Annotated in this window: 54 protein-coding genes and 1 pseudogene (1 of these 55 cut by a window edge); 29 read left to right on the top strand and 26 right to left on the bottom strand. The window is 62.7% G+C overall.

Translation table 11 applies throughout. The features are described 5' to 3' along the window. Positions 1-208: 208 nt before the first annotated feature. A complete protein-coding gene (locus ACUSIJ_RS04610; protein ID WP_449307190.1) occupies positions 209-1,423 on the top strand; it encodes an NAD(P)/FAD-dependent oxidoreductase in 1,215 nt (404 codons plus the stop codon). A gap of 56 nt (positions 1,424-1,479) precedes the next feature. On the opposite strand, the gene lpdA is transcribed toward ACUSIJ_RS04610, so the two are convergent. The 5 genes from lpdA to ACUSIJ_RS04585 all read right to left on the bottom strand — a co-directional run bounded on the left by lpdA (position 1,480) and on the right by ACUSIJ_RS04585 (position 9,434). Continuing rightward, entirely contained in the window at positions 1,480-2,898 is a 1,419-nt protein-coding gene (gene lpdA / locus ACUSIJ_RS04605; RefSeq protein WP_449307189.1) for a dihydrolipoyl dehydrogenase, read from the bottom strand. Positions 2,899-2,909: 11 nt separating this feature from the next. Further along, positions 2,910-4,175 (bottom strand): 2-oxo acid dehydrogenase subunit E2, encoded by a 1,266-nt coding sequence (locus ACUSIJ_RS04600; RefSeq protein WP_449307188.1) that lies wholly within the window; start codon positions 4,173-4,175, stop codon positions 2,910-2,912. 13 nt (positions 4,176-4,188) lie between these two features. Then, on the bottom strand, positions 4,189-6,849 hold the full coding sequence (gene mdeB / locus ACUSIJ_RS04595; protein ID WP_449307187.1) for an alpha-ketoglutarate dehydrogenase: 2,661 nt from the start codon (positions 6,847-6,849) through the stop codon (positions 4,189-4,191). A gap of 465 nt (positions 6,850-7,314) precedes the next feature. Next, entirely contained in the window at positions 7,315-8,133 is an 819-nt protein-coding gene (locus ACUSIJ_RS04590) for a response regulator transcription factor (protein WP_449307186.1), read from the bottom strand. 257 nt (positions 8,134-8,390) lie between these two features. Continuing rightward, positions 8,391-9,434 (bottom strand): quinone oxidoreductase family protein, encoded by a 1,044-nt coding sequence (locus ACUSIJ_RS04585; RefSeq protein WP_449307185.1) that lies wholly within the window; start codon positions 9,432-9,434, stop codon positions 8,391-8,393. Positions 9,435-9,903: 469 nt separating this feature from the next. Between ACUSIJ_RS04585 and ACUSIJ_RS04580 the strand changes: the two genes are divergently transcribed. Further along, positions 9,904-10,359, top strand: coding sequence for a nuclear transport factor 2 family protein (locus ACUSIJ_RS04580; protein WP_449307184.1), 456 nt, complete (start codon positions 9,904-9,906; stop codon positions 10,357-10,359). Between the two features lie 124 nt (positions 10,360-10,483). Here the strand turns inward: ACUSIJ_RS04580 and ACUSIJ_RS04575 are convergent, their stop codons facing one another. From ACUSIJ_RS04575 to ACUSIJ_RS04555, 5 genes are all read right to left on the bottom strand, one after another. Beyond that, a complete protein-coding gene (locus ACUSIJ_RS04575; RefSeq protein WP_449307183.1) occupies positions 10,484-11,194 on the bottom strand; it encodes a glutathione S-transferase N-terminal domain-containing protein in 711 nt (236 codons plus the stop codon). Between the two features lie 65 nt (positions 11,195-11,259). Continuing rightward, positions 11,260-12,033 carry an SDR family NAD(P)-dependent oxidoreductase gene (locus tag ACUSIJ_RS04570; RefSeq protein ID WP_449307182.1) on the bottom strand — a complete coding sequence of 258 codons (774 nt, stop codon included), beginning with the start codon at positions 12,031-12,033 and terminating at the stop codon, positions 11,260-11,262. Between the two features lie 32 nt (positions 12,034-12,065). Next, positions 12,066-12,461 (bottom strand): EthD domain-containing protein, encoded by a 396-nt coding sequence (locus tag ACUSIJ_RS04565; RefSeq protein WP_449307181.1) that lies wholly within the window; start codon positions 12,459-12,461, stop codon positions 12,066-12,068. A 41-nt stretch (positions 12,462-12,502) separates the two neighbouring features. Continuing rightward, positions 12,503-13,714 carry a cytochrome P450 gene (locus tag ACUSIJ_RS04560; protein WP_449307180.1) on the bottom strand — a complete coding sequence of 404 codons (1,212 nt, stop codon included), beginning with the start codon at positions 13,712-13,714 and terminating at the stop codon, positions 12,503-12,505. A 410-nt stretch (positions 13,715-14,124) separates the two neighbouring features. Continuing rightward, positions 14,125-14,880, bottom strand: a complete 756-nt coding sequence (locus ACUSIJ_RS04555) for an NIPSNAP family protein (protein ID WP_449307179.1) — start codon at positions 14,878-14,880, stop codon at positions 14,125-14,127. Between the two features lie 137 nt (positions 14,881-15,017). Between ACUSIJ_RS04555 and ACUSIJ_RS04550 the strand changes: the two genes are divergently transcribed. From ACUSIJ_RS04550 to ACUSIJ_RS04515, 8 genes are all read left to right on the top strand, one after another. After that, complete coding sequence (locus ACUSIJ_RS04550; RefSeq protein ID WP_449307283.1) at positions 15,018-15,893, top strand: branched-chain amino acid ABC transporter permease; 876 nt, start codon at positions 15,018-15,020, stop codon at positions 15,891-15,893. Next, positions 15,890-16,792 carry a branched-chain amino acid ABC transporter permease gene (locus tag ACUSIJ_RS04545; RefSeq protein ID WP_449307178.1) on the top strand — a complete coding sequence of 301 codons (903 nt, stop codon included), beginning with the start codon at positions 15,890-15,892 and terminating at the stop codon, positions 16,790-16,792. The genes ACUSIJ_RS04550 and ACUSIJ_RS04545 overlap by 4 nt, the downstream gene beginning before the upstream one ends. Continuing rightward, the gene (locus ACUSIJ_RS04540) at positions 16,789-17,544 is read left to right on the top strand and encodes an ABC transporter ATP-binding protein (protein ID WP_449307177.1); all 756 of its coding nucleotides are present in this window, start codon (positions 16,789-16,791) and stop codon (positions 17,542-17,544) included. Before ACUSIJ_RS04545 ends, ACUSIJ_RS04540 begins: the two co-directional genes overlap by 4 nt. A 2-nt stretch (positions 17,545-17,546) precedes the next feature. Continuing rightward, positions 17,547-18,266 (top strand): ABC transporter ATP-binding protein, encoded by a 720-nt coding sequence (locus ACUSIJ_RS04535; RefSeq protein WP_449307176.1) that lies wholly within the window; start codon positions 17,547-17,549, stop codon positions 18,264-18,266. Between the two features lie 65 nt (positions 18,267-18,331). Further along, the gene (locus ACUSIJ_RS04530) at positions 18,332-19,471 is read left to right on the top strand and encodes an ABC transporter substrate-binding protein (RefSeq protein ID WP_449307175.1); all 1,140 of its coding nucleotides are present in this window, start codon (positions 18,332-18,334) and stop codon (positions 19,469-19,471) included. Positions 19,472-19,608: 137 nt separating this feature from the next. After that, complete coding sequence (locus ACUSIJ_RS04525) at positions 19,609-20,877, top strand: cytochrome P450 (RefSeq protein WP_449307174.1); 1,269 nt, start codon at positions 19,609-19,611, stop codon at positions 20,875-20,877. Next, complete coding sequence (locus tag ACUSIJ_RS04520) at positions 20,874-22,019, top strand: iron-containing alcohol dehydrogenase (protein WP_449307173.1); 1,146 nt, start codon at positions 20,874-20,876, stop codon at positions 22,017-22,019. The genes ACUSIJ_RS04525 and ACUSIJ_RS04520 overlap by 4 nt, the downstream gene beginning before the upstream one ends. A 180-nt stretch (positions 22,020-22,199) precedes the next feature. Further along, entirely contained in the window at positions 22,200-23,867 is a 1,668-nt protein-coding gene (locus tag ACUSIJ_RS04515; protein WP_449307172.1) for an AMP-binding protein, read from the top strand. Positions 23,868-23,995: 128 nt separating this feature from the next. On the opposite strand, the gene ACUSIJ_RS04510 is transcribed toward ACUSIJ_RS04515, so the two are convergent. Continuing rightward, positions 23,996-24,913 (bottom strand): hydroxymethylglutaryl-CoA lyase, encoded by a 918-nt coding sequence (locus tag ACUSIJ_RS04510; RefSeq protein WP_449307171.1) that lies wholly within the window; start codon positions 24,911-24,913, stop codon positions 23,996-23,998. Further along, the gene (locus ACUSIJ_RS04505; protein WP_449307170.1) at positions 24,913-26,211 is read right to left on the bottom strand and encodes a CaiB/BaiF CoA transferase family protein; all 1,299 of its coding nucleotides are present in this window, start codon (positions 26,209-26,211) and stop codon (positions 24,913-24,915) included. The genes ACUSIJ_RS04510 and ACUSIJ_RS04505 overlap by 1 nt, the downstream gene beginning before the upstream one ends. Positions 26,212-26,383: 172 nt before the next feature. Between ACUSIJ_RS04505 and ACUSIJ_RS04500 the strand changes: the two genes are divergently transcribed. After that, complete coding sequence (locus ACUSIJ_RS04500; RefSeq protein WP_449307169.1) at positions 26,384-27,208, top strand: SDR family NAD(P)-dependent oxidoreductase; 825 nt, start codon at positions 26,384-26,386, stop codon at positions 27,206-27,208. A 43-nt stretch (positions 27,209-27,251) separates the two neighbouring features. Here ACUSIJ_RS04500 and ACUSIJ_RS04495 read toward each other — a convergent pair whose 3' ends face one another. Then, complete coding sequence (locus ACUSIJ_RS04495; protein ID WP_449307168.1) at positions 27,252-27,674, bottom strand: nuclear transport factor 2 family protein; 423 nt, start codon at positions 27,672-27,674, stop codon at positions 27,252-27,254. A 230-nt stretch (positions 27,675-27,904) separates the two neighbouring features. On the opposite strand from ACUSIJ_RS04495, the gene ACUSIJ_RS04490 reads away from it, so the two are divergent. After that, the gene (locus ACUSIJ_RS04490; RefSeq protein ID WP_449307167.1) at positions 27,905-29,134 is read left to right on the top strand and encodes an MFS transporter; all 1,230 of its coding nucleotides are present in this window, start codon (positions 27,905-27,907) and stop codon (positions 29,132-29,134) included. 35 nt (positions 29,135-29,169) lie between these two features. Further along, positions 29,170-29,466, top strand: coding sequence for a DUF1289 domain-containing protein (locus ACUSIJ_RS04485; protein WP_449307166.1), 297 nt, complete (start codon positions 29,170-29,172; stop codon positions 29,464-29,466). A 312-nt stretch (positions 29,467-29,778) separates the two neighbouring features. Here ACUSIJ_RS04485 and ACUSIJ_RS04480 read toward each other — a convergent pair whose 3' ends face one another. Next, the gene (locus tag ACUSIJ_RS04480) at positions 29,779-30,348 is read right to left on the bottom strand and encodes a MarR family winged helix-turn-helix transcriptional regulator (protein WP_449307165.1); all 570 of its coding nucleotides are present in this window, start codon (positions 30,346-30,348) and stop codon (positions 29,779-29,781) included. Positions 30,349-30,584: 236 nt separating this feature from the next. Here ACUSIJ_RS04480 and ACUSIJ_RS04475 point away from each other — a divergent pair, with 236 nt between their 5' ends. Next, complete coding sequence (locus ACUSIJ_RS04475) at positions 30,585-31,568, top strand: quinone oxidoreductase family protein (protein ID WP_449307164.1); 984 nt, start codon at positions 30,585-30,587, stop codon at positions 31,566-31,568. A gap of 31 nt (positions 31,569-31,599) precedes the next feature. On the opposite strand, the gene ACUSIJ_RS04470 is transcribed toward ACUSIJ_RS04475, so the two are convergent. Beyond that, positions 31,600-33,318: an FAD-dependent oxidoreductase gene (locus ACUSIJ_RS04470; RefSeq protein ID WP_449307163.1), complete on the bottom strand. Its 1,719-nt coding sequence runs from the start codon at positions 33,316-33,318 to the stop codon at positions 31,600-31,602. Positions 33,319-33,489: 171 nt separating this feature from the next. On the opposite strand from ACUSIJ_RS04470, the gene ACUSIJ_RS04465 reads away from it, so the two are divergent. The 3 genes from ACUSIJ_RS04465 to ACUSIJ_RS04455 all read left to right on the top strand — a co-directional run bounded on the left by ACUSIJ_RS04465 (position 33,490) and on the right by ACUSIJ_RS04455 (position 36,846). Continuing rightward, a complete protein-coding gene (locus ACUSIJ_RS04465; protein ID WP_449307162.1) occupies positions 33,490-34,671 on the top strand; it encodes an alpha/beta hydrolase in 1,182 nt (393 codons plus the stop codon). A gap of 110 nt (positions 34,672-34,781) precedes the next feature. Further along, positions 34,782-35,960 carry an acetyl-CoA acetyltransferase gene (locus ACUSIJ_RS04460; RefSeq protein WP_449307161.1) on the top strand — a complete coding sequence of 393 codons (1,179 nt, stop codon included), beginning with the start codon at positions 34,782-34,784 and terminating at the stop codon, positions 35,958-35,960. A gap of 244 nt (positions 35,961-36,204) precedes the next feature. Beyond that, complete coding sequence (locus ACUSIJ_RS04455) at positions 36,205-36,846, top strand: VOC family protein (protein WP_449307160.1); 642 nt, start codon at positions 36,205-36,207, stop codon at positions 36,844-36,846. Positions 36,847-37,034: 188 nt separating this feature from the next. Here ACUSIJ_RS04455 and ACUSIJ_RS04450 read toward each other — a convergent pair whose 3' ends face one another. The 3 genes from ACUSIJ_RS04450 to wrbA form a co-directional block, all read right to left on the bottom strand. Continuing rightward, positions 37,035-37,361 carry a 2Fe-2S iron-sulfur cluster-binding protein gene (locus tag ACUSIJ_RS04450; protein WP_449307159.1) on the bottom strand — a complete coding sequence of 109 codons (327 nt, stop codon included), beginning with the start codon at positions 37,359-37,361 and terminating at the stop codon, positions 37,035-37,037. A gap of 242 nt (positions 37,362-37,603) precedes the next feature. Next, on the bottom strand, positions 37,604-37,945 hold the full coding sequence (locus ACUSIJ_RS04445) for a nuclear transport factor 2 family protein (RefSeq protein ID WP_449307158.1): 342 nt from the start codon (positions 37,943-37,945) through the stop codon (positions 37,604-37,606). A 162-nt stretch (positions 37,946-38,107) separates the two neighbouring features. Beyond that, a complete protein-coding gene (gene wrbA / locus ACUSIJ_RS04440; RefSeq protein WP_449307157.1) occupies positions 38,108-38,713 on the bottom strand; it encodes an NAD(P)H:quinone oxidoreductase in 606 nt (201 codons plus the stop codon). A 291-nt stretch (positions 38,714-39,004) separates the two neighbouring features. Between wrbA and ACUSIJ_RS04435 the strand changes: the two genes are divergently transcribed. The 5 genes from ACUSIJ_RS04435 (at position 39,005) to ACUSIJ_RS04415 (ending at position 42,782) form a co-directional block, all read left to right on the top strand. Further along, positions 39,005-39,775, top strand: a complete 771-nt coding sequence (locus ACUSIJ_RS04435; RefSeq protein WP_449307156.1) for an SDR family NAD(P)-dependent oxidoreductase — start codon at positions 39,005-39,007, stop codon at positions 39,773-39,775. 140 nt (positions 39,776-39,915) lie between these two features. Next, complete coding sequence (locus ACUSIJ_RS04430) at positions 39,916-40,743, top strand: SDR family NAD(P)-dependent oxidoreductase (RefSeq protein WP_449307155.1); 828 nt, start codon at positions 39,916-39,918, stop codon at positions 40,741-40,743. After that, entirely contained in the window at positions 40,740-41,210 is a 471-nt protein-coding gene (locus ACUSIJ_RS04425; RefSeq protein ID WP_449307154.1) for a nuclear transport factor 2 family protein, read from the top strand. The genes ACUSIJ_RS04430 and ACUSIJ_RS04425 overlap by 4 nt, the downstream gene beginning before the upstream one ends. Positions 41,211-41,574: 364 nt before the next feature. Beyond that, entirely contained in the window at positions 41,575-42,375 is an 801-nt protein-coding gene (locus tag ACUSIJ_RS04420) for an SDR family NAD(P)-dependent oxidoreductase (RefSeq protein ID WP_449307153.1), read from the top strand. Positions 42,376-42,410: 35 nt separating this feature from the next. After that, positions 42,411-42,782 (top strand): EthD domain-containing protein, encoded by a 372-nt coding sequence (locus tag ACUSIJ_RS04415; protein ID WP_449307152.1) that lies wholly within the window; start codon positions 42,411-42,413, stop codon positions 42,780-42,782. A 225-nt stretch (positions 42,783-43,007) separates the two neighbouring features. Here ACUSIJ_RS04415 and ACUSIJ_RS04410 read toward each other — a convergent pair whose 3' ends face one another. Continuing rightward, a complete protein-coding gene (locus tag ACUSIJ_RS04410; protein ID WP_449307151.1) occupies positions 43,008-44,045 on the bottom strand; it encodes a TRAP transporter substrate-binding protein in 1,038 nt (345 codons plus the stop codon). A 310-nt stretch (positions 44,046-44,355) separates the two neighbouring features. Here ACUSIJ_RS04410 and ACUSIJ_RS04405 point away from each other — a divergent pair, with 310 nt between their 5' ends. After that, positions 44,356-45,057, top strand: coding sequence for an EthD domain-containing protein (locus ACUSIJ_RS04405; RefSeq protein WP_449307150.1), 702 nt, complete (start codon positions 44,356-44,358; stop codon positions 45,055-45,057). 173 nt (positions 45,058-45,230) lie between these two features. On the opposite strand, the gene ACUSIJ_RS04400 is transcribed toward ACUSIJ_RS04405, so the two are convergent. Beyond that, positions 45,231-45,578, bottom strand: a complete 348-nt coding sequence (locus ACUSIJ_RS04400) for a carboxymuconolactone decarboxylase family protein (RefSeq protein ID WP_449307149.1) — start codon at positions 45,576-45,578, stop codon at positions 45,231-45,233. 332 nt (positions 45,579-45,910) lie between these two features. Here ACUSIJ_RS04400 and ACUSIJ_RS04395 point away from each other — a divergent pair, with 332 nt between their 5' ends. After that, the gene (locus ACUSIJ_RS04395; RefSeq protein WP_449307148.1) at positions 45,911-46,720 is read left to right on the top strand and encodes a 2-keto-4-pentenoate hydratase; all 810 of its coding nucleotides are present in this window, start codon (positions 45,911-45,913) and stop codon (positions 46,718-46,720) included. A gap of 48 nt (positions 46,721-46,768) precedes the next feature. Continuing rightward, complete coding sequence (locus tag ACUSIJ_RS04390) at positions 46,769-47,185, top strand: YybH family protein (RefSeq protein WP_449307147.1); 417 nt, start codon at positions 46,769-46,771, stop codon at positions 47,183-47,185. Positions 47,186-47,372: 187 nt separating this feature from the next. On the opposite strand, the gene ACUSIJ_RS04385 is transcribed toward ACUSIJ_RS04390, so the two are convergent. Next, positions 47,373-47,807, bottom strand: a complete 435-nt coding sequence (locus ACUSIJ_RS04385; protein ID WP_449307146.1) for a nuclear transport factor 2 family protein — start codon at positions 47,805-47,807, stop codon at positions 47,373-47,375. Positions 47,808-48,159: 352 nt separating this feature from the next. Between ACUSIJ_RS04385 and ACUSIJ_RS04380 the strand changes: the two genes are divergently transcribed. The 3 genes and pseudogenes from ACUSIJ_RS04380 to ACUSIJ_RS04370 all read left to right on the top strand — a co-directional run bounded on the left by ACUSIJ_RS04380 (position 48,160) and on the right by ACUSIJ_RS04370 (position 49,848). Further along, on the top strand, positions 48,160-49,392 hold the full coding sequence (locus ACUSIJ_RS04380; RefSeq protein WP_449307145.1) for an MFS transporter: 1,233 nt from the start codon (positions 48,160-48,162) through the stop codon (positions 49,390-49,392). Between the two features lie 63 nt (positions 49,393-49,455). Next, positions 49,456-49,600: pseudogene (locus ACUSIJ_RS04375) on the top strand (P-type conjugative transfer protein TrbG); the annotation flags it as partial. A 50-nt stretch (positions 49,601-49,650) separates the two neighbouring features. Further along, positions 49,651-49,848: a hypothetical protein gene (locus tag ACUSIJ_RS04370; protein ID WP_449307144.1), complete on the top strand. Its 198-nt coding sequence runs from the start codon at positions 49,651-49,653 to the stop codon at positions 49,846-49,848. 4 nt (positions 49,849-49,852) lie between these two features. On the opposite strand, the gene ACUSIJ_RS04365 is transcribed toward ACUSIJ_RS04370, so the two are convergent. The 5 genes from ACUSIJ_RS04365 to phnF form a co-directional block, all read right to left on the bottom strand. After that, a complete protein-coding gene (locus ACUSIJ_RS04365; protein WP_449307143.1) occupies positions 49,853-50,527 on the bottom strand; it encodes a class I SAM-dependent methyltransferase in 675 nt (224 codons plus the stop codon). A 250-nt stretch (positions 50,528-50,777) separates the two neighbouring features. Further along, a complete protein-coding gene (gene phnE / locus ACUSIJ_RS04360; protein ID WP_449307142.1) occupies positions 50,778-51,593 on the bottom strand; it encodes a phosphonate ABC transporter, permease protein PhnE in 816 nt (271 codons plus the stop codon). Then, positions 51,586-52,401, bottom strand: a complete 816-nt coding sequence (locus tag ACUSIJ_RS04355) for a phosphonate ABC transporter ATP-binding protein (RefSeq protein WP_449307141.1) — start codon at positions 52,399-52,401, stop codon at positions 51,586-51,588. The genes phnE and ACUSIJ_RS04355 overlap by 8 nt, the downstream gene beginning before the upstream one ends. A 5-nt stretch (positions 52,402-52,406) precedes the next feature. Further along, a complete protein-coding gene (gene phnD, locus ACUSIJ_RS04350) occupies positions 52,407-53,291 on the bottom strand; it encodes a phosphate/phosphite/phosphonate ABC transporter substrate-binding protein (RefSeq protein ID WP_449307140.1) in 885 nt (294 codons plus the stop codon). A gap of 359 nt (positions 53,292-53,650) precedes the next feature. Then, positions 53,651-54,403, bottom strand: coding sequence for a phosphonate metabolism transcriptional regulator PhnF (gene phnF, locus ACUSIJ_RS04345; RefSeq protein ID WP_449307139.1), 753 nt, complete (start codon positions 54,401-54,403; stop codon positions 53,651-53,653). Positions 54,404-54,608: 205 nt separating this feature from the next. Between phnF and ACUSIJ_RS04340 the strand changes: the two genes are divergently transcribed. Further along, a protein-coding gene (locus ACUSIJ_RS04340) for an alpha-D-ribose 1-methylphosphonate 5-triphosphate diphosphatase (protein ID WP_449307138.1) crosses the window boundary here: on the top strand, positions 54,609-54,693 show its 5' portion. The gene runs 1,094 nt beyond the window's last position; the window shows 85 of its 1,179 coding nt (coding positions 1-85); its start codon is at positions 54,609-54,611; the stop codon falls past the right edge of the window.

The raw sequence follows: 54,693 nt of genomic DNA, 5'->3' as shown, positions 1-54,693 counted from the left end.
AAGCAGCAGTAAGGGCGCTTAAACTTGACAAGCTTGCCCGACTGATGACCGCGGTACGTATCGCGCCATTCTTCGTCTATGTCCATGCCGAAGGCGGGCTTTTCGGCACTGCAACGACGCCACTTGCTCCGTCCCATCGATGGGGACAGCCCGGCGCCTGACAGCTGGGTAGATTGTCATCGGGATTATCACGGAAATCAAGACTGAGATGCCTTCTGAGAATATCGTCATCATTGGAGCAAGCCACGCCGGTGTTTCACTGGCTGCCAAGCTGAGGGAAGCGCGCTACGGGGGCGACCTGTACCTGGTGGGCGACGAGAGTGACTTGCCCTATGAGCGCCCGCCGCTGTCGAAGGCCTATTTCCTTGGACAATTGTCCGCGGAGCGGATGTTGCTGCGCAGTGCCGAATTCTACCGCCAACGCGATATCGAACTGCGGTTGTCCTGCCGTGTAGAGGCGATCGACCCGGTGAACCGGACCGTCTATTTCGGGGGGAAGACGCTGACCTACGACAAGCTGGCACTGGTCACCGGCGCGCGCCCGCGCCAGTTGCCGGTGGAGCTGTCCCGTAATCTCGGCGGCATTCAATACGTCCGGACGCGTGCCGATGTCGATCGCATGATGCGGCTGAGCCGCTCCTGCAGTGCGGCACTGGTGATCGGCGGCGGCTATATCGGGCTGGAGGCTGCGGCGGCATTCCGCAGCCTTGGCATGGCCGTTACGCTCGTCGAAAACGCACCGCGCATTCTGACGCGGGTGGCCTCGGCCGAAACTAGCGCCTTTTTCCGCAAGCTCCATACAGACCGGGGGGTGCGCATTATGGAAAGCACGGGCGTAACTGAATTGCTGGGCGAGGATACCGTCACAGGGGCGGTGCTGACGAACGGGGAAACCGTCGACGTTGGCCTTGTTGTGGCCGGAATCGGTGTGATCCCGAATACGGAGCTCGCACAGAGCGCTCGCGTGCAGATCGATAACGGAATTGTAGTAGACAGGCGGGGACGGACCTCCATACCGGGAATCTGGGCTGCTGGCGACTGCGCCTCATTCCCGTATCGCGATGGACGAATCCGGCTTGAAAGCGTGCAGAACGCTGTGGATCAAAGCGCCATCGTCGCGCAGGACATGCTGGGGCAGGGGGAGGACTATGCGCCCGTACCTTGGTTCTGGTCCGACCAGTTCGATGTGAAGCTGCAGATCGCCGGCCTCAACACGGGTTACGATCAGGTGGTCGTGCGGCGAGGCGCAGGCGAGGCGCAATCGCATTGGTATTTCCGCCGGACTGAATTGCTGAGCGTCGACGCGATCAACGATGCGCGCAGTTACATGCTGGCGCGTCGTCTGCTGGCCCAGGGCAAGAGCGTGGATCCCGCAAGCGTCTCGAGCCCGGACACCGATCTGATGGCCCTGCTGCGAAGCTGATCCGCGCAACCTGTAAAGACCTTGCCCGGCGCGCCTGCAAACGGCCCTTTTGCGGATTAAAGATCGGTCAGTGTGCCGGAGAACGCCTCGGCCGCGAGCCCGACCGTTTCTGAAAGGGTGGGGTGCGGGTGGATCGAATGGCCGATATCGTCTGCTACGGCGCCCATCTCGATCGCCAGCACGATTTCCGCCATGAGCTCCCCCGCTCCAGGTCCTGCCGCGGCCCCGCCCAGAACGCGCTTGGTTTCTGGATCGAAGAGCAGCTTGGTCAACCCCTCACCACGGCCCAGGGACAGGGCCCGGCCCGAGGCGGCCCAAGGGAAGCTGCCCTTGCGATAGGCGATGCCGCGGGCCTTCGCCTCGGTTTCGGTCAGGCCGACCCAGGCGATTTCGGGGTCGGTATAGGCGACAGAAGGGATCACCAGCGGATCGAAGGCCGACTTTTCCCCGGCGGCGACCTCGGCGGCCGTCTTGCCTTCGTGGATGGCCTTGTGCGCCAGCATCGGCTGGCCGACCACATCGCCCACCGCGAAGATATGCGGCACATTGGTGCGCATTTGCGCGTCCACCTGCAGAGAACCGCGCTCGTCGACACTCAATCCTGCCCGTTCCGCACCGATGGCGGCGATGTTGGGCCGGCGCCCCGTCGCGACAAGGATGCGGTCGAACTCCGCCTGATGCATCTCCTGGACCTGCTCGAAGGTAACGCGGAGCCCGCTATTGGTTGCCTGGACCTCGGTTACGCGTGTGCTCAGGTGGATTGCTTCGTAGCGAGCCGCAATGCGGCCCATCAGCGGGGCAGTAATGTCGTTGTCGGCGCCGGGGATGATCCGGTCCATCATCTCCGCGATTGTAATCCGGCTGCCGAACGCATGATAGACTTGGGCCATTTCCAGCCCGATGATCCCGCCGCCAAGTACCAGCAGCCGCTCCGGCACGTCGTCCAGAGCCAGCGCGCCGGTGCTGTCCATCACCCGCGGATCGTCGGGCAGCATGGGCAAGCGTACCGGCTCGGAACCGCTGGCAATGACGGCCTGTTCGAATCCAAGTCGCATGATGCCATCCTCGCCGGCGACCTCGATCTCGTTCGGCCCGGTGAAACGCCCGGTGCCGTGCAGCACGCGGACCTTGCGTCGCCGTGCCAGTCCGGCCAGCCCACCCGTCAGCCGCGAGACCGTGGCATCGCGGAACGCGCGGATGCCGGGAAGGTCGACCTGTGGCGCCGGGAAGGCGACGCCATGCGCGCCCAGGTCCCTTGCGTCCTCGATGACCTTCGCTATATGCAGGAGAGCCTTGGAAGGGATGCAACCGACGTTGAGGCACACGCCGCCCAGGGTGTCGCGCTTTTCGATCAGTGTCACCTCAAGTCCCAGATCGGCGGCACGGAACGCGGCGGTATAGCCGCCCGGGCCTCCGCCCAGAACGACCAATGGGCAGCGCCGAGCGGTGCCAGGAATGGTGACGTCGTGTTGCATCCTGCTCTCTCTCAGAGACTGATCCGGCGGAAATCCGACAGGATCTCGCAGACATGGACAAGAAAGCGGGCCGCCGCAACGCCATCGACCATGCGGTGGTCCCAGCTTAAGCTCAGTGGCTGGATCAGCCGCGGCTGGAAGGCGCTACCGTTCCATTTGGGATGGATCGCCGCACGCGTCATGCCAAGGATCGCTACTTCCGGTGCGTTGATAATCGGGGTGAAGTTCGTGCCGCCGATCCCGCCCAGCGACGAGATGGTGAACGTCGCTCCCTGCATGGCCTGTGGCGGCAGCTTGCCGCCGCGGGCCTGGTCCGCGAGCGCGATCATCTCCGCCGCGATCTCGCGCAGGCTTTTCCTGTCGGCGTCGCGCACCACCGGAACGACCAGCCCTCCGGGCGTGTCGACGGCGATCCCGATGTTGTAATATTTTTTGAGCACCATATCGTCGCCCACCAGCGACGCGTTGAAGGGCGGATAACGCTTCAGCGCTGAGACGCAGGCCTTGACCGAGAAGGCCAGGATGGTCAGCCTCGCCGCCTCAGGGTCGGCGGCGTTCGCGGATTTCCGGAAGGCCTCGATGTCCGTGATATCAGCCTCCTCGAAATTGGTGACATGCGGGATTACCATGGCGTTGCGTGCCAGGCTTGGCCCCGAGATACGCTGGATGCGAGAAAGCGGCACGCGCTCGACCGGGCCGAATTTCTCGAAATCCACCTGCGGCCACGGCGGGAGTTCGGCGGCAGGTAATGGTCTCGCAGCCTGCGGGGCTGCTGTCAGACGTGTCTTGACGTGCCGCTGCACATCCTCGCGGGTGATGCGGCCGTGAGGCCCGGTACCCGGCACCTCCGCGATGACGACACCAAGCTCGCGTGCCAGCTTGCGGATCGCGGGCGAGGCGTGCGCGAGCGGACCTGTGCGTGCCGGTTCGGGCTCTGCAGGCGGGGTTGGCGCTGCTGCGGGAGGAGCCGCAGGGACCTGTGCGTGAACGGCCTGGGCCGGCGAGGGGGCAGCGGGCTCGGGTGCCGTGGCGTCTGCAGAGATCTCGACCAGCGCGATCACGCTACCCTGGCTGACGGCATCGCCGACGGCCACTTTCAGCTCTGCAATTCTTCCGCTGATTTCAGCCGGGACATCCAACGTGGCCTTGTCGCTTTCCAGCACGATCACCGTCTCGTCGGCAAGGATCTCGTCCCCTGCCGCTACCGTGATCTCGATCACCGGGACATCGCGAAAATCGCCGATATCCGGCACGCGCAGTTCAACAAGCTGAGTCATGGCAGGTGGTCCCTCACGCGGCCCACGGTGCCGGCACTGCGGCGGATACCTGCAGCGTCTTCAGCGCCTTCGCGTGAAGCTCCGGCTCAGCCAGTCCGGCGCGGACCAGGGCGTCGATCGCGGCCAGCGCGACGGAGTTGCGATCCACTTCGAAGAAGGCGCGCAGATCGGCGCGGTTGGCGGAGCGTCCGAACCCGTCGGTGCCCAGAACCGTGATAGGCGCGTCGATGTAGGGTGCGATCAGGCTGGGGACAGCACGCACGTAATCGGTTGCCGCCACCACCGGCGCAGTGCCCTGCAGGCAGGTCATCGCGTGGCTGGTGCGGCGGTTGTCCGGACCGCTCAGCCGGTTGGTGCGTTCGCAATCGCGGGCATCGCGTTCGAGCTCGCTCCAGCTTGTCGCGCTGAAGATCTCCGAGGCAAGGCCGAACTCCCGTTCCAGAATGTCCGCGGCGGCGATCACCTCGTTGAGGATGGCGCCCGACCCCACCAGGCGCACGCGGTTCGGGCTGGCCTTGCCGCGCTCGGCAAGGCGGTAAAGCCCCTTCAGGATGCCTTCTTCCGCGCCCTCCGGGAGGTCCGGCTGGACGTAGTTCTCGTTCATCACCGTGATGTAGTAGAATTCGTCTTTCTGCGCCTCCATCATCCGGCGCATGCCGTGGTGCATGATGACCGCCAGCTCGCCCGCGAAGGCCGGATCATAGGCGCGGCAGTTCGGGATGGTCGAGGCGACAAGGTGGCTGGATCCGTCCTGGTGCTGCAGACCCTCGCCCGAGAGGGTCGTCCGGCCGGCAGTGGCGCCGAGCAGGAAACCGCGTGCGCGCTGGTCCGCCGCCGCCCAGATCAGATCGCCGATCCGCTGAAAGCCAAAGATCGAATAGTAGATATAGAAGGGCAGGGCGGGTGTATCATGCACGCTGTAGGAAGTTGCCGCCGCGACCCAGGACGACAGAGCGCCCGCCTCGGTGATGCCTTCTTCCAGAAGCTGACCGTTCTTGGCCTCCTTGTAGAACATCATGCTGCCGGAGTCCTCGGGTTCGTAGAGCTGGCCCTCGGGGGCGTAGATGCCGATCTGACGGAAGAGGTTGTCCATGCCGAAGGTGCGCGCCTCGTCGGCGACGATCGGCACGATGCGCGGACCCAGCATCTTGTCCTTCAGCAGCGCGCTCAGCATCCGCACCGCTGCCATGGTGGTCGACATCTCCTTGCCGCCGGGCGTGACGGCGAATTTCGAATAGCTGTCCCGAGCGGGAATGGAAGGGCGCCGATCGGCTTGCGTCTGTGTCCGACGCCGGGGCATATGGCCGCCTAACTCCTGTCGGCGGGCATGGAGATAGCGCATCTCGGGGCTGTCGGCAGGCGGACGGTAGAGGCGCAGCTCTTCAAGATCGCGCTCGGTCAGGGGCAGGCGGAAGCGGTCGCGGAAGGCGACCAGCGCCTCCATGTCCAGTTTCTTGGACTGATGCGCCGTCATGCGGCTTTCGCCGGCGGCGCCCATGCCGTAGCCCTTCTTGGTCTTGGCCAGAATAACGGTGGGGCGCCCCTTGTGTGCCTTGGCGGCGGCGAAAGCGGCATAGAGCTTGCGGAAGTCGTGGCCGCCACGCTTCAGCGCGTTGATCTCCGCATCGGTCATATGCGCGACCAGCGCCCTGGTGTCAGGATCACGGTCGAAGAATTTCTGACGGTTGTAGTCTCCGTCCTTGGAGCCGAGATCTTGATATTCACCATCCACTGTTTCGGCAAACCGCCTGAGCAGCGACAGGTTTTTGTCCCGGCCAAAGAGCCCGTCCCACTCCGAGCCCCAGAGCACCTTGATGACATTCCATCCGGCTCCGACGAACAGGCTTTCGAGCTCCTGGATGATCTGACCATTGCCGCGTACCGGCCCGTCGAGCCGCTGCAGGTTGCAGTTGATGATGAAGGTCAGATTGTCGAGCTTCTCGCGTGCGGCCAGCGTCAGGCCCGCAATGGATTCCGGTTCATCCATCTCGCCGTCGCCGAAGATGCCCCAGACGTGCCGACCTGCGGTATCGGCCAGTCCGCGCGCCTGGAGATAGCGCATGAAGCGGGCCTGATAGACGGCATTCAGCGGACCGATGCCCATGGAGCCCGTCGGGAACTGCCAGAAATCCGGCATCAGCCAGGGATGCGGGTACGAGCAGAGTCCGTTTCTGCCGACCTCCTGCCGGTAATTGGCTAGCTGCTCTTCGCTCAGCCGCTCTTCAAGAAAGGCGCGGGCATAGACCCCTGGCGCGGAATGCGGCTGAAAATAGACTAGGTCGCCATCAAAATCTTCGCTCTGGGCGCGGAAGAAGTGGTTGAAGCCGGTCTCGAAGATCTCGGCCGCCGAGGCGTAGGACGCGATATGCCCGCCCAGCTCGCCATAGGCCTTGTTGGCGCGCACCACCATGGCCAGCGCGTTCCAGCGGATGATGCCGGTCAGTTTCTCCTCGATCTCCAGATCGCCGGGATAGTGCCCCTGCTTGGACAGCGGAATGGTGTTGCGGTAGGATGAATAGGGTTGGCCGCTGGTGAATACGCCATCGCTGCGGGCCTCCTCCTCCAGCCGCCGCAGCAGGAACTCGGCGCGGGCGCTGCCGCCGGTGGCTGAAACGGCGCGATAAGCGTCGAGCCATTCACGCGTTTCTTCAGGATCAATGTCTGTCGAAGCCATATCAATTTGGCTCGAGAGTGCGTTGATCGTGTTCAATAAAGCCTCCTTCTCCTTCGCGGCGCCATAGGACCGTCCTGCAGGCGGCCACAAGCCGGTAACGCAGCGCAAGGGCCGCCCGGGTCGCCTTGCCATGCATTCCCATAGGCTTTCCGATTTCGGCGCGTTTCGCGATCCACCTTGTGCTTGTCGCTTCTGTCCTCGCATCTGGATGAACTGGCGGAGCTTTCGCCGACGTTGTGCGGCTTCTCAGCCTCTTGGCGGCCTGATGATCGCCCTGGCGAGCGTTCGCGCCTTCAACGCGCGATCCGAGAGATCCATCTGGGTCCGAATTTCTATGTCTGGATCACCTGGTGCTGCCGATCGGATAGATCGCCTTTGGCGAGTGTCCCGATCTCTGGCAACGTCTCGCCAACCCCACCATTGTGGCAAGCGAGGTCCATTTGGCCGGCCGCGATTGGCTGGCGGTCAGTGCGATGCGAACCGCCGGCAGGTCCGGCGCTGCAGCGTCTGTTCCGCGCTCCAGTTCGTCCAGACCTCGATATACCAGACAAGAAGTTCGCGCTGGCTTGAAATGCTCAGACGGCGGTAGGCCCGCTTGCGATATGTCATAACGCTTTCCTTGCCGATCCCCAGTTCCTCGGCGATCTCACAGGTCGTGGCGCCCAGAAGAATGCGCGAGCAGACCTCGCTTTCGCGGCGCGAAAGATCTGTTGCATTGAGCAGGCAATCTTCGATCATCTTGCCGGAGGCAAGCGCCGGCGTCAGGTCAGTTTTCTGGCGGGCCAGGTTGATGTGCTTGGCTAGCATCGTCAGCAGGATCGAGAAACGTTCCTCCATCTCGCCGAGCAGGCTGCGTGACAAGGGTGGGCGCCGGTTGTGGCGCAAGACACGGATGCAGAAACGTTCGGCTCCCCTCTTGGTAAAGATCAGAACTTCCGAGAAGCTGGGCGGCGTGAAGCCTTTGACCGTCTCGGCCGCGAGCAGATTGACCACAGCGAAGCGTGGCAGTTGATCGGCTTGCATCAGATACCGCCTCACGTTCTGAAGCTGGCACATGATCGGTCTCGGGATCAGCGCCGAGGCGGTCGTCTCGCTCGAGATTTCCTGAAGTTGGTGGTCGCTGTGCCTGTAGCAGGCCAGGTAATCGACCCCAAGCAGTTTGTTCAATGCATTGAAAAGGCTGGAAAAGAACTCTTCTTCGCCGATGTCCTGGATAATTTGAGCAAGATCGACCTGCCTACCCGCTTCTGCATGATCGGCCGCGACGTTGGCGACAAGTGTCATCGTTTTTCCTCCCACGAATGACCGCGCTTTTTTGCGCTTTCACGCATGATGATGGAAAGTCAGAATTATTGCAATATGATATTATTGATATATGAAAATAATAATTTCTTTAAAAATAACAGATAGTTATATGATATAATAAAGATATTCAATGTCATTTTGATATGGAGGGCCGTCGATCCTCGGACATTTTACCCCGGTTTTGGTAGGGAGAGATTCGCGGTTTTGGCCGCTCTCGCATGGGTGTGGGCCGGACTTCAGGGGATGAGCAGGACCGTCCCGGCGACGCTGCCGCTTTCGAGCCTGCGATGCGCCTCTGCCGCATCCTTCAGCGCGAAGGTTTCAGAGATATGCGGCCGCAGCGCCCCCAACGCCACCAACGCAAAGAGCTCATCCGCCACTTCCCTCAGGGCCTCGGCGCTGTGGATGTGGCCTTGCACCCCGGCGCGCGCGACGGACAGCGAGCGTCTTGCAAGCGCCTGGATGTCCAGAGGTGCGACCGGCCCGGAAGCGTTGCCGTAATTGATCGCCTTGCCGAAGTGGCCCAGCAGGGCGAGCGACGGTTCGAACGTATCCTTGCCCACGCCATCCAGAACGGCTGTCAGTCCCTGGGGCACGAGCGCGCGTACCGCCTGGGTGAAGTCGGTCTCGCGATAGAGGATGACGTGCTCGCAGCCGTTGTGTCGGGCGATGTCCGCCTTTGCGGCGGAGCCCACCGTGCCGATCACCCGTGCCCCCAGATGCGAGGCCCACTGGCACAGCAGCGAGCCCACGCCCGAGGCGGCCGCATGGATCAGCACCGTATCGCCGGCCGCCGGTCGGTAAAGCCGATTGATGATCAGCGAGGCTGTGCTGCCCTTCAGCAGGATGGCCGCGGCCTGCTCGAAGCTGATCGCGTCGGGAACACGGACAAGCCGGTCCTCCGGCACGGCGCGCTGCGCGCAATAGGCGCCGGTCTGCTCAAAGAACTCGCCATGCATGCCGGCGTAGGCCACCCGGTCCCCGATTCGGAAATCCCGCACGCCGGTTCCCACCATCTCGATCACGCCTGCGGCTTCGTTGCCGAGGATGAGAGGAAATTCATGGGCTAGACCGGAATGGATCTTCGTATAGAAACCGCCGCGCCGCACGTTGATGTCGGAATAGTTCACGCCGATGGCCTTGTGGAGCACGAGCACTTCGCCGGCGCCCGGCGTTGGGACTGTGATTTCCTCCAGCACGATCACTTCGGGGCCGCCATTTTCGTGGACTCTCATCGCTACCATTGTCATGGGTCGTTCCTCGATCAGACTGATGCCCATGTTTTCGCATCCGGCAGCCGGGGGATTTGTCCCTCTCCTGCGTGACGGGCACCGCCCGCCCGACCATAGTGAGGGCTCGGTCCCCATCGCAAGGGACCTTTCCTGCGGCCCGTGTTGCTATGTCCTTGAGGCAACGTTTGTGTCCAGACGAAGCGGGAACGCTCGGGGCGGCGCCTGCCTTTTGCGATCCTGCCGCTGCGCTCGCTCGAGATCAAGTTCTTCGGGGTCTATGTGATGAAGTCGGAAGAAAAACGCGAGGCTCAAGCATACAATCGGTGTGTGCTTCACGCTCGACACCATCATCGAGGCGGTCGAAGGGGGCCGGACGTTGGGCAATGTTGTGCTGGATGTCCGCTCGGGGGCGGCGAAACGGACCCTGCTTCAACAACTATGCGACCCGCTCCAGGCCCTGTGCAGGGGCGCGCTATCAGCGATAGGCATGCACAGTTAGCAACCAAGGGAGGATAACATGGCGCGTGCAGACGAGGTCCACTCTACCAGCGAAGCGGTCAACATTGCTCTCAGCTATTTCACGTTGTTGATGAAACGGGATCTCGATGCATTCGAGCGGATCTGGCACGAGGACGGAGTGAACATCATTCCGTTTCCGCCCGAAGGATTCGGCAAGTTCGTCACGCCGGCCTTCGAGGGCCGGGAGGAGATCATGGAGCACTATCGGACAGCGTTCAAAAACCGTAGCGACCATGTCTTCTGGATCGACGCCATCCACGAGACCGAGGCATCCGGGGTGGTGATCATTGAAGCGCATGCCCGCAGTCTTGTGGGCGAGACCAAGCGCATCTACGAGAACGAGTATGTCTGCGTCTTCCACATCGACGATGGGAAGATCCGCACGATGAAAGAATACGCCAATCCGTTGCAATTCATGAGGGCTTTCGAGGGCGGGTTCGACGCTCATCGCTGAGTCGGGGACCGGTCCAGAAGCGATCCAAACGCATCTTTGGCGAGGCGATCGTACCAGCAATGGCGGCGCCACGACCTCTGCGGGATCGTGACGTGCTTATCGGACGATAAATCCTGTCTGGCGGTCAGGGGACCGCATGGTTGCCAAAAAGGATGCGGCGCGCGTCTTCGCTGTAATCGCTGAAACTCTTCGGCAGCGGTCCCTCGATGACCTTCGAGACATTGACGTAGGCTTGCTGGGTGCGCGGCCGCTCTGCGATCCTGTTCTTCCAGTCGAGGACGTTCTTGTAAGGCGTCAGGTCGAGCTGCTCTCGCCGCAGATGCGCCACGATCCAAGGATAGCAGGCCATATCGACAATGGAGTAGTCGTCAAGCACATAGCCGGTGGAGGCGAGCTGCTTGTCCAGCACGCCGACAAGACGTATCACTTCGGTCTGATAGCGGGTGATCGCATAGTCGATCTGCACAGGGGCGAAGTTGCGGAAATGAATTGCCTGTCCGCCCATGGGGCCAAGGCCGCCAACCTGCCAGAACAGCCATTGCTGCGCGGCAATTCGGCCTCGCGCATCCGAGGGCAGAAAGGCGTTCTGTTTTTCGGCAAGATACCAAAGGATCGCGCCGGATTCGAAAATGGTGATCGGCTCCCCGCCGTCGGCGGGAGCCGTGTCCACGATCAGCGGGATCTTGTTGTTCGGCGCAATCCGCGAGAACTCCTCGCCGTATTGTTGACCTCGGGAGACATCCACCGGAATCCCGCGATAGGGCAGCCCGGTCTCTTCGAGGAACATCGCCACCTTGTAGGCGTTCGCCGACATCCAGAAATAAAACTCGATCATTGGATCTCTCCCATTTCGCCGTAAAGCCGGTAGGTGCCCGCCGGGGCGCGCTCCGGTTTTCCAGTTTATTGCATGCGGATCCCGCCGTTTACATCGATGGTGGAGCCGGTCACATAGCCGCCGTCGATTGAAGCAAGGAAGGCTGCTGCCGCTGCGATCTCTTCCGGGCGGCCGACGCGGCGCAGCGGAATGCGCTCTATCCCGGAATAGGCCACATCGGCGTCGGTCCGCTCCCTGGTTGCGGAGCGTAGCATCGGTGTGTCGATCGCACCCGGTGCAATGGCGTTGACGGTGATCCCCAGCGGCGCCAGCTCGCGCGCTGCGATCTTCATCAGCGACAGAACTGCGCCTTTGGACGAGCAGTAGGCTGCGGTGCCCTGATAGCCGCCCATCTGCGCGTTGCTGGACGAAACCAGGATGATCCGGCCATGCTCAACGGGAGTTTTCGTCCGGCGCCGGGCCATTTCTCTGACGCCCAGGAACGAACCGCGGGCGTTGACGGCATAGATCTTCTCCCATTCGTCCAGCTCCAGCTCCGTCAGCGCGCCGGTGCCGTTTCCCATGCGAAGCACGCCGGCGAAATTGGCGAAGACCGCGATGGGACCAAGCTCTGTCTCGGCGGCAGTGAAACCCGCCTCAACCGCCGCTTCGTTCGAGACGTCCATCGCCAACCCCATATGCGGGCCGCCGGGCAGCGAATGCGCCGCCGCTCCGGCTTTGTCGCCGTCCAGATCCGCAATGGCGACAGAAATACCCTGCTCGGCGAGTTTCGTGGCGGTGGCCAAGCCCAGCCCACTGGCCCCTCCGGTGATCAGGGCGATGCGTCGATTATTGCTCATGGTTAACCTTCTTCGTCTTTTGAGGCGGTTGCTCAGGACGCCGTGACGCGCCCGAACGCAGGCTGGTTCAGGATCCGGTCACCGATCTGCAGGACCGGCTGGTCCGACATCGACGTGCGCGTCTTCGACAGGTCGATAAAGTTCGCCTCGTCCGGAATGATGATGTTGCGGAAATCCGGCTCGTCGAACATGTGCGAACGGTCTTCCATCGAGCCGAACCAGACCTCGGAGAAGCCGTCGAATGCCAGCTCGATCACTCCCGGCACGCTTTCGTTCGGCGCCAGGTGGTGTTGCACGTAGCGGCGAATATAGCGTGAGATTTTGGGATTATTGGCGATCAGCGGGCCGTGAACGTCGCGCCAATAGTCGGAGAACTCTTGCCGGGTCATGTCCGGTTTGCGAATGTAGAAACTGGTCGATACCCACACGGATTTTCCTCCCTTTGAATTGAAGTGTGGCGGCGGTCCGATCAGGTGGGAGTGGCGCGCAGCGGAAGCGCGTCCAGCGTGCGAAGCGTGTTCACATAGCGGATCGTCGGTGCCGCGGTCAGCTCCAGTTTACGCGCCTTGCGGGCCAGCGGGCCCAGTGCGCATTCTGCCTCCATGCGGGCGATCATTTGCGCCACACAGGTGTGGATGCCGTGTCCGAAGGCCAGATGGACCCCGGCGGTCTTGCGCTCGATGTCGAAAGTGTCGGGATTGGACCACTTGCGGGGATCCCGGTTGGCAGCGCCCATGAAATAGCCGATCTTTTTATCACCTTCGAGCGCGTAGCCGCTAAGCTCCATGTCGTTCTTCACGACGCGCCAAAGCACCATGACCGGGGAATCCAGCCGAAGGGCCTCCTCGAAGGCGCCTTTGATCTTCGTCGGGTCCTCGTGGATCTTTTGATAGGCTTCGGGATTCTGGGCCAGATGCTTGAGCGTGTATTCGATGCTCGCGATCGTGGTGTCGACCCCCGCACGGAAGAAGGAGCGGACATGGAGCGATGCAGTGCCCGGTGGGAACTCGCCAGCATCCTCGGCCAGATAGATCTGCTCGCCGAAACCGCCGGGAAGCATGTTCTCACGCTTCAAGGCATGATTGTACCATTCCATATAGGGTTCCGCCCGCTCGACCGATTGTTTCAGACGTTCGTTGGCAGGACCCATCTGGTTGAAGTTAAGTTCGCCCGTGATGATCAGATTCTCGGCCGGGATATCGAGGCCGACAAGACGCGGGATAACTGTCAGGACAAAGGCTTCGGCCACGTCGCGAACACCGTCGAACTCGCCCTGCTGGATGAGCTTTTCGGCCAGGGCTTCGCCTTCGGTGGTGAGCACTTCCCGCCAATCGCGCAGCACCTTGGGAGACATGATCCGCATCAGCGCCTTGCGCGCGGCGGTATGTTCGGGAGGGTCCACCTCTGTGATCGGGCTGCGCGGCCGAAGGTGGCCTGGTTTGCGGATATCGGTCAGGCCGATGCCGCCGGTGGAGGTGAAGCATTCGTAGTCCGATGCGACACGTGCCGTCTCTTCGTAGCGGCCTACGGCGTAGCAGTCGTATTTGGGGATATAGACCACCGGAGCGGCTTCACGGAGCGTCTCGTAAAAGCTGTAGGGATCTTCGACAGCAGTGTCGGAATAGGGATCGACATCGAGTGTCGGGACTTCCCGACCACGGACTATATCGGTGAGTGTCATGTCGCTTCCTCGCGTTCTGGTTCCCGGATAAGTTTACTTGCCTTTCAGGTGCCGGATAGTCCCCGTTGTGTGGGACGATCCCCCTCTCATGCGCGCCTGCCAGACGCGCATGGTGACGAACAGCGGAAGAAAAAGGTGAGGAACTATCCGGTCTGCTTCTTTCGCATCCATATCGTCGAGGTGCAAACGGCCGAGAGCAAGCTCCGAATTCGTCTTCGCATAGCCGGTCGAAAGGCTGACCGCATCATCGTCTTTGCTTTCCTCGTCGCTCTGATCGAGGTCGGGGCCTACCCCGCTAGCAGCAGTCCAACCGGTCTGATCCAGGGGGTCGACCGGGGGAGAGCGAAGGTGTTCCAAAAAACTCGGGCTGGTGCAGGATAAGGCCGTCCTTCGCCGGGGGCGGGCCGCAGTCAGAGACGCTCCGTCGGGGCGCTGCCGACTACGGGCTCCATGATGAATGCGTCGGCGCGCTGCAGCAGGGTCTCGCCAAGCTGCGCCCTCTGGTCGGCCTGGGCGCCGATCATGGCGGGATGCTCGTCAAACCGGCGCCAACCCTGCTTCCAGGCCGCTATATCAGGCCAGCGCAGCAGGATGGCGAGCGACGGCGCTTCGTACCCGCTCAACACATCCAACACGCCGACGACGTTCGCTCCCGCGGTTTCGGCGCAGGGGATGTAAGTGTCATCCAGAAATGCGGACAGCTCCGCCGCTCGGCCGATGGCGGTGCGAAGGATCAGCATCTGATAGATCCGTTCTGGCCCTGTCACAGTCGCCCGCGATGCGGGCGGCAGCGCGCGCGGGGTGAGAAAAAATTGCGTGTTGGCCTGGACGAGCTCGCTGCCGTTGTTGGTCTTGGCGCGGACGCGCGTCCACTCGCTGTCGGCGTAGAAGCGGCCCCAGCATGTCTGTCGCTCGGCCATACTCTCCCATGCCATGAGGTAGCAGTACATGGGGAAACGCGGACCTGCGAGCACCTCCCAACGGCCGACGGCACGGATGCCATGGGCCTCGAAGAGCGCGGGAAGATGGCGCGTCACCCGGGCGCGATTGTCCTGCATCCGGCCGCGGTCGATCAGGTATTGCCGCATTTCGTAGATCATGGGGATCCTCATTTCGGGTTTGGCCAGCCCTGGGCACACACCGTGGTGATAGAAGCCCAAAGCCATATGCCCTGCGTCCCTCTGTTGAGGGGCATCCCTGGAAGAAGAAACCCCACACATTGGCAGCAAGAGTGCCGCACCTGGCCGGTCTGGAGCAAGGGTGGCCGTAAAGGGGGAGGGGAGATTTGCTGGCTCAACAGCTTGTGAACGGAGTCGTCGTGGGAAGCGTCTACGGGCTTTTCGCGCTCGGCTTCACGTTGTTGTTCGGCGTGAACCACATCATGAATATGGCCCACGGCTCGGTGTTCATGTGGGGTGCGATCGCCGCGCTCATGATCGTGACGCAACTGGACATGCCGTTCGGCGTGGCCCTTGTCGTAGGCGCCCTGACGGGCGGGGTACTGTCGGTCCTGCTCGACTATGTGGCGTTCCGGCCGCTGCGACGGCGCGGCGCGCCGGAGTTTTCGGCCATCGTATCGTCGATCGGCGCCAATCTGATCCTGCTGGCGCTGGCGCAGGAATACACGCAAACCAAGGTCTTTCGCTTCCCCTTCGACACCTTCCCCATCAGAATCTTCGAGATCTTCGGGGTGCGCGTGCAGCTTCTGCAACTCGTCATCATGGGCATCGTCGTGCTGATGGTCGTGGGGCTGTTCTGGTATCTTTTCCGCACCTCTTACGGCCGGCAGGTCCGGGCCGTCGCATATTCCGAGCGGACCTCGAAGCTGCTCGGCATCAATCCGACTTCGATCAACTTCCAAGTCTTCTTCCTGTCGGGGGCGCTCGCCGGAATCGCAGGTGTGCTGATCGGGCTGGCCTTCAACACGGTTCATTTCATGATGGGAGAACCATTCCTGATGCGCGCCTTCGTCGTGATAATCCTGGGCGGTCTCGGCAGCATTCCCGGCGCGCTTATCGCAGGGCTGTTCATTGGGATAATCCAGACGCTGACGATCTCCTACGTCTCCGCCGGAGTTGCTGAGATCGTCGTATTCTCGCTTCTCTTCATCATCCTTCTGGTCCGGCCTACCGGTCTGTTCGGAACCATGAGCACCGCGGTAAGGGTTTCGCGCACATGATTTTCCTGAAGAGTTATGCCCCGCTGTTCGAGTTCGCGCTGTTTAATGTTCTTCTGGCCTTCAGCCAGTACGTCGTTCTGCGTGCAGGTGTGTTCTCGCTCGGGACCGCAGCCTTCGCCGGCTTCGGCGCCTATGCCGCGGCCATCCTGTCGGTGAGCTACGGCGTTGATCCGATTTTCGGAATAGTCCTGGCCACGCTCGGCGGCGCGGCCTTCGGCGCGCTTGTCGCGGTGCCGCTGGCGCGCCTGCGCGGTGTCTTTCAGGCGCTTGCCACCATCGCCTTGGTACAGATCTTCCTGTCGGTCGCGCTGAACTGGACAACGATGACCGGTGGCGCGCTCGGGATCAATGGCATACCCCGCGCGGTGCATCTGACCGAAATGTTTATCGCCGTACTGGTCGTGGGCTACGTACTCATCGTCATGGGGAAGTCGAGCCTCGGGCGCAGCTTTGACATCATCCGCGAAGACGAGACGGTTGCCGTGTCCTTGGGAATCTCTGTGACCAGGCACCACCGGATCGCCTTCGTCCTGTCCGGCGCTATCGGCGCTCTGGCGGGCGCGATGCATGCCTATTCGAGCTATTCCATCGTGCCCACCGAATACGGCTTCCATCTGGTGACCATCGTGCTGGCTATGGTCGTGCTGGGCGGTCGCGTGTCGGTCTTTGGTCCCATCCTCGGTGCAATCGTGCTGACCATCCTGCCGGAGCTTCTGCGTGGGTTTCAAGAATACCGGGCTGTCCTGCAGGGCGCGGTGCTGATGCTGTCAATTATATTCCTGCCGCACGGTATCGTGGACACGATGCTGGGCCGGCTGCGCAGCCAGCAGCTTTCGCAAAAGAAAGTGGTGCGCGAGAACCGGAGGACGTGGCGGGAAAAGGAGCGGATCTCGGCATGAACGGACTTGAACTCGACCGTATCGGCAAGGATTTCGGCGGGCTTCCCGCAGTGCAGGAGTTGTCGCTGTCAGTGCCGAAAGGGCAGATCACGGGGCTGATCGGGCCCAATGGCGCCGGAAAGACCACCGTGGTGAATATGATCATGGGCTTGCTGCGCGTCAGCCGGGGGACGATCCGGATGGAGGGGCAGGAGGTCACCACCGCCGACGCGCAAACTCTGGCGCATCTCGGGGTGGCGCGGACCTTCCAGAATATCCGGTTGCTGCCCCATTCCACGGTTCTGGAAAACGTGGTTTCGGGCTTTCACAGGCACGAGACGACGACGCTTTTCGCCAACCTGCTGTGGGCACCGTCGGTCTATCGTGAAAACCGCAAGCTCGAGGCGCAGGCGAAAGAGCTCCTGGAAGAATTCGGCATGATCGACTTCGCCCGGCATCCCGCGGGCAGCCTATCCTATGGCCATCAGCGACGTATCGAGATGATGCGCGCGCTTGCCATGCATCCCAAAGTGCTGCTGCTCGACGAACCGGTGGCCGGGATGAACGACGCAGAAGCCTATGCGCTGGCCGAGATCTTTGAGGCGGTCGCCCGCCGCGGCGTGGGCATCCTGCTGATCGAGCATAACATGCGCTTCGTGCGCCGGCTCTGCGCCCAGGTCTACGTGCTGGCCTCGGGCCGGCTCATCGCCGAGGGCGCGCCCGATGCTGTCGTTTCCGACCCGCGCGTCGTCGAAGCGTATCTGGGGAGCTGAGAATGCTGCATGTCTCCGACCTTTGCGTCTCCTACAGCGGGATCCAGGCGCTGAAGTCCGTCTCGCTGGACGTATCCGAGGGCGAGATCTTCGCCTTGATCGGTCCGAACGGCGCGGGCAAGTCGACCCTGCTCAACGCGATCTGCGGCGTGGTGGCGGCGCAATCCGGCAGCGTCCGGTTCCTGGACTGCGAGATTCTGGGCCGACCCGCCTTCCGGATCGCGCGGTCGGGGCTGCTGCAGGTGCCCGAGGGCCGACAGGTTGTGGCGCCGCTGTCGGTGCTGGAGAACCTGGAACTGGGGCGGATCGCCGCGGCGGACCGGGCGGGCGGGCGCGACGAAATCGACCACGTCTACGAGCTGTTTCCGATTCTCGCCCAACGGCGCTACCAGATTTCGGGCACGCTTTCGGGCGGTCAGCAGCAGATGCTGGCCATCGGCCGGGCGCTCATGGGCAGGCCGCGCCTGCTGCTGCTTGACGAGCCCAGCCTCGGTCTTGCGCCGGTCGTCGTGGGCGAGGTCTTCCAGGCGCTGCGCCGGCTCAGCCGCGAGGGCCTGACCATCTTCCTGGTCGAGCAGAATGCGCGCCTTGCGCTGCAGACGGCCCACAGGGCTGCCGTGCTGGAACAGGGCCGTGTCGTGATGACGGGCAAGGCCTCGGATTTGGCGGACGACCCGCTGGTTGCAGACCACTATTTCGGTCGGACGAAGGAAATTGCCTGATCGCTTGTGACATGGCGAAAATCCTTGTCCATGATCTGTCATAATTTATTTCAGGGAGGGGAGAAATGTCAGGAATAAGACTGGTAAAATACTTTTCTGCCGCCGCAATAGCGCTGTCAATGACTGCGGCCGCGCAGGCGGAAACAGCCCGGATCGGAATCATCAACGCTCTGACTGGGGCTTACGCCTTCGGCGGGGTGCCGATCCACAATGGCATGAGGCTGGCCATCGAGCAGGCGATGGAACGCGGCGAGCTGGGCGACCTGACCCTGGAGATCGTCGAAGGCGATTCGGCCAGCGAGAAAGGCCAGACCATCACGTTGGTCAGCCGCATGACGCAGTCCGACAATGTACTGATGATATTGGGCCCTACCACCAGCCTGGAAGCGACAGCAGGGGCACCCGTGGCCAACCAGCACGGCGCCGTCCTGTTCGGCATCGGCTCGTCACGCGGAATCCTTCAGGCGGGGCCCTGGTCGTTCAAGGTCCAGCAGGTTGGCGACGATATGCTGAGCACGCTGTCGGACTACACCGCAAACCTGCTGCAGGCGAAGAGGGTCGCGTTGATTTACGACCGTGCCAACGATGGCTTCGTTGCGCAGAAGGACGCCTTCAAGAAAGGGGTCTTGGAACACGGGATCGAAATTAGCTCCGAAGACGGGATCCTTGCGTCCGACACCGATTTCCTCGCGCTTGCGACCAAGCTCGCCTCGGAGAACATCGACGCCTTCTTCATTGCCGCCCCGGCGGAGGTTGGCGGCAACTTCGTGCTGCAGGCGCGGCAGGCCGGTATACCCATGGACGTGAAATTCGTTGGCCCGTCGACCTTTGCGGCACCGGCGTTCATTGAAGTGGCGGGCGGCGCTGCCGAAGGGTCTATCGTGCTGGCGGACTGGTTTGCGGGTGCTGACAATCCCGGCAATGCCGAGTTCGTGGAAAGCTACACGGCGAAGTACGGCACCCAACCGGACAACTGGGCGGCGATGGGTTTCGCCTTGGCCGATCTGGCCGTGGAGGCGATCAAGCGCGCCGGCCCCAATCCTACACGCGAAGCTGTCCGTGATGCGCTGACCGCGCTGCGCGACATTCCGACGATCCTCGGCGACGGAACCTGGACGATGGATGACGACGACCGCGATCCCCATTACGGCGCGGTGGTTCTGACCATCGAAAACGACAAGCTGACGCTCGCACCGCGGGACTGAGTTCGCGCGACATGGTTCAGAGCTTTTCGGTTCTGCGCCGTCCGGCTTTCCGCATGATCCCCCAATGTCACGCCGGCGGGGGACAGGAGCTTCGGCAGGCGGTCCTATCCTCAGTGTTGGGCAGAACAGAGAATTACATGAGCGATCTCGCGAAAGTCTGGGAGACACCGCCTGTTGCATGTCCCGCCGGGAGTATCGGGCATGACTGGGACCCTTTCGATCACCGGCTCATGTATGAGTTGCTGTCGTACGCCCGCGAGTCCGAACCGGTGTTTTTCAGCCCCGAGCTGGAATATTGGGTGGTGACCCGATATTCGGATGTGCTGGCTGTCCTGCACGATCCAGCACGGTTTTCTGCGGCGAATGTGAACACCCCCATAACCCCGATTCCCGTCGAGGCGTTGCGCTGCCTTCAGGAGGGCGGGTATGCGCTGGAAGGTGTGCAGGTCAATTGCGACCCGCCGCGGCACACGCGAATCCGGCGGGTCGTCTCTCAGGCCATGACGATGCGCCATTTCAAGGCGCTGGAAGGCGACATCCGCGCACTGGCACGGGCCGCGATCGACCGGCTCAGGGGGCGGGGCAGGGTCGATCTGCTACGTGAGCTGACCTACGATCTTCCCGCCCACGTCATCTTCCGGCTGCTCGACATTCCGGAGTCCGACACTGCGCGGGTGAAGGCCTGGGCCGCCGACCGGATGCTCCTCAGCTTTTCCCGCCCCAGCTTCGCGGCACAGATGCAGGCGTCGCAGAATCTGCTGGAGTTCTGGCACTTTGTGGTGGCCTTGGTGGCCGAACGGCAGCGTAATCCGGGCCGCGACTTCATCGGCAACCTTCTGAAGATCCGCGGGGGCGATGACAACGAAATCACCCTCAATGAACTGACCTCCGTGGCTTTCGGCCTGCTCTTCGCAGGGCATGAGACGACGACGAGCCAGATGACGAACACCCTTCGTGCGCTTCTGACGGAACCCGGACTCTGGGCCGGGCTGGGACGCGATCCCGATCGGATCGGCAACGCCATCGAGGAGGGGCTGCGGCTTTACGGGGCGGTGGCCAACTGGCGCCGGCGGGTCACGGAGCCCGCGGAACTGGGCGGAGTCGCACTTCCCGTGGGATCGCCGCTGGTGATCTCCTTCGCAGCGGCCAACCGCGATCCTGAGGTGTTCGAAGAGCCCGACAGGTTCCGGCTGGACCGCAAGAACAGCCGTCGGCATCTGACCTTCGGCAACGGAATCCATAGCTGCCTCGGCGCGCCGTTGGCACGGCTTGAAATGCAGGTCCTGCTGGAAGAGCTGCTAGGCGCTTTCCCCGACATGCGGCTGGGCGAGGACGCAGAGCCGTCCTATGCCCGCGCCTTCGCCTTCCGCGTGCCGGACTCACTGTGGGTGGAGCTTGGGCAATGAACGATCAGCAGAATTTGTCTCGAACCCTCGTGACGGACCGCTTCTGGCCACCGGCCCGTCAGACTGTCCTCTACGGCGCGCCGATCGCCGAGACACTGCCCACCGCGCTGAGCGAGCTCTGGGCCAATCAGACGGTGCTCGTCTTCGACGCAGCCGCCTCCGGTGCGGACGGGGTTGGTGCCGCCTCGGCCGCTTTGCTGGGAGAGCGCAACGAGATCACGGTGGGCGACGTGCGGCGGAACGCCCCGCGGGCGGATGTGCTCCGCATCGTGCAGGCGTTGCGGCATCGCGGGACCGAGGCCATGGTGGTCGTGGGCGGAGGATCGGTCATCGACGCCGCCAAGGCGGCACGCGTCTGCCTGACGAACAATGTCGCCTCTGTCGCCGACTTCGAGCGGCTGCGCACGACGACCACCGCTGCGGCGCCGCGGCCGTATATGGTTGCCGTCCCCACCACCTTGTCAGGCGCGGAATTTACCCCTGTCGCCTGGGTTCTGGATGAAAATGCGCAGTGTTTCCAGAAGATTGCCCATACGGATCTTGCGCCGGATATCGTTCTGCTGGAGCCGCGGGTGACGCTCCGGACGCCTGTGTCGCTCTGGCTGGCCTCGGGCATTGGCGCGCTTGGCCGCGCCATCGAGGCGTGGCTCCCCGCGCCGCATCTGCAGCCCTTGGCCAGCGCAGCCTGCTTGCGGAGCATCGGGCTTCTGTCGGAGGGACTGCGGGCCTGCCGTCACGCGCCCGAGGATCTGATCGCCCGCCAAATCAGTCAGGAAGGCGCATGGCTTTCGGGAATGGTGGCGGCCATGGGCGACCAGACGGCACTGAGCGAGAGGATCGTGCGACAGGCAGGACTCCGTGCGGGGGCCGAGGCCGCCACCGTCACGGGGGCGCTGCTGCCGCACATGCTGTCCGTCTTCGGGCGGGACGGATCGGACCGGGCGGGCCCGCTTGCCGCGGCGCTGGGGCATCCCGAGTGGCCTTTGTCGACGTGCGTGGCCGAATTGGTGGCAGAGCTTGGACTTCCAACCCGGTTGCGGGATGTCCTGCCGTCCCCGGACGGTATGCCGGAGGCGGTCGAAATTGTTGGCCAGGGCCGGGAGGCGGAGGCACTTGCGGAAGCCATCAACCGAGCCTGGTGAGCATTATCCCGATGCCGCATGGCGCCGCATCCGGACGAACTTTTCGTCGACGCCTGAACTGCATGAGCGGATTATTCATGAGCGGATTATGCTTGGGGTCAGGCTGCGACGGTCAACTTATCAATTGCCGATACTTGGGAGGTGCTACAGTGCAGCGAACAATGTCACAATTCCTGCAGTTTGATCGCTGAAGGCTGGCGGCTGGAAACCGAACTGCGGCAAAGGCCGGATATTTCCGCCAAGTCTCTGGAAAACTGTACAGATTCGACCTCCTACATCCCCAGCATTTTTCTACACCCCAAGCATTTTTCGGTCGAGTTAGGGAACACCCCCATGAATCTATTTGCCCTCCTGCATGCGACTGCATTGCGTCTGCCCGACCGTGGGGCGGTCTATCGCGGCGACAGGCTGGTTCTGACCTTTGCGGAGCTGCGTAGCCGGGCCGCGAAGATCGCGCATGCGCTGCGTAGGGATTATGTCGAAGGCGACCGAATTGCGATTTTCTCCGAGAACTGCCCGCAATATGTGGAGCTGTTCTTCGGGATCTGGGCGGCGGGCATGGTGGCAACCCCCATCAATGGCAAGCTCCACGAAAAAGAGGTTTCGGTCATTCTGGGCGATGCGGGAGCGAGGGCCGTCTTCACGTCTGCCAAGCATATGGCCCCGCTGTCGCAGGTCCTTGCCGGGGCGCAGAGCCCTGTCCGGTTGGTCGAGATCGGCAGCGATGCCTACGAGGCGCTTCTGACCGAAGAGCTGACAGAGGAGCCACCGTCGGATCCCGACCGGATCGCCTGGCTCTTCTTCACCAGCGGCACCACCGGCCGGTCGAAGGGGGCGCGGCTGTCGCACCGCAACCTGATGACGATGACCATGTCGCATCTGGCCGATATCGACGATCCCGATCCGAACTCCAGCCTGATCCACGCCGCTCCGATGTCGCATGGCTCGGGCCTTTACATTCCCCCTTACATTTCCCGCGGCGCGCGGCAGGTGATCCCCGACAGCGGCGGGTTCCAGCCTGACGAGTTCCTCGATCTCAGCGGCATTCACCCCGGTTGCTGCGCATTCTTCGCGCCGACCATGGTCCAGCGGCTGCGGCTGCGCAGCGAGGAGACTGGCCGCAGGCCGGCCAACCTGAAGACCATCATCTATGGTGGTGGGCCGATGTATCTGGAGGAAATACGCCGCTCCCTGAACTGTTTCGGTCCGGTCTTTACCCAGATTTACGGACTGGGGGAATCTCCGATGACCATCACCGGACTGCGCCGCGCCGATTTCGTCGAAGCGGATGACGAAATCCTCGCCTCGGTCGGGTGGCCGCGCATGGGCGCCGAGGTGCGGATCATCGACGAGGCCGGGGCCGAACTGCCCCCAGGCGAAATCGGCGAGATTGTCGTGCGGGGCGATATGGTGATGCAGGGCTACTGGAATGATCCCGAGGCGACGTGCAGGACGCTGGTTGACGGCTGGCTGAGGACCGGGGACATGGGCAGCTTCAGCGACAGGGGCTTGCTGACCCTGCGCGATCGCATCAAGGACATGATCGTGACCGGCGGCGCCAATGTCTACCCCCGCGAGGTGGAGGAAGTTCTGCTGACCCACGAGGCAGCGGGGGAGGTGTCGGTGATCGGCTTGCCGGATCCGGAATGGGGCGAGATCGTCGTCGCGGTGGTCGTGCCGGCGACAGGATATGAGATCACCGAGACCGCGCTTGACGCGCTTTGCGTCAGGGAGATCGCCCGTTTCAAGCGCCCCAAGAAATACGTATTTCTGGACAGCCTGCCCAAGAACAACTACGGCAAGGTGGTGAAGCGCGAATTGCGGGACATGCTTCGCGCATTAGCCTGAGCCGCGCCGAAGGCCGGAGTGCCCTACATGTTACAGATTGCGCTCCGAGCGTCGCGCCGCCGGGTGCGACCGCGTCTTGGCCTGAAGAACGGGACCACGGGATATGTCTGTGGCGCTGCGCCCCGGGATCACGGCATTTCTCTCGCACGAGCGGCAGCGAGTGCATGGCGCACGCGTCCACCCGTGAGCCCACCGGGGATCATCGCGCCGCGCTGCGAGACCGGGATGAGGCGCTCCAGCGACACGCCGGTGTCGATCCCCATGCGATCACACATCCAGACCACATCCTCCGTAGCGACGTTGCCGGTCGCGCCCGGGGCAAAGGGACAGCCGCCCAGCCCGGAAAACGAGGCGTCGATCAGCCGGACGCCGGCCTGATAGGCAGCGTAGACATTGGCCAGACCAAGTCCGTAGGTGTCATGCGCGTGCATGACCCAGCGGGAACTCTCGGGGAACATGCGCTGCGCCTCGGCAAAGACCGCGGCGACCTGATCCGGCACGGCCTTGCCGGTTGTGTCGCAAAGACAGATTTCTGCGTCGGGTTTTGCCGGCACCAGTTGCTCGAGCAGGCGAAAGACCGCCTCTTCGGACATGCGGCCTTCGAAGGGGCAGTCGAAGACGGTCGAGAGATCGAGCCGCAGATCCGCCTCCCCAGGCAGGGCCTCGACGATGCGCAGGTACTCCTCGACCGACTCCTCGGTCCGGCGGCGCACGTTGTTCATATTGTGCGAGTTCGACACCGACAGCACGAAGACCGGGAAGCGCACGCCGCTCTCCAGCGCGTGCAGGGCGTATTTCTCGTTGGGCACCAGAACCCGGGGCACGACTTCGGGCAGGGCGTCGCAGGCGGCCAGAAGCTCCGCTATATCCGACATTTGCGGCAGCGCGCGCGGGCTCACAAAGGAGCCGATTTCGATGTGCTTCAGCCCGGCAGCAGCGAGGTCCATCACGAAGGCTTTTTTCTGCACGGTCGGAATGAAATCGTGGATGCCCTGAAAGCCGTCACGGGGACCGACCTCGACCAGGGTAACGGCATCGCCGGACATCAGATCACCTCCTTTTGCCGATAATGGGTGATTTCAGCTTCGCTGAATCCCATCTCTGTCAGAATCTCGTCCGTGTGCTGGCCGATCCGCGGCCCGCTCCACCGGACGGTTCCCGGATCTTCGGCGATATGGGGCACGATGCCGGGATGCGTAACATCGAAGCCGAGCGTCTCGTCATGGACCCGCCGCACCATTCCACGCACGAGGAATTGCGGATCGGTCGCGCAATCTTCGGCAGTGTAGACCTTGCTGGACGGCACGTCGGCTTCCTGCAGCAGCCCCAGCAAGGTCCTGGCTTCCAGCCCCGAGGTCCACTGACGAATGATCTCGTCCAGCGCCTCGGCATTGGCGACCCGTGTGGGATTGTCGACGAAGCGCGGGTCCTGCGGCAGTTCCGGGCGTCCCATCAGGCCGCACAGGCGTTGGAACAACGGTTCGGAATTGGCAGCGATCAATATCCAGCCGCCATCCGATGTGGGATAGGCACTGGAAGGTGCGGCGGTCGCAATGCGTGAGCCCGTGGGCTGTTTGATCTTGCCGAGATGCCCGTATTCCGGAAGCATGCCCTCCATCATGCTCAACACGGCCTCCGACAGCGCCACGTCCACGGTCCGGGCCTTGTCTTGCCCGCCCGCGGCATCGCGTTGCCAGATGGCGGAGATGACGCCGAGGGCGGCGTAGAGCCCGGCCAGAGAATCCCCGATGCTGACCCCGACCCGCACAGGCGGCAGATCCGTCGTCCCAGCGGGGTGGTTGGAGAGGTAGCGCAATCCGCCGATCGCTTCACCGATCACGCCGAACGCGGCCTTGTCCCGATAAGGTCCGTTCTGGCCGAAGCCCGAGATATGACCGATCACCAGTCCGGGATTGATCGCGCGCAGTTCGTCGTCGCCCAGTCCGTAGCGGGCAAGCTGCCCGGGCCGAAAGTTCTCGATCAGCGCGTCGCAGCCCGAGACGATCCGCCGGAGCACGTCCCGGGCCTCGGGCGCCTTCAGGTTCAGTGTTACCGACCGCTTGTTGCGGCCATGCACCGACCACCAGAGACTGTCGTCGCCGACCACCGCACCCCATTTCCTGACCGGGTCGCCGGAGGGAGGTTCGATCTTGATCACGTCGGCGCCGAGATCGGCCAGAACGCGCGTCGCGAAGGGCGCCGCGATGTAGTGGCCGATCTCCAGTATCTTCAGGCCGCTTAGGGGCCCCGTCGGGGCAGGGTGCTGCATGGTCCGAATTCCTCGCATCGTGTGACTGCCTGCCCCGGGACCGGGCTTGCCGAAGCCACGTTTCGTGCAGGGCATGCGGTACGCCCGGCTTCCCGAAAGGCAGGCAGGCGAACTTCGTTGCCCCAGACTTATGAGCCCAGCCCTGCCCGACGCTGCACCATCGGACGGGGACAACGCAGGGGTTTTTCTCGTGAAATCATGCGGCGCGGGCGAGTCCAGATGTTCCTGAACCGGATAGGAGTGAGCCATGATCGTGCTGCCAGATATCGATGAACGGGTGCGGGACTGGGCCCGATCATCGCCCCTGACCGGCCTGATTGCCGCCGTCGCTGGCGGAGGCAGCGGCATCGGCGAGGCGGTTGCGCATACCTTCGCCGCGAACGGCGTGCACGTGCTGGTGGCGGACAAGAACGAAGAAGCGGCGCAGCGCGTCTGCGACGCGATAATCGAAAGAGGCGGCAAGGCGCTCGCCTGCGGCATGGATGTGGCGCGGACCGCGGATATCGAGACCATGACAGTCTTGCTTTCCGATAGGTTCGGCGGGCTTGATCTGCTCGTGAACGCTGCGGGGATCATTCAGCCGGCGTCGCTCGAGACCTGCCCGATGGGGCAGTGGCGCAAGTCCTTCGAAGTCAACGTGGAAGGGGCGCTGCTGCTGGCGCGGGGTTGCCTGCCGCTCCTGCGTAAAAGCGATGCCCCGTCGATCGTCAACGTCGCCTCGCTGGCGGGCGGCCGTGCTTATCCCGGTGGCGGCCCTTACGGTGTGAGCAAGGCTGCGCTGATCCATTTGACGAAGACCATGGCCGTCGAATGGGCGAGCGATGGCATTCGCGTCAACGTGGTCAGCCCGGGTTCGGTTCTGACGCCGTTGTTGCTGAGCAACATGAGCGCAGAGACTAGGACTCAGCGCGAACGGCAGACACCGCTCGGCCGCATGGGCAAGGCTCCGGAAATTGCCGATCTGATCGTCTACCTGTCGTCTCCGATGGCGTCCTACATCACGGCGCAGGAGATCGAATGCGACGGCGGCTTCTCGCAGTCGCTCATGGTGCAGAAGTTCCGGCCGCTCTGACGGTTCTTCCGGCATTCCGTTCCTGGGGCGGGCCGCCGCCGGGTCAGCCGTTCAGCAGCGAGACGCCGCGATAGGTAAACCGCCAGCCCTGAGGCGTGCGGGCGAAGCTGTCCTCGAAATTGACCACAAGGAACACCGAAGGCGGGGTGGTCGTAAGCGTGTAGACGAGCACCGTGGAGCGGGCACGCGCCTCGTCGCCGCTGCCTTCGACAACACAATTCGTTACCATATAGATTTCGCGCGCCTCGGGCTTCAGATTGTCAGCCGCGAACTGGCGCAGATCTCGGCTGCCGCTGATCCGCACGGTCTGATCGTATCTGGTGCCTGCTGCCGCCTGTTTGCGTTCCCAGACCGCCTCTTCATGGAAGAGCGCGGCCCAGGCGTCGGGGTCGCAATCCGACGCTGCAAGGGCGTAGCGATGGATCAGATCGGTGATGTCCCGATAGTCTTCGCAGGAAAGCGTCATCTTCATCTCGTCCTTCACAGAATGCGGGCAAGCTTCTCCATTTGGCGTGCGGCCGCGTCCTCCAGCAAGGGGACCAGCGGGTCGCAGTGCTATGCGGTGCGAAGCCGGGGAGCCCCGTCGGTCCTCTGCGCACTGAGGAAAAGCATTGTCGGGCGGTGTCACTGGCCGGAGGGACGAGAACAAAGCACAGCGCGTCTAGCATCCGGGCTCGAGACATGAAGGAATCCAGTATGACCACGTCCACGCCCGAAACCGCAGAGATGGCCTCGCGGAGAGCCCCATCCCACGGCCGCGCCATCTTCTTTTTGGCCATGGCGTCATTCTCGGCGGCGGGCACGACCCGAATCATGGATGCGATCCTGCCGCAGATGGCGCTGGAATTCGGCGTCTCCATTGGGTCTGTCGCGATTGTCGCGACTGTCTATGCCTTCTCATATGGATTCTTTCAGGTGTTTTACGGCCCGGTCGGAGACAAGTTTGGCAAGTACCGGATCATTCTCCTGGCTTCCATCGGCTCGGCGGTCACGACCTTTGCCTGTGCGGGCAGCACATCACTTCACGATATCATTATCGCGCGGCTGGCATCAGGGGTCATGGCTGCGGCGATCGTGCCGCTGGCGCTGGCCTGGATCGGCGACGTCATCGATCATGCGGAGCGACAGCCGATCCTGGCGCGATTCATGTCCGCGCAGATCCTCGGACTGCTTGCAGGTCAGATCGGCGGAGGAGTGATGGGTGAATATTTCGGCTGGCGGTCCGCCTTCATGCTCATCGGGATGAGCTACCTGCTAGCGGTGGCAGGCATGTATATAGAGCTGATCCGCTCTCCGGCCATCGGCCGGGCCGGATCCCCCGGCACCGCGAGTCTGCGCGACTCTTTCGAAGCCTTCGCCCGCTTGGCGGAGCGCTCGACCGTCCGCTTCGTGCTTCTGATGGTGGCTATCGAGGCCTTCGCGATGTTTGGGGCACTGACGTATGTCGGCGCCAGTTTACATTTTCGCTTTGGGTTTGACTTCGCCACGGTCGGAGCGTTCCTGTCGGCCTATTGTGTCGGCGGGCTGATCTATGTCAGCCGCTCGAAGTGGCTGCTCAGCAGGCTTGGGGCGCAGGGGCTGGCGTTCTGGGGCTCGATCCTGGTGGCGCTCAGCTACGTCGCACTGGGGTTGACGTCAATCGCCTGGACCTGCGTTCCAATCATTGCCGTGATGGGGATCGGCTTTTACATGCTGCACAACACCTTGCAGACAATGGCCACGCAGATGGCGCCGGACGCACGCGGCTCGGCAGTTTCGCTTTTTGCCACCGTGTATTTCCTGGCGCAATCGGTGGGGGTCTACATCGCCGGTCAGGTGATCGATGGTTTCGGTACGCCGCCGGTATTCTACTCCGCCGCCGTGTTCCTGGTCTGCCTTGGCTGGCTGATGCAGCGATACACACCCGCCGAGCTGCGAGCGCGCTGACCGCCGCCGCTGGTCGGCGTTTCGAGGAGACAGCAATGAATGAGCGTGGGCGGCCCCTGCAAACACCTTGCCGACGGATTTGCCGGCAGGACCGCGAGGCCGGGCATTGCGTTGGATGCGGGCGGACCGCAGCAGAGATTTTCGCCTGGTTCCGCATGTCCGACGAGGAGCGCGACGCGATTTCCCGGCTCTTGCCCGAGCGCCTAACCCGTCTGGAGGTCACGCATGATTTGTCGGAACAGCAATCCCGGCGCGGCATATCAGACTATGCCGCGACAGGAAGCGAGTCAGCACACAACGGGCAGAGAGGCCATTCCGACAGGCAAGCATAGGGATCAAATGTTTGTTTCTGTTTTCTTAATATACGATTTATTTTAGGTGTAATTATTGTTATTTAAATGTAATAAAGAGATATTCTGAAGCAGTTTTCGGCAAGATCCGTCGCATTATATCAAGGGAGATGTAGATGATATCCTCGGGCGGCCTTCTCCGGATCAGACTGGGATCGCTTTCTGCAGGCCAAGCCGATCCTCTTTGGTATCTGGTGCCTGGACACAAATGCAGGAAAGCATCTGTCCTGCGCGCCGCGAAACCGCTGCTTGCCGGCCTGTGCTTGTGGCGCTTCGCTTGCCGCCGTGCTAGCTTTATCCGTTATCGGAGTAGCCGAAATCCTCGAGCAGCCTTTCCCAGTCGCTGTCCGGTCCCAGAAGTGTGGCCGTCTGCCCCGAAATCCGGGAGATGATTCGCATAAGATGCCCGCGATCCTCTTCGTCAAGTCCGGACAGCATAGCCCGTTCCACTGCATACATAAGCGGCAGGACCTGCTGATAGACTTCCATCCCATGGTCGCTCAGGCGCAGAAGCTGCCGGCGGCGGTCCGATTTGTCTATCCGCCGCTGAATCAGCCGCTTCTTGCTGAGCTGAGCTGTCGCGCGGCTGACGGTTACGGGATCGGAGGCGATCATCTCAGTGATCGTCGTTGCCGATAGCGGGGCGTGATTGCCGAGGATCGCGATGATGCGCCATCCCATCACCGAAAGACCGAACCGGCTGCTATACATCGAATAGAGCACAAGGCTCGCGCGGTTCGCGAGCACCGACACGAGGTGAGGAAGGCTGCTGTCGGGAGAAAACTTGACATGCTCGGGAAGCCGGGGAACCTGCACCGCAGCTTTCGCGTTCTGCGCATCTTCCAGCTGATTGCCTTTCGTCATACCGGCTCACTTTCTTGAGGCACGATCTTACTTTCATCACTAGCGGCTATCGCCCTCCTATCACGTAGCTTGCTGCGGGGACAAACGCTGCGGTCCGATGTCGATATACACAAGGATGTCGGAGCGCCCGCGGTCCGTTGCTTCGCAAGCAGCCGCTGGCGTCCATGGCCGGGCACGGATGCTGCGATAATGCGGTGGTGGAGCTCGTCTCATTCTATGGAGGAAAGGAAAAACAGATGACCGAAAAGATGCTAGCCGGGGTTTCCAGTGAAACCGGTCTGAGCCTGACAGAAACCCCCGTGCCGCGCCCTGGAGACGGCCAGGTTCTTATCGCGGTAAAGGCGGCCGGTATCAACCGCGCCGATCTGAATGCGGCGAGGGGAGCGGGGGTGGCGACCAGGGCCTCGCTCGGCAAGCCGATCGGCATGGAATGGGCAGGTGAGGTCGTGGCGCTGGGGCGAGGGGTTGACAGCCTGCGCGTGGGCGACAAGGTCGCCTGTTCGGGCACCGGCGGCTATGCCTCTTTCGCCGTGACTGATGCCGGACGGTGTTTTCCGCTGGCCCGGGACATGCAGGACTGGGTGCGCTACGCGGTGCTTCCGCTGGCGGTCATGACGGCGCATAATGCATTGATCACCCAAGGAAGACTGCCCGAGGGCGGCTGTGCGCTGGTGCAGGGCGCAAGCTCTGCGGTCGGCTTGGCGGCCTTGCAGATCGCCGCGCTGAAGGGCGCCCGGGTCATCATCGGCACCTCCACCAACCCCGCAAAGCGCGCACGCCTGACCGAGTTCGGGGCCACACTGGCGCTTGATCCCACGCATCCGGATTGGGTTTCTGCGGTGCTGGAGGCGACAGGAGGCAAGGGTGCCGATACGGTGGTGGATATGGTGTCGGGCAGCGGCATCAACGCGTTGATGAAAGCCTCCGCCATTCAGGGCCGGATCGTGAACGTGGGGCGGCTTGGCGGCACAACGTCCGAGTTTGACTTCGATCTGCACGCTGCGCGGCGGCTCGACTACATCGGCGTCACTTTCCGGACGCGCAGTCCGGAAGAAATCCGCACCATCGTGGATCTCGCACGCAGCGATCTGTGGGCAGATATCGAAGACGGCCGGCTGGCGCTGCCGGTGGACCGGGTCTTTCCCCTGGCGGAGGCCGTGGCCGCGCATGAGCATATGCGCAGCAGCGCACATTTTGGCAAGATCGTTCTGGTTCCGTAAGTCGCCCCGTCCGAAACGCGGCGGCCAGACCCTATCCATAATCCCTGACAGCTTCCAGGTGATATCCCGGCCCAGCCTTCCGCCGTTCGGCAATGGTCTTGCCCGCCAGATAACCGAAGGTCATGGCTGGACCGATGCTGGCACCGCCACCCGGATATATGCCGTAGGTGATGGCATTCATGTCCAGCCCTGCGGCATAAAGGTTTGGGATGGGCGCGCCGGTCGCGCTCAGGACCCGCGCTTTCTCGTCGGTTCGAAGCCCCGTTACCGTGCTCAGATCGCCCGGATGCAGCGCAATCGCGTAAAAGGGCGGCTTGAGCAGCGGGGCGAGGCTGGGGTTCGGCTGGTTTTCCGGGTCTCCCCGGAATCGCGAATGCGCATCGGCACCACGATGAAAGTCGGGGTCTTCGCCTTTTGCCGCAAAGCTGTTGAACCGCTGCACGGTCTGCGCGAGCACAGCCGCGGGGACGCCGATCCGTTCTGCCAGCTCGGCCAGGGTACGGCCCTCGAAAAGGTAGCCGTTGCGGATCCACTTGCCGACCGGATAGGGAAAAGGCCGCACCATTCCCAGACCGTAACGGCGCAGGAACCTGCGGTCGGAAATCAGGAACACCTTCGACAGCTTTTGCGCCTGCATCGCCTGGACGAATTTCTGATAGCTGCCCGCCTCGTTCACGAACCGCTGCCCTTCCGGCGTCACGGCGAGTGAACCTGGCATATAGCGGTCGATGACTACGTGCGGCAGCAGCGTTTCCGATCCGTCCGGGTGGCGCAGGACGGAAACCGGCGACAGGATCCCATTGGAGGCATTGTTGCCTGCTTGCACGGCGCCGACCTCGACACCCATGCGGATGCCGTCCCCCTGTGCTTCTGCGGGTTGGAGCGACCTGTGGGCTTCGGCTAGGAGAAAATGCGCCTGCCGCAGGGTCTCGTTCGCGCCGAACCCCCCGGAAGCCAGCACAACGCCGTAGCGGCTGTGCAGTTCGGTCTCTGCTCCACCCCGCCGGACGACCAGTCCGGTCACGGCATCGCCCGCCCGCAGCAGGCGCAGCGCAGGCGTGTCGCGCCACAGGGTAACGCCGGCATCCAGCGCGGAACGCAGCAACCGCCCGGCGAGCGCGTTGCCGGCGACAAGTCGCGTACCCCGGCCATGGCGCAAAAGCTCGGAGCCGTGTCGCAGGACCATTTTGACGGTGTGGACGAACCCCGCCCGGCTGCGGAACGCCTTGCGCAGCGGTGTGACCTCGGCCCCCGCGATCTGCATCCCGAAGAGCGCGGTCATCACCTGCAGCGGCCGCCTGAGATGGTGCAGATGCGGGCCAAGCCGCGCACCGTCGAATTCCAGCGCAACGACGGCGCGCCCCTTCGTGGCGCCGGGCAGATCGGATTCATAGTCGGGCAGAGCCGTCGGGGCAAAGCGGACAGCAGTCGTTTCTTCCAGATGCTTCAGCATCCGCGGCGCCGCTTCCAGATAGCTTCCGATCAGTCGTTCATCATGGAAGTTGCCGAGCACAGCCTTCAGGTAATCGGCGGCGGCTTCCCGGGTATCGGAGAAACCCAGCATGGCCATGTGATGATTGCACGGAATCCAGGCCACGCCGCCGGAATAGGCTGTGGTTCCGCCAAAGATCGGGGCCTTTTCCACCACCAGAACTTTCAATCCCCCCTGAGCGGCCGTCACAGCAGCGGTCAGCCCGCCGGCACCCGATCCAACAACGATCATGTCGTAAACTGTGTCTGAATTTGTCATTGCCGGGCTGCCCATTACTGGAAATCTTCACGCTCAGTCTGGCCGAGTCCCCCGCCGGCTACTGCCCCTCTGGACGGGGACCGCGTCCTGCAAGCGCCTGTAACTCTGAGAGGGGACGGGTCGCTTCACGACTCGCACTAAGGTCAGCGCAGAATATGTGGAGGTACTTGCATGCTTGAGGCCAGCAGGGATGTGCGTTTCGAGTGGATACACATCCAGTACGACGACACCAGCAAGTTCGTTGAGACATACGGGTTCTCCGGAAATCAGGGGGCGGTGAACCTTGAGGGCATTCTCATGCGCCCCATCGGTGTTCCGGCGACGACGCTGTTCGTATTCATGCACCCTACGTCAACGCTGCAGCTTCTGCCCGTGCCGCGTTCGCTTGCCGAAAGCGGCCAGCATGTGCTGTGTTCAGGCAGCCGCTACGCCAGGAACGATACCGCTCTGATCCTGGAGAAGGTGCTGCTCGATCTTGGCGCATATATCCGCTACGCCAAGGAAATACTGGGATATAAAAAGATCGTGCTCGTCGGCTGGAGCGGTGGCGGCTCGTTGGCCCTGATGTACCAGTCGCAGGCCGAGACGCCGACGATTACCCAGGCACCTGCCGGCGATCCCATCGACATTCCCGGCGCCGGGCTGATCCCCGCCGATGCGGTGATGTTTCAGGCAGCGCATATCTCCCGGGCGCGGCTGCTTCTGGACAATATAGACCCCTCGGTGCTGGACGAACTCGATCCCGACAAGCGGGATCCGGAGCTGGATATCTATAATCCCGCCAATCCCAACCGGCCGCCTTATGACGCGGCCTTCATCACGCGTTACCGCAAGGCGCAGCGCGCGCGCGTCGACCGCATCCGCGCCCGCGTGATGGAGACGCTCGACATGCTCAAGGCGCGCGGTACGGGAGAGCTGGAGCGGCCTTTCGTGACCCACCGCACCTTCGCCGATCCGCGTTTTCTGGATCCGACCCTTGATCCCAACGACCGTCGGCCCCGATGGAGCTACCTGGGCAATCCGGAGACGGTCAATACCGGCCCGGTGGCGCTTGGCCGTTTCGCGACCTTGCGGGCATGGTTGTCGCAATGGTCGATCGAGGATTCCCAGGCCGACGGCGTGAAGAACGCGGCCAAGGTGACAGTCCCCTTCCTGGCCATCGAAAATTCCGCCGACGACGCCGTGCCCACCTATCACACGCCGATGATCTTCGAAGCGGCGGCCAGCGCCGACAAGACCTTCGCGGTCATCGAGGGCGGAACCCACTACTACGCCGGTCAGCCGGATCATCTGAAACAGGTCGTGACCCTGCAGCTTGCATGGGCACGGGAGCGGAACTTGATCGAACGCTAGAGCCGTGAACATTCGAACGGAATCGTGCCGCCGCCCTATTCATTTGTTGACGCATCAAGCTTCCGGTCGTGCGGAAGGCTTGATGCTGGGAACAAGAGGATTCTGCTGCAATGACAAACAAAGCTCCTTCCATTGTGGGCTGGCACCATGTGCCCTTTGGCAAACACCCCGAGGAAACCGTCGAAAGCCTCGTTGTCACGGCCGCGCATGGTGCACTCGAACACGCCGGGCTCCAGTCCGAGGACATCGACGAGATCGTCCTGGGCCATTTCAACGCCGGCTTTTCCAAACAGAGTTTTACCGCCTCGCTGGTGCTGCAGGCGGATGCAGCCTTCCGCTTCAAGCCCGCGACCCGAGTCGAGAACGCCTGTGCCACCGGCTCGGCGGCGATCAATCAGGCGTTGAAGTCCATTCAGGCCGGCGCGGCCCGAAAGGTCCTGGTGGTCGGGGTTGAAAAGATGACTGACGCCAAGGGTGACGAAATCGGCAACAACCTGCTCCGGGCCTCCTATCTGAAGGAGGAATCCGATATCGCAGGCGGGTTCGCGGGGATTTTCGGACAGATCGCCTCGCTCTACTTCCAGCGCTATGGTGACGTGTCCGACGCGCTGGCGCGTATCGCCGCGAAAAACCACTGCAACGGCGCATCGAACCCGCTGGCCCAGATGCAGAAGGATCTGGGGTACGAGTTCTGCCGGACCGAGAGCGACAAGAACCCCTTCGTCGCAGGGCCGCTCAAACGCACCGACTGCTCGCTGGTGTCGGACGGTGCAGCGGCCATGGTGATCACCGATGCGGATACCGCGACGGAGATGCAGCGCGCCGTCGCTTTCCGCGCCATGGCGCAGTGCAACGACTTTCTGCCCATGTCCGCCCGCGATGTGGTGAAGATGGAAGGCTGTACCCGCGCCTGGCAGAATGCCCTTGCTATGGCGGGTGTCAGGTTGGGTGACCTGTCCTTCGTCGAGACGCATGACTGCTTCACGATTGCCGAGCTCATCGAATACGAGGCCATGGGCCTTGCGGAGCCGGGGCAGGGGCGCCGTGTCATCGAGGAAGGGATCACCGAGATCGGCGGGCGACTTCCGGTCAACCCCTCGGGCGGACTCAAGGCCAAGGGGCATCCGGTCGGCGCGACGGGCGTGTCCATGCACGTGATGTCGGCCATGCAGCTTTGCGAGGTCGCGCCCGAGGGCATCCAGATCCCCGATCCGCGCCTGGCGGGGATCTTCAACATGGGCGGCACCGCCGTGGCCAACTACGCGAGCATCCTCGAACGCATACGCTAGCGCAGGGTGCAGAAAAGCGGGTCCCACTTTTCGTGGATGAAGCTGCACAAACTCAAGAATCGAGAGCGCACGTTCTGGTTCCGTCAGAACGTCTGACGCGCCAAGGGCGGGCGACGAGGGGGCAGCTCTCTCATATCCATGCAGGATTTGATTTTCCGGCCCCCCGGCGGGGGGACCACGTGAGCGCCGAGACTCAATATCAAGGATGAGCGAATTCAACGCAGACATGCGAGGAGAATGGAAAATGACAACCGTTACCGAGACCGGAGCACCTGCCGCGAAAACGGCGAGCAACCCGGGGCTGACCCCGATGATGCTCAACCACGCGGCCTGGGTCACCCATGACGTCGAAGCCACCTACGATTTCTACACCCGCATCATGGGCATGGAAATCGCAAGCACGGTCATCGACGATGCGGTTCCGTCGACGGGCGATGCATTCCCCTATTTTCACATCTTCTTCAAGATGAAAGACGGCTCGACATTCGCATTCTTCGAAGCGCCGGGGCTGCCCGCGCCGGCGAAATCCACGCACCCGGCGTATGATATCTTCACCCATATCGCGCTTGAGGTGGACACCGTCGAGGAGTTGCAGAAGTGGCATAACTGGCTGCTGGCCAACAATATCGACGTGGTGGGGCCCACCGATCACGGCATCATCATGTCGATCTACTTCTTCGATCCCAACGGCGTGCGGCTTGAGATCACCACGCCGTTGGACAAGGACTGGAATAACCACACCGCAACTGCGGAAGAGGATTTCCGTCTCTGGACCGGTGCCAAGCGCAAGGCCAAGGAAGACGGCAAGGACGTCGTCGAAGCCATGATCGCTTTGGCACGCAAGCGGCGGGCAGAGCGCAACGCGGCAGCGGGCAAGGCCCACTGACACCAGCTTGCGATAAAAACTGCCACTTCATCGAAACGCCGGCAATTCCCTCGCAGAAATGCCGGCGTTTCCCGTTCCGCTGGTTGGATGCGCTTGGCCCAATATCCCATGACCGGGGGGCTGCACGTCGCTCCGAAATACAGATAGATACCTTGGGCCGCCGAGGCTGCCGCGATTATCCGTCGCGATTATATCTGCGGATCGGCCACGCGCACGACGAGGCCATCCAGTTCCTCGGACATGACGATCTGGCAACTCAGTCGGCTTTCCGGTTCGCGCTGCATCGCGGTGAAGTCGAGCATCTGATCCTCGGTCGGCGACATCTCGGCGATACGGTCCAGCATCTGCTTGGTTTCAACGACCACGTGGCAGGTCGCGCAGGTCATGCCCCCGCCGCACTCGCCGATGATGCCTTCGACACCTGAATCGCCGGCTGCCCGCATGATAGACACACCGGGCGGGACATCCAGTTCAACCCTGCTGTGGTCAGCTTGAATAATCGTCACTTTGGCCATGCCATTCTCATCCTCTGGATCTCGGGTCGTCTGAAAATGCCGGGCGCTCCGCGGTGGGCGGGGCCGGATGCCGGTACTTGCGACGGGACCCGGATAGTTCCAGCTTATGCCTAACATGCCGAGTGCCGGAGCATGTCCCCCCGCCTGGGGTCGGGCTGATGCTGCTGCGCACCGCAGAACATTCCGGACCGGCAGGGCGAACCAGCCATTCGGGGCCACACGATCGCCCCAATGAGCCGTTCTCAGGCATCCTGCTTCGAAATCCCCGCGCCGATAAGGACGCCGTCGAAGGCGCGCTTGGTCACCAGGGGGTTGAAATGGAACTTGTTGAGCCAGATCTTGCCATCGCGCAGCCGGAAGACGGCGATGTAGTTCTGGTCGTAGATCCCACCTGTCTCAGTCACGCGGCTGCGGCCGTTAAATTCGACGATGATACAGTCGGGATCCGCTGTGCGGTGAATTTCCTTGATGGTGAAGACCATGTCCTCGCGGCCCGCGAACATGCGCCGGTAGTCGTCGACAATCTCGTCGCGGCCTACCAGCGCTGCCGTCAGCCCCTCGAATCTCCAAGGGTGTTCCTGCACGGCATCCTCGGTCTAGATCCCGGCAAAGGTATCCAGATTGCCTCTCATGAGATTGGTGAAGAACCCGAGGACGGATGCCTCATTTCCATTTCTGGGTTCGATTTCGGTGGCGATTGTGGGTTCCATGAGCCCATCCTCCCTAATGGCGCTGGCGCGATCCGGTCAGGTACCCGTCTTTGCGAGCGCCGCGGCGAACGTCGCAATCTTGCGTCCGTAATATTCCGCTGCCGTCAGCGCCTCCTCGGCCAGCGGCACTCCCTTGGGAGCGGTGAAGCTCACTCCGTAGGGGTTGCCGCCCGCGGCATAGAGCGAGGGATCGGTGTAGCCTGCCGGGACGATGATCGACCCCCAATGATACAGGACGTTGTTTAGCGCCAGCAGGGTGGATTCCTGGCCGCCGTGGGTATTGCCGGCGCCGCAGAACACCCCGCCCGGCTTGTCCTGCAGCTTGCCTGTCGCCCATTTTGGTCCGGTCTGGTCGATGAACTGCTTGAGCTGCGCTGCGGGCAGGCCGAAGCGCGTAGGTGAGCCCAGCAGAAAACCATCGCACCATTCCAGATCGTCCGGCGAGGCAAGCGCGATGTCCTTGCTGGTGTCGACATGCGCACGCCATTCCGGCCGGGTGTTGATCACTTCGTCCGGAGCGAGTTCTTGCACACGCCGCAGCCGGACCTCGGCCCCGGCTGCGCGGGCGCCTTTCGCCGCTGCCTCGGCCATCAGATAGGTGTTGCCGGTGCTGCTGTAATAGATGATTGCGATGCGAGCCAAGATCGCGGTCCTTCTGCTCTCCATTGTCTGGATTTGTCTTAATCTTTCGCTGTCCTTTGACATGTCCCCTGCACGGGGACAGCGCTCGCCGCGGAAACGTTTACGCCACATCCTGTCGTCTACCGGCCAACTTCAGAGCCTCTTCGCCATCGCCCGCACGGCGATCCGCTCCGCAGTTTCGGGCACGCCGGCATGATGAGACCAGCAGTGCCGTGTCCGGGCCGCACGCACATCACACATGGCCGGAAAATCGTCCGTCGGGCTCAGCCCGCGGCTGCAAGGGAGGGCACCATGCGATTCAAGGACCAGATCGTCGTCATCACCGGCGGCGGATCGGGAATGGGCGAAGCGGCATCGACGCTTTTCGCCAGCGAAGGCGCTATCGTCGCCGTCAACGACGTGAAGCGCGAGAACGCCGAGCGAACGGTCGCCGCGATCGAGGCGGCGGCCGGCCGGGCCTTCGCCATCCCCGGCGATATCGCGGACAGGCAGTTCGCCGCTGACACCATCGCGGAGATCGTGTCCCGTCACGGGCGCATCGACGTCCTGCTGAACGTTGCGGGCATTGCCACGGTTCAGCCGGCGGAAAGCTATGACGCCTGGGACCGCATCCTGGCGGTTGATCTGACCGCGCCTTTCATCTGGAGCCAGGAGGCGGCGCGGCAGAGCATGCTGCCGAACCAGCGTGGCGCCATCGTCAATGTGTCATCGCTGGCAGGGCTTGTCGCGTATCCGAACGACGTGGGCTACATCTCGGCCAAATCCGGTCTGCTTGGCCTGACGCGGGCGCTGTCGGTGGAATGGGCGCGTCGCGGAATCCGGGTCAATTGCATTTGCCCGGGCTTCACAGACACCCAGATCATTCGTGATATGGAAGCGATCGATCCCAACCGTTTTGCCGAACGCAAGCAGCGGATTCCGCTGGCGCGCGCCGGGACGGCGGACGAGATGGCCCTGGCGCTGGCCTTCCTCGCTTCCGACGACGCCTCCTACATCACCGGGGCCGTGCTGACGGTCGACGGCGGGCAGATCGCGCTGTCGTCCGGCTGGTCTCCGGCCTGAAGGCCGCGCTTTGGCAGGCGCGTGGACGAGAACGCCGGCTGCGGTCCCCGGCGCCGGGGACCGCAGGGGCGCGCCGCGCGGATAGGGTCGCCCGACGCAGGAGCCGATTGGCCCGAAGCAACCGGGGCGGGAGGATGAACATGCTGAATTTCGGACTGAAGGACCGCGTCCTCTTCGTTACCGGGGGCGCGTCGGGCATCGGTCGCGCGACGGCGCTGATGGCGGCTGACGATGGCGCCCATGTGGCCATCGTCGATCAGAACGAGGAGCGGATCGGGGACGTTCTGGAAGAGCTTCGCGGCAAGGGCATCAGGGCTTTCGGCACGGCGCTGGACGTGCGGGACCCGGCGGCAACCGCCGAGGCCGTCAGACGCACGGAGGCGGAGCTTGGCCCGATCGACGCGCTTTTCGCGGCGGCCGGCGTTTCGACCACGAAGCCGGCCGAGGGGCTCGACGTTGAGGAATTCGACCGCGTCATGGACGTGAACGTCAACGGCGTTTTCGTAAGCTGCTGCGAGGTGGGCAAGGTGATGATCAGCCGGGGCCGGGGTGCGGTTGTGGTCGTGGGCTCGATAGACGGTCTGGGCGGGCATCCCGGCCGCACGCACTATGTCTCGTCGAAATTCGCCGTTCAGGGCCTGACGCGCAACCTCGCCCTGGAATGGGGACGGTACGGCCTGCGGGTCAATGCGGTCATGCCCGGTTTCGTGGACACGCCGCTCTTGCGCCGGAGCATACCGCAGGGCTTCATCGACAACGTGGTCAACGACCGGACCCCGATGGGGCGCATGGCCCGGGCCGAAGACATCGCCGGGGCTGCGCTGATGCTCATGTCGGACGCGGCTGCCTACGTGAACGGCGCGATCCTGCCGGTGGACGGAGGATTGAGCGCCGGAGTGCTGACCCGCAGCTGTGGCGGCGATTACGCCAGCAAGTCGCTACTGGAAGCCGGAGTCTATACTGAATGACACGGGACGAAATCCTCGATGCCGATCCCCCGGAGCAGACGGTCGAGCTGACGTTGCGGCGGCTGATTGCGCGCTACGCCCATGTGGCCGACGCGGGCGATCAGGATCGTTTCGTGGCGCTGTTCACCGTGGATGGGACCTGGACGCGCGAAAACTCTCCTCCGGCCGAAGCGGGCGGCTCCGGGCTACCGCCAGAGGTCCGGCAGGGCGAAGCGGCATTGCGCGAGCTGCTTCAAGGGTCGATCGTTGATCGGTTCAAGCGGAAATTCCGCCACCAGATGACGGATGTGGTGATCGCCGCCGGGCGTGGGGTGGACGAGGCGCACGGGCTGTGCCGCGCCCTGATCACCAACTGGCGCGACGGACCGGGCAAGCTGGCGATGAGCGCGCTTTACCAATGGGAGTTCCGCCGCATCTCGGGGGTCTGGAAGGTCGCCTCGGTCAGCGTCAGGGTGCTGCCCGAATGACCAAAGCCCGGCGCGTCAGCGCGCCGGCTCCAGGTTCGTCCGTGGCATGCCGTAGGTACCGGGCCGGCAGGAGGCGACAGCCATAGCCGGGCAGGGGAGGCTGCGGGATCCGGGCCTCGATTCCTTTGATCGCTGTCAGAAGGGTGACCTGCCGCTGTGGGTTATGGCGTGCAAAATCTCCTCGGTCGCGCTGACCGGGGAAGCTTCCTGTCGTTCGATCAACATGATGCGGACGCTGAAGATCTTGCCCATGCGGTTTGCCGCCCTGCGTAGAACACGCAGCAGGCCGCACCTATTCAACGCTTCGGGACCGATGCGAACTGGTGGTCTGCGGCAAGACGTTGCCGGCTGAAGGAGGACAAAGATGCGTGGACTGAGGGGCAAACGAGCCGTTGTCACAGGCGCGGGTCAAGGCATTGGCCGCGGCATAGCCGAGCGGCTGCGCGACGAAGGCGTCCGGGTTCTGGCGGTGGATATGAAGGCGGAGGGGTTGGATGGGTTCGGGCCCGACCCCGATCTGGCTGTGCTGACACAGGACGTCACCGCCCCTGATGCCCCTGCGCGGATCGTGGCGGCATGCCGCGAGGCTTTCGGCGGGATGGGTATTTTGGTGAACAACGCAGGCCTTGGCGCCGCGCCGCCGCTGCACGAGACGACGGATGAGGTGCTGGACCGCTATCTTGCCGTGAATCTCCGGGCGACGCTCCGCCTCTCGCGCGACGCACTGCCCGATCTGTTGCAGAGCCATGGCGCTATCGTGAACATCGCCTCCAGCATCGCGTTGGCAGGCTATCGCGGCTGGGGAGCCTATGCGCCCGCCAAAGCCGGCGTGGTGGGCGCCACCCGCCAGATGGCCGCCAGCTATGGTCCCCAGCGTCTGCGGGTCAATGCCGTCGCCCCGGGTATCACCCGGACGCCCGGCACAGCCGCCCGGATCGATAACGCCGAGTTCCGCGCCCGCATCCTCAGCACGAAGCCTCTGCCGGGGACTGCCGAGCCGTCGGACATCGCGGCTGCGGTTGCCTTCCTTGCCAGCGACGAGGCCCGCTTCATCACGGGACAGGTGCTGGCTGTGGACGGAGGGCAGAGCTCGAGCGTCTTTGCCGAAGAGGGCATGATCCAGGCCTATGCAGAGCGCCTTGGCGCCCGAGGCCGAACGCTCTGACATTCAAAATCAACGATCGAGAGGAGTCCTGACAAATGTTGATCACGCTTGGATTCTACAAGCGCAAGCAAGGCCTGAGCTTCGAGGAGTTCTGCCAAAAGTGGTCCGTCGAATATGGCAGCCTCTACGGCACGCGCCCCGAAGTCACCCGCTACCTGCGCCGCTATGTCCAACATCGCCTGTCGCCGCAGACCGACTTTCCCGCGCCCTTCGTCGGCTTCGATGGCTTCTCCGAATCCTGGTACGATAGTGCCGACGACCGCAAGGCCCTGCATGAAAGTAAGTACTTTCAGACCGTACTGAAACCGATGGCGGCGGAATTCCTCGATCTTGAGAAGTCGACCTTTGCCGCTTATGACAGCCAAGTCTATCAGGTGGGCCCGGCTCCCGAGCTTTTCAAAGGCTGAATAATTGCGGTCGTATCCGGCGATACAGCCGCCTTCTCAGACATCGCCATTTCCCGTGCAGATGCTCGCCATGCCGGATACCGGCATCGTAGCCGGCCGCTACGATATCCCCCATGCGGTTGTCAGGTCGACGACGATGTCCGGACAGGATCTGAGGCGAGATTCCACGGGAAAAGAAAAGCCGCCCCGACGGGCGGCTTTCCGGCCATGAAGGGAAGCGTTGGCTTACTGGCTGACGGCTGCAGCTTCCGCCTTGTAGCGCTCGAGAATCTCGGCCGCGTTCTCCAGGCCGGCGGCCTTGGCGCGGGCGATCCAGGCATCTTCGACAGGCTGGACCCGCTCGCGGACCTGTTCAATCTGTTCCGGCGTCGCCTTGCCCATGTAGTATCCGGCCGCTGCCACCGTTTCGAGCGCCCGTTCGTCGGCCAAGTCGTATTGCTGGCCCACCCGCGCGGCCAGGACGGGGCCGGAAATCGACATGATCGCCGCCTGGTCGGCTGGCGAGATCCGGTCCCAGGTCGCCTCATGCAGGCCGAGGATGTTCACCGCATTGCCCAGGCCTCCGGGGATGTGGAAGACCCCGTCCAGCAGATCGAGCTGGTTGAAGCCGGTCACGGTGTTCAGGTTGGTGACCTGGCCGTCGATCTGGCCGCTGGACAGCATCTCATAGGCTTCAGCGGCGGATTTCAGGATCGGCACTGCCCCCAGCGATTCCAGCACCGGCGCCAGCGCGGGGGTGCCGATGCGCAGCTTAGCGCCTTTCAACTCCTCGACGCTGCTGATATTGCGGCCCTTGGTAACGATCTGGAGCGGCGTGGTCAGCGGGAGGGACAACGGCACGACACCCCTGAAAATCTCCTGCTGTGCCAGTTCTTCGCGATATATCTTGTCGACGAGCGGCGACAAGACCGCGCTTTTCGGGTGAATCTGCCCGAGGTCGCCAAATTCAATGTACGGGAAGCGGCCGGGAGTATAGCCCAGAGTCATCCAGGACAGATCGGCCAGTCCGTCGCGGATCACGTCGTACTGGCTGGCGGCGGTCCCGACCACCTTGGGCGTTACCTCGACCTTCACGCGGCCCTCGGTCACCTGCTCGATTTCCTTCAGCCAGGGGGCCAGTACGTCCTCCCATAGCCAGAAACCCTGCGGCAGCCAGTTGGAATATCGGATCGTCACGGTTTCGGCGGTGGCGGGCAGGGTGCTGGTCAGCCCGACTGAGAGGGCTATCGCAAAGGCGGCCAGACTGGACTTGATCGCGGACATAGAGGTTCCTCCCTGGGTTTCTGGTCGTGGGACATTCCCCGCAAGCTGTCAGCCTGGACCCAATGCGAACAGATATCTGTCCCTGTGAGGGGGGGCCGGCCGGCCCGTCAGGGGGGATAACCTATTGGTGGGCGCTAGAGCGGCGGGCACTCAAGTTGAATCGTACTACCGCTCTATCTTCTTGTTTATGCATCAAATTTCTCCCAAAAGTGCGCACACTTTTTGGTTTGATGCTATAGCGGAGGAAGCAAGATGACTGACGTAGCCGAGCGTGTGGATGCGATCCGCGTGAGCGCTGCCTGAGATGCCGATGCCCGAACAATCCCCAGAGCCGATCCGCCAGTTCACCTTTCTGCGCCGCCGCGACGGCCTGTCGCGCGACGATTTCCTGCGCGCCTGCGCAGCGTATTTCGCAGGCAGGGCGCTGCCCGACCCCACGGTTGCCGCCGTCGCGCAAAGCCTGCACCGCAATGAGATCCAGCCACAGGTGCCGGGGCTGATGCCAGAACCGATTTGGGATGTGCTCGACGAAACGCTGCTGCGGCCCGGATCTGCCGAGGCGCCGGGCGACCGGCTCGATACTTTTCCCGATCATATCGACCCTGATCGGATCGTGCAGTTCCGCGCCCGGCAGAGAGTGGTTCTGGACGGTCCTGCGCGCGGGATCCGCATCCTCAGCCTGCCGCGCCGCCGCGCAGGGCTCAGCCCGGATGACTTCAGTCGCCACTACTTCGAGGTGCATGGCGCGCTGGTGGCCAGGAACGAGGCTTTCACCACCCATTGCAACCGCTATGTACAGCATCACGTGCTGCCGGGAACGGTAAGGGTGACTGGCGGTTTCGTGCCTTATGACGGGATTTCCGAATTTTGGTTCGACAGCGTGGACAAGGCGCGCGCCGCCTGGGAGGCGCCGTCCTACATGGCCGAACTGCGCGCGGACGAAAAAAACTTCGTCGGCAGCCCGCCTTCGCACCGTGTCCTGGCGGTGCCAGTCGCGGTACAGGCGGGCTGACCTGACGGGCCGCGCCGCATCGGCATTAACCTCGGCGGTCGTCGGAGGCGCCACGTGAAGAGCACTGCGCTGCCGGCGGGGCCACGGGGTGCCTCATCCTTCTAGCTTGACTGCCCTTCGGTATCCTGCCGAACGGTGTCGGTGTTCTTGGTCAAGCGTTAGGTCGGTCTTGCTCACGATCTGACCTCTCCATCGCTCTTCCCGACTGTGGGACCTATGATCTTTCTCGCTATTCCGATAGCGGTCATTGCTGTGGGCCATCCCGCATAGAACGCGATGTGCATAATGAGTTCCCTCAACTCCTCCGCCTTCATTCCGTGTTCTATCGCTCGGATCAAATGAAACTCGAGTTCGTTGGAACGATAGAGCGCGACCAGTGTCGCCACTGTGATCAGACTTCGATCTCTCTTGGAGAGTTGCGACCGCTCCCAGATGTCGCCGAAGAGCACGTCGTCAGTAATATCGGCAAGCCGCGGCGCAAAATCGCCGAACGCTTTCTGTGCCGGTGTCTTCTCAGTCACAATCAGCCTCCAATTTTTGTTCGCAGACCTCTACCCTGGACCGGCCCTGCGGTTGTCCGCGCGCTTGCCGTAGCGAACCGACGTGTCGTCATGGAATCACGCTTGGCGATGCCGCGTCTGGGCTTGGCCAGATCGCCTCTCGGGCGATGCGCTCACGTCACCACGTTTGCGATCGCTTCGAAGTAACAGCACGGGGGGACAGCTTCCCGCACCCTAGCGGCTTCAGGTCCAATTGCAGCCTGTCCCCATTGGCAGGGATAGAGGTGAACGTCGTCGGTGGGACATCCTGAAGGTATTCGTGCAGCTTGATAGCGGTGCCATACATAACACCCATGCCAAATGATCCGATTCCCAGCTTTGACGAGACGGCTGCCGGGGCAGCGTCTGCTCTGCTTTATAAAACCTGGATGGCCGGCTCGGTGATAGGCGAGCTTCCGCCGGACATTCGTCCGTTGACGCGCGAGGACGGCTACCGCGTCCAGGCGTTGTTGGAAAGTCGCAGCCCGCGGCCGATTCATGGCTGGAAGGTTGCCGCCACAAGCGTTGCTGGTCAAAGTCATATCGGTGTAGATGGCCCGCTGGCTGGACGCATCCTATCCGAAAGGATAATCGCCAATGGCGGCAGCGTGCCGTTCCACCCGAACCGTATGGCCGTCGCCGAGGTTGAGTTTGCCTTTCGCATGGGCCGCAGCCTCCACCCCCGAGCAGATCCTTTCGACATAGACGAGGTCCTTGATGCCGTTGCCAGCTTCCACGCTGCGATCGAGATTCCCGATTCACGCTATGTCGACTTCGCGACTGTCGGCGCGCCGCAGATCATCGCCGACAACGCCTGCGGCCACTACTTTGCCGAAGCTGAGGCGACGGGCGTAGACTGGCGAGGTATGGATTTGGCCAACCATAAACCGGTTGGAGAGGTCGTAGGGCACCTCAAGCGCGAGGGCAGCGGCACCAACGTCCTGGGCGATCCGCGAGTTGCGCTCGCTTGGCTAGTGAACGAACTGCGCGCGATAGGAATTACTTTAGCCGAGGGTCAAATCGTAACCACGGGTACCTGCATGGCACCGCTTCCGGTGAAGCCTGGCGATCGTGTCGTTGCCGACTTTGGTGTGCTTGGCCGTGCTTCGGTGCTGTTCGTCTAGGCATGGGCCGCGTCAGCGGGATGTTGCCACAGTAGCTGGAGGTTACCATTGAAGGACGATTTCGAGCCACTAGAGAATATCGAACACCGTTGGAACGCGGCGTCATCTCCCTGGAATCCGACGGCCTTGAGCGAGATCTACGACAAAGATGCTGTCTTCTTTGGAGGACGGCCCGCGAATTATGTCAGCCGAGAGAAAATCAAGGATTATTTCGCTTCCTACAACGAGATGTTCAAGGCTGCTTCTCTGAAACTCGTGGAGCAGTCGGCTGTTCAAGTATCCGAACATGCGATTATCTATCAAGGATACGGCGATTTCGCCTTTCACCTGCATGATGGTCGAGTAACTTACAATACCCTTAGAACAAGCTTGGTTCTCTGCCGCAAGGCCACTTCCTCGGGTGAATGGCAGATATTCATGCATCATTTCTCTCCGTCGCCGGAGACGCCACCGGTTCCGCAGTGAAGGTACTGGATGGTGTTTGCCGGGCTCGCGATTGACAGCGAGCAGCGCCAATCAAATGTATGTCCACCACGCTCCCGAGCAGAATTTGTCCCGTAGCGCATCCTTCCATTGCTGGCTGAATAATGCGCCATCAATTCCTGGGACTGAACACCTTCAAGGCGATCAAATCCCAGGGAGTAGGCGAGCCTCAGTCGCCGAATGCTTTCATAAAGTTGAGCGGGTTCACATATTCGCGGCCGAGCACGATCTTGCCGTCGCGCAGCTTGAAGATGAACACATATCTCTGGTCGTAGGAGCGGCCGTTGGCGACGACGATCGAATGTGCGCTCGCCTCGACGATGATGACGTTCGGGTCTGTCGTCTGATGGATTTCGTGTATCCAGAACACGTGATCCTTACGGCCGGGCAGCGCCTTGACGTAGTAGGACAGGATTCGCTCCTTGCCGTTCCAGACGTCTTCGAAGTTCGGCAGTTCCTGGGCGAAGGGGATTTCCTGTACGGCATCGTCTGCCCAAAGGTCGGCAAAGGCCTCAAAGTCCTTCTTCATCAGGGTGGTGTAGAATCCCAATACTGTGGCCTCGTTCGCATTGCGCGGCACAACCTCGTCTGCACGTTGCTTCATTCGTTCTCTCCTTGTATTGGCTATCGTCTCGCAATTCTTGCGCCAGCTCTCGGCAAGTTGCACCACGCGCAAGGTTCTCGGGAGGCGGAGACATTGTCTGTCCCCCGAGTGGTGACAGGAACGTCGTTACGCCGTGACTGGGCTGTCCCCATCCGCGGGTGCATTGCTTGCTGCCATATCCTCTAGGCTTCGTGATTGTCGCACTTGAGTCCGGAGCGTTCGCTCCATTCAGGCAAGCTGGGGGAAAGCAGATTGGCTAGGATCGCAATGGTCTATTACAGCAGCACCGGTCACAACCATGTGCTCGCGCTCGCTGTGGCTGAAGGGGCCGATGCCTGAAAGGGGGCGACCCATGGTCGGTCCGGGCTCAGGGCGCAGGGCCGTTGAGCGTTCGGCGCGCTTTCAGTACGCGGCGGCGGCCCTCGTCCTCTTCCTGACGCTACTGGGCAGCCACTTGGCGACGCCGCTCTATCCGCTTTGGAAGGAAAGCTTCAGTCTAAGCACGGCGCAGATCACTGTAATCTATGCCTGCTATCCCATCGGTGTGATTGGCGGTCTCCTCCTCGGTGGCCGCCTCGGGGACCAGATCGGTCGCCGACCGTTGACGCTCGTCGGCATTCTGCTGACGACCTGCTCGACCATCGTCTATCTCACCGCGACCGGCATGGCGCACCTGGTTTCTGCGCGCCTGCTGAATGGTATCGCGATTGGTCTGATGAGCGGTCCTGCGATGGCAGCGATAGTGGAGCTCCATCCCACTGGTGATCGCTCCGAAGCTTCGCGCATCGGTGCCATCACGACGCTGGCCTCACCGGCGGCAGGCTTGCTTCTGGCGACAATTGTTATCCAGTTCGCTACGGTGCAGCACGCTACCACGCTTCCCTTCCAGATCCAGCTGGGGGGTCTTGTCGTCGCCCTTTTGCTGCTCTGCACCTATCGCGAGACCATTCTGCCAGAAAACCGTCGACCCTTCGGCAGAGCGTCTTTCGGGCCACGAAAGGTGAGCATGTCGCGTGATATACGTGCTGGTTTGGCCTTCGCTTCGACCACAGGAGCTGTCGATTGGGCCAATGCCGGCCTGTGGCTTGCGCTCGGTCCGGTCATGGTCGTTGAGGTGATGGGGGCGTCCAGTCAATTTTTGGGTGGGCTCGCGGTGGTTGCCTTTCTCAGTATGGCAGGGATGGTACAACTGGCTGCGCGCGGGATGCCCTGTCGTCGAGCGATTACGCTGGGCCTAGCGCTTATCCCTCCGAGCCTTGCCCTGATCTGCGGCACGCTGGTTTGGGAATCCGCTTTCGGACTTGTCGCGAGCGCTATCCTTGCAGGCGTCGCACAAGGTCTGTGCTGGTTGGGCAGTTCCGAGCTTGTCAACCGCATCACGCCGGGCGCGATCCGTGCCTCGGTGCTTTCCGGCCTGTTCATCGCCGGCTATTTCGGCGCGGCAATTCCGGTGATCGCGACGGGCTTCGCGGCCGACCGGCTCGGATTGGTGCCGGCGATCCTGATGCTAGGGGTAGCATTGTCCCTCCTCGCGGGTATCCTGCTGCTTTACAATCGCCGATTTGCCCGAGGCGCTGTGCGATGACGGTGCAAGCCTGCGTCAGATCAAGCGCGGCGCGGTGGATGACGCCGGTTATCTCGAAGACGATATCCGGTTCAACCAGCAGGCCAGCGCCAGGCCATTCCGACCGCACCGATCATCCCGGCCAAGTCCGCGCAACTATCGCTACGGCCTGACCGGTGACAGCCCGCCCTGGCGGTTCATCTCCGTCTTCGACGATGGCCGCCGGCTGGTATCGTCCCTGGGGCCTGTGAGTGCTTCCGCCCGCTTCTGGTCGTTTCGGTGACAGTGCCGTCGGAAATCCTTGCGGCATGTTTCGCAGGCCGGGGGGAGGGAGACGGTAAAGCGGCGGAGAAAAGGGCGGCCCGTGCCTCCGCCATCCCCGTCAGCGGGCCAGATGTCGTGGAGATCGACAATTCCGGCACGCTGGAAATAGCGGGCGAAAGGCTTCTCGCGCTTCTCGCCCGCGTGCCGGCCTGACGGTTCAGGCCCGCTTCTCGGCGGCGAACTGCCAGTGCCAGCTTCCCGGCCGCTTCTCGGCTCCATCGCGGAGATAGAGGAGCTCAAAGCCTGACAGCAGGCTCACCAGCCCGGCCGCGTCGGTATAGAAGTGCGGGTGCACCTTGTCCGAATCCTCTTCCGCGTCTGTGCCGGACATCTCGCGCACGAAGGTGTCCGGGGCGACCTCGGTGCCGACGCCATAGCCGGCATTCCGCTTCGAGAGCATCGTGCCCTGGAAGAGGCCGCCCGGCTTCAGCACGCGGCGGATCTCGTCCACCGTCGCACGAACGATCGCCGGGTCGCCGTGATAGATGACGTTGAAGGCGAGGACGTAATCGAAGCTGCCATCCGCGAAGGGAAGCTCGTTCATGGGCGAGACATGGGTCTCGATTGACAGCCCCTCCTGCTCCGCCACGCGGCGAAGCTCGGTGAGGCCTGCTTCGGCGAGATCGACAGCCGCCGTCCGGAACCCGAGCCGGGCGAAAAGGAGCGCGTGGCGGCCGACGCCGCAGCCGAGATCAAGGGCCGCGGCCTGGTGGTTCCCGGCCAGGAGCTCCGCCAGATTCGCCACCGCGGGATCAGGCACCAGCCACTCCGCGCGTCCCTCCTCGGTGCTCCAGCGGCGGTTCCATGCGCGGTGGGCGGTGTCGGTCTTCATGTTTTTCTCCTGATCTCGGTGATGCGGTCTGTCACGGGCCAATCGGGAATGCCGCTCCGCGGCCGCCATCGAAACCATCGTTTCCTGGCAGCAGAACCGTGTGCCTGATGCATAGGCCCGACAGCCTTCCCTATCTTTCCCGCCTTTCGGGAATGGCCCCCTTGGCGATCTCGTTCGTCTTTGTCCTCGCCGTGGTCGTCGGCGTCATCTGCCGGCGATCAGAGGACGTTGTCATCGCCGGGGAGCGACTTCAAGCGGTCCCTGCGATGATGCGGCTGCGTAGCCGTCCGCCGATCTGCTCCACGGCAAGCACGAGGGCGAAGATCGCGAGGATGATGGTCAGCGCCTGCTGGTAGTTGAAGAGGTTCATCGCCACCGCCAGCTCCATGCCGATGCCGCCGGCCCCGACAATGCCGAGCACGACCGAGGAGCGCGTCGCCTTTTCGAGGCTGAAAAGGCTCGTCGCGATCATGGAAGGCATGGCGGCCGGCAATACGGCCGAACCGATAATGTCGAGCCGCGAGGCGCCGAGCGCCCGAAGCGCTTCCTGCGGTCCCTCGTCGGCTTCCTCCATCGCTTCGGCGAAGAAGCGGCCGCAGAAGCCGATCGTGTCAACGATGATGGCGAGCGTTCCGGCAAAGGGGCCGAGGCCGACCGCTACCACGAAGATCAGCGCCCAGATGAGGTCCGGGATCGTGCGGAAGAAGGAAACGATCGTCCGCGAGGCGTAATAGACGATGCTGCTCGGAGAATGCGTCCGCGTCGCCAGGATCGCGATCGGCAGGCTGATGATCACACCGACAAAAGTGCCGACGAAAGCCATCTGGAAAGTTTCGAGGAGGCGGAGGAGCACCGCCGACAGCCGGCTGATGTCCGGCGGGAACATGTCTGTCAGCAGCCGCCAGATATTCGGCAGGCCCTCGATGAAGCGCCATACCGAGAAGCCGGAATCGTAGAAAGAGAAGACGAGCGCCCCCCCGACGGCCACGAGGAGGGTGAATTGCAGCGGCGTGGTCCGGCCGAGGCGCGAGGGCGCCCGCAGCCTTGTGGAGACGGGATCAGGCATAGAAGGTCCTCAGCGTTTCGGCGCTGTAGCTGCTGGCGCGGTCGTCCATGGCGATGCGGCCGGCGCGAAGGCCGATGATCCGCTCGGAATAGTCGAGTGCATGGCGAAGGTTGTGCGTGGTGAAGACCACGGTCACGCCGCGCGTGCGGGCGAGGCTGATGAGGAGGGCCATGACTTCCTCTCCGGCGGTCGGGTCGAGGCTCGCGACCGGCTCGTCGGCGAAGATGATGCTCGGCCGTTGCATGAGCGCGCGGGCAATCGCCACGCGCTGCGACTGGCCGCCGGAAAGCTTGTCGGCGCGGCTCATCGCGCGATGGGCGAGGCCGACATAGTTGAGCATCTCCATCGCATCATCGCGGACGGAGCGAGGAGCCAGTGCCTGATGCCAGGTGAGCGGCCCGCGGAGACGCGACTGCGCGCCGTGCACGACATTGCTGAGAGCCGAAAGCCGGCCGGAGAGATTGTGTTTCTGGAAGACGAAGCCGACCTTGGCCCGCGTCTTGGCGAGGGCCGAGTGCTTCTGGCCGGTCAGCGGTGCGCCGAGGATTTCGATCGAGCCTTCATCGGGCTCGATCAGGCGCAGGCAGCAACGCAGGAGGGTCGACTTGCCGGCTCCGTTGGCGCCGATGAGGGCGACAACGGAGCCTTTGGCGACCGAGAAGCTGACATCACGCAGGATCTCCATCGAGCCGAAGCGCTTGGTGAGGCCACGGACAGAGAGGTCGGTGGTGGCTGGCGAATGGTCGGTCGCGAAATGGGTGACGACGCCCATGCCCGTTTCGGCCTGGAGCTGGTGACGCAGCTGCATAGGGATTACTCCACGGGCTTGGCGAATTGCGGCTGGCCGATGGCGATATAGCCTTGGCGCATCATCTCGTAATCGCTGTCCTGCACGTCGGGCAGGAAGGCGGAGAGCTTGTAGCGGTCGGCGCCGTCCTCAGTGGCCGAGAGCGCCTTTATCAGCTTCGCGGCGGTCTCCGGATTGCGGAAGGTTTCCTTCAACTTCTCGACGATCGCGGGGTCGACATGGGCGCCGGCGATCAGCACGTCGTTCGGCAGGTCCGGGCTGCGGCCGATCACGCGGAAGGTACCGGAGTTCACTTCCGGGTCCCTGTCGCGGAGCCTGACGTAGTTGCTGCTCGAAACGCCGAGCGCCGCCACGTCACCACGCTTGAGGGCGGTGTAGCCCACCTCGGAGGAGAGGTGCTGGCCCGTGGTGTCCTTGGACGGGTCTAGGCCGCCGGCGGCAAGCACCAGCGACGGGCCGATATGGCCGGAAGTCGAGCCGATGTCGTTGAGCGCGATGGTCTTGCCCTTGAGGTCGGCGATGGTGCGGATGCCGCTGTCCTGGCGCACGGCGACGACCGAGAAGTAGTCGGGACGCGAGAAGGCGACGACCGGAACGACCTTCGTCCGGCTGCGGTAGATCGTGTATTCGGACGGGCCGGTGAGGACGAACTCGACCTGCTCGGCGCGCAGGGCTTCGCCCGCGACGGTCCGGTTGCTGACCGGGAAAAACTCGAACTGAAGGCCGGTGGTCTCGGCGAGCGTATCGCGGAAGGCCGTGTATTCTCTCTGGAGCTCCTCGAGGCCTTCGATATCGGTCACGGCGAAGCGATAAGTCTCGGCAGCCGACGCTGCATTGGCAAAGGCAGCCGCGATGAAGGCGGTCGCCAGTGCGAGCTTGCGAAGAAACATGGACAACTCCTCTCGTATCTTCACCGAATTCTCGGTTCTCACAGGAGAGGCTTTGACGGTTACAGCGATGTGTCGCGAACGTGACGCATGCCTGACGGATTTGAGACAACCCGTCAATTCATACCCGCCGTGGAAGAGAGCCGTAAACAGAAGAGATCTTTTCTGACAACATGCTGGCGGGAAGCAAAGGCTTCGGCTTGATCGAGTAATATTCTTGCGGCCGCGGGGAGCCTGTCGTCTGCTCTAGCGGCTTGGCGACTTGCGGCTGGCCGATCACGATAGAGCCTTGCCGCATCATTTCGTAGTCGGCATCGTCGATATCAGGCAGGAAGGCGGAGAGCTCGTAGTGGAGGCGCGAATCAGTAGCGGACGATGAGTTCCATGTGCTGCGGTGAGACCCGCGTGTGGGAGACGACGATCGGAATGCCATCTGCGTCGACATTGATGTTGACCATGAGGATGGCGGGCCGGCGACGTGGCTGCAGGAGGATGTCGGCGTCGGCGCTTGACAATGGAATCGCCGTGATTCGCGTTTCGAAGCGGCTGTAGTCTTCAATCCCGTAGTGACGCCAGGCTTCGGTGAAACTGTTCGATTCCTCGATGTATTTCTCGATGCCCTTGAAGCGTGGAAGCGGGAAATAATTGGAGGAAACAGAGACCGGAACGCCATCGGCAAGGCTTAGCCGTTCGACCTTCCGGACGAACTGGTTCCTCTGGATTTTCAGGTCGCTGGCGATCGACTTGTCCGCCCGCACGCGCTGCGCGTACAGGAAGCGGCGCTCGCCGGTCCGCTCAACATCCTGCAGAGTCGAGATGAGGCGGGTCTTCAGTCCGAGCGGATGGCGCACGACCCGTTCCCGCACGAAGCTGCCGCGACCCTGCTCGATACGGATGCGGTCCTGGTCGCGGAGGACCTGGAGGGCCCTGCGTATCGTGTTGCGATGGACGTTGAATGTGACGGCGAGTTCCTGTTCGGTTGGCAGGCGGTCGCCAGGGACATATTTCCCGGTGATGATGTCCTTGGTCAGCGTCTCGACGATGAGGCGCCAGAGCGAGGTCGAGCCTCGCCTTTCGGCAAGCGACGCCTTCTCGGGGGGGAGATTGGTGTTCATCTGCGGGCCTCAAGGTCATCTGCGGACCTCAAGGACGGCACAATAGTAGAGCAGGCCGCCCACATCAACACGACGAGCGTCGCACATACCAATCCTGAACTGTTACAGTTTTCGTAGCCTGTCCGTCATCGAACTGATGCAAAAGCATAACGCAGGAAACCTAAATTTCCCACTCTGATGAGCAAGAGGGATATGCAGGCCTGCAATGAACGATCTTGGAGTGATATCGCCGGAAATGCGGCATGCTGGTTCGACGGAGCGCTCCGCCGAAATGGTTTTCACCAACGCCC

The organism is Pseudochelatococcus sp. B33 (genome assembly GCF_053570585.1).
Note: the sequence above shows the minus strand (reverse complement) of the source record. Positions and strands in the feature narration are given on the sequence as shown.

What these genes read in the sequence shown, in the direction of transcription:
- ACUSIJ_RS04610 (WP_449307190.1), top strand. Translation starts at nt 209, where the DNA reads ATGCCTTCTGAGAATATCGTCATCATTGGAGCAAGCCACGCCGGTGTT.
- lpdA (WP_449307189.1), bottom strand. Translation starts at nt 2,898, where the DNA reads ATGCAACACGACGTCACCATTCCTGGCACCGCTCGGCGCTGCCCATTG.
- ACUSIJ_RS04600 (WP_449307188.1), bottom strand. Translation starts at nt 4,175, where the DNA reads ATGACTCAGCTTGTTGAACTGCGCGTGCCGGATATCGGCGATTTTCGC.
- mdeB (WP_449307187.1), bottom strand. Translation starts at nt 6,849, where the DNA reads ATGGCTTCGACAGACATTGATCCTGAAGAAACGCGTGAATGGCTCGAC.
- ACUSIJ_RS04590 (WP_449307186.1), bottom strand. Translation starts at nt 8,133, where the DNA reads ATGACACTTGTCGCCAACGTCGCGGCCGATCATGCAGAAGCGGGTAGG.
- ACUSIJ_RS04585 (WP_449307185.1), bottom strand. Translation starts at nt 9,434, where the DNA reads ATGGGCATCAGTCTGATCGAGGAACGACCCATGACAATGGTAGCGATG.
- ACUSIJ_RS04580 (WP_449307184.1), top strand. Translation starts at nt 9,904, where the DNA reads ATGGCGCGTGCAGACGAGGTCCACTCTACCAGCGAAGCGGTCAACATT.
- ACUSIJ_RS04575 (WP_449307183.1), bottom strand. Translation starts at nt 11,194, where the DNA reads ATGATCGAGTTTTATTTCTGGATGTCGGCGAACGCCTACAAGGTGGCG.
- ACUSIJ_RS04570 (WP_449307182.1), bottom strand. Translation starts at nt 12,033, where the DNA reads ATGAGCAATAATCGACGCATCGCCCTGATCACCGGAGGGGCCAGTGGG.
- ACUSIJ_RS04560 (WP_449307180.1), bottom strand. Translation starts at nt 13,714, where the DNA reads ATGACACTCACCGATATAGTCCGTGGTCGGGAAGTCCCGACACTCGAT.
- ACUSIJ_RS04555 (WP_449307179.1), bottom strand. Translation starts at nt 14,880, where the DNA reads ATGGCTTTGGGCTTCTATCACCACGGTGTGTGCCCAGGGCTGGCCAAA.
- ACUSIJ_RS04545 (WP_449307178.1), top strand. Translation starts at nt 15,890, where the DNA reads ATGATTTTCCTGAAGAGTTATGCCCCGCTGTTCGAGTTCGCGCTGTTT.
- ACUSIJ_RS04540 (WP_449307177.1), top strand. Translation starts at nt 16,789, where the DNA reads ATGAACGGACTTGAACTCGACCGTATCGGCAAGGATTTCGGCGGGCTT.
- ACUSIJ_RS04535 (WP_449307176.1), top strand. Translation starts at nt 17,547, where the DNA reads ATGCTGCATGTCTCCGACCTTTGCGTCTCCTACAGCGGGATCCAGGCG.
- ACUSIJ_RS04530 (WP_449307175.1), top strand. Translation starts at nt 18,332, where the DNA reads ATGTCAGGAATAAGACTGGTAAAATACTTTTCTGCCGCCGCAATAGCG.
- ACUSIJ_RS04525 (WP_449307174.1), top strand. Translation starts at nt 19,609, where the DNA reads ATGAGCGATCTCGCGAAAGTCTGGGAGACACCGCCTGTTGCATGTCCC.
- ACUSIJ_RS04520 (WP_449307173.1), top strand. Translation starts at nt 20,874, where the DNA reads ATGAACGATCAGCAGAATTTGTCTCGAACCCTCGTGACGGACCGCTTC.
- ACUSIJ_RS04510 (WP_449307171.1), bottom strand. Translation starts at nt 24,913, where the DNA reads ATGTCCGGCGATGCCGTTACCCTGGTCGAGGTCGGTCCCCGTGACGGC.
- ACUSIJ_RS04505 (WP_449307170.1), bottom strand. Translation starts at nt 26,211, where the DNA reads ATGCCCTGCACGAAACGTGGCTTCGGCAAGCCCGGTCCCGGGGCAGGC.
- ACUSIJ_RS04500 (WP_449307169.1), top strand. Translation starts at nt 26,384, where the DNA reads ATGATCGTGCTGCCAGATATCGATGAACGGGTGCGGGACTGGGCCCGA.
- ACUSIJ_RS04495 (WP_449307168.1), bottom strand. Translation starts at nt 27,674, where the DNA reads ATGACGCTTTCCTGCGAAGACTATCGGGACATCACCGATCTGATCCAT.
- ACUSIJ_RS04490 (WP_449307167.1), top strand. Translation starts at nt 27,905, where the DNA reads ATGACCACGTCCACGCCCGAAACCGCAGAGATGGCCTCGCGGAGAGCC.
- ACUSIJ_RS04485 (WP_449307166.1), top strand. Translation starts at nt 29,170, where the DNA reads ATGAATGAGCGTGGGCGGCCCCTGCAAACACCTTGCCGACGGATTTGC.
- ACUSIJ_RS04480 (WP_449307165.1), bottom strand. Translation starts at nt 30,348, where the DNA reads ATGACGAAAGGCAATCAGCTGGAAGATGCGCAGAACGCGAAAGCTGCG.
- ACUSIJ_RS04475 (WP_449307164.1), top strand. Translation starts at nt 30,585, where the DNA reads ATGACCGAAAAGATGCTAGCCGGGGTTTCCAGTGAAACCGGTCTGAGC.
- ACUSIJ_RS04470 (WP_449307163.1), bottom strand. Translation starts at nt 33,318, where the DNA reads ATGACAAATTCAGACACAGTTTACGACATGATCGTTGTTGGATCGGGT.
- ACUSIJ_RS04465 (WP_449307162.1), top strand. Translation starts at nt 33,490, where the DNA reads ATGCTTGAGGCCAGCAGGGATGTGCGTTTCGAGTGGATACACATCCAG.
- ACUSIJ_RS04460 (WP_449307161.1), top strand. Translation starts at nt 34,782, where the DNA reads ATGACAAACAAAGCTCCTTCCATTGTGGGCTGGCACCATGTGCCCTTT.
- ACUSIJ_RS04455 (WP_449307160.1), top strand. Translation starts at nt 36,205, where the DNA reads ATGACAACCGTTACCGAGACCGGAGCACCTGCCGCGAAAACGGCGAGC.
- ACUSIJ_RS04450 (WP_449307159.1), bottom strand. Translation starts at nt 37,361, where the DNA reads ATGGCCAAAGTGACGATTATTCAAGCTGACCACAGCAGGGTTGAACTG.
- ACUSIJ_RS04435 (WP_449307156.1), top strand. Translation starts at nt 39,005, where the DNA reads ATGCGATTCAAGGACCAGATCGTCGTCATCACCGGCGGCGGATCGGGA.
- ACUSIJ_RS04430 (WP_449307155.1), top strand. Translation starts at nt 39,916, where the DNA reads ATGCTGAATTTCGGACTGAAGGACCGCGTCCTCTTCGTTACCGGGGGC.
- ACUSIJ_RS04425 (WP_449307154.1), top strand. Translation starts at nt 40,740, where the DNA reads ATGACACGGGACGAAATCCTCGATGCCGATCCCCCGGAGCAGACGGTC.
- ACUSIJ_RS04420 (WP_449307153.1), top strand. Translation starts at nt 41,575, where the DNA reads ATGCGTGGACTGAGGGGCAAACGAGCCGTTGTCACAGGCGCGGGTCAA.
- ACUSIJ_RS04415 (WP_449307152.1), top strand. Translation starts at nt 42,411, where the DNA reads ATGTTGATCACGCTTGGATTCTACAAGCGCAAGCAAGGCCTGAGCTTC.
- ACUSIJ_RS04410 (WP_449307151.1), bottom strand. Translation starts at nt 44,045, where the DNA reads ATGTCCGCGATCAAGTCCAGTCTGGCCGCCTTTGCGATAGCCCTCTCA.
- ACUSIJ_RS04405 (WP_449307150.1), top strand. Translation starts at nt 44,356, where the DNA reads ATGCCCGAACAATCCCCAGAGCCGATCCGCCAGTTCACCTTTCTGCGC.
- ACUSIJ_RS04395 (WP_449307148.1), top strand. Translation starts at nt 45,911, where the DNA reads ATGCCAAATGATCCGATTCCCAGCTTTGACGAGACGGCTGCCGGGGCA.
- ACUSIJ_RS04385 (WP_449307146.1), bottom strand. Translation starts at nt 47,807, where the DNA reads ATGAAGCAACGTGCAGACGAGGTTGTGCCGCGCAATGCGAACGAGGCC.
- ACUSIJ_RS04380 (WP_449307145.1), top strand. Translation starts at nt 48,160, where the DNA reads ATGGTCGGTCCGGGCTCAGGGCGCAGGGCCGTTGAGCGTTCGGCGCGC.
- ACUSIJ_RS04365 (WP_449307143.1), bottom strand. Translation starts at nt 50,527, where the DNA reads ATGAAGACCGACACCGCCCACCGCGCATGGAACCGCCGCTGGAGCACC.
- phnE (WP_449307142.1), bottom strand. Translation starts at nt 51,593, where the DNA reads ATGCCTGATCCCGTCTCCACAAGGCTGCGGGCGCCCTCGCGCCTCGGC.
- ACUSIJ_RS04355 (WP_449307141.1), bottom strand. Translation starts at nt 52,401, where the DNA reads ATGCAGCTGCGTCACCAGCTCCAGGCCGAAACGGGCATGGGCGTCGTC.
- phnD (WP_449307140.1), bottom strand. Translation starts at nt 53,291, where the DNA reads ATGTTTCTTCGCAAGCTCGCACTGGCGACCGCCTTCATCGCGGCTGCC.
- phnF (WP_449307139.1), bottom strand. Translation starts at nt 54,403, where the DNA reads ATGAACACCAATCTCCCCCCCGAGAAGGCGTCGCTTGCCGAAAGGCGA.